Genomic DNA, 52,551 nt, shown 5'->3' on the forward strand with positions numbered 1-52,551 from the left:
GGGGGGGGCCGCGGCGGCCGCCGTCGCGGCCGTCACCCTGTACGGGACGACGGCGACACCGGCGTTCGCGGTGGACAAGCAGGCCGACGGGACCGTCGAGGTGTGGATCAACGAGTTCCGCGACCCCGGCGACCTGGAGGCCGAGCTCGCCGCGGCCGGGGTCAAGGCCGTCGTGGACTACCTGCCCGCCGGCCAGACGTGCAAGGAGCCCAGGGGCGCGCACCCCGCGCCGGGCGGCCGGCTGGAGACGACGATCGGCAGCGAGCGGGGCGGCATCTCCTTCTCGGTCACCGCCGGCCAGATCAAGGACGGGCAGACGCTCGTGCTCGCGGCCGGCGTCGACCGGGACGACCCGGGCAAGCCGCCCACCTCGATGTCGCTGACCGTCGTGGACGGTGAGGTCGCGCCGTGCGAGCCGGTGGCCATGCCGGAGCCCACCGCCCCGGCCCTGCCGGGCGAGCAGGGGGTCCGCTCCGGCACCGGAGGCGAGGACGACGGTCCGAGCCTGAACAGCGTGACCGAGTGACCCCCCGGACCGGCGGCCCCGCGCGGGGCCGCCCCCCCGGGGGCCCCCGGGCCCGCCGTTAGGCTGGACCCTCGCTGGAGGTGATCCGCATGTCCCCTGTCGACCACCCCTGGGAGCCGATCCCGGTGTCCGAGGTCGCCCGGCTCTTCGCCGGCCTGGACGCGCCCTGGTGGATCGGCGGCGGCCACGCCATCGAACTCGCCGTCGGACGCGCCTTCCGCGAGCACGGCGACGTGGACGTCGGCGTGCTGCGGCGCGACCACCTCACCGTACGGCGGCTCCTGTCCGGCTGGGACTGCTGGGCGGCCGACCCCGCCGGCTCCCTGCGCCCCTGGCCCGTGGACGAGACGCTGCCCGCCCGGGTGCACGACATCTGGGTACGCGAGGCGACCGGCGGGCCGTGGCGGCTCCAGCTCATGCTGGACGAGTCCGACGGCGACGACTGGGTCTACCGGCGCGCCCCCGGCATCCGGCGGCCCCTCGACACCGTCGTCGTCCGCGACGCCGGGCCGCCCCGGCTGGCGCCCGAGATCCAGCTCCTCTACAAGGCCAAGCACCGCCGCCCCAAGGACGACGCCGACTTCGCCCACCTGGCGCCCCTGCTCACCGGCGAACAGCGGTCCTGGCTGGCCGCGGCCCTCACCGAGGAGTTGGGGGATCATCCCTGGCTGGAGAAACTGCCACCCCGGTAGAACGATCCTCCTCCCGTATCGGGAGCACCTTTCACGTATCTGGAAACTCGCCTGACCAGAGCGTTGCCGAATGCGTACTCTTCGTGATCGGTGACGGCACATGGGTGCCGAGCTAACGTAGAAAGGTGCCAGAGGTGAGCTTGTACCTGCCCGAGGACATGAAGCACCGCGTCGCCGAGGCGGCGCGGGCGCACGGCCTGTCCGAGGAGGACTACATGCGCGACGCGATCGCGCGCGTGCTCAGCGACGAGATCGTCGTCGAGCGACGGCAGCGGGTGAGTCTGCCGGTCTTCGAGGTCGGCGACGAGCCGGTCACGGCCGAGCGGCTCGACGACATCCTCGCCGAGGGCTACGGAAGGGACGGGCTCGACTGATGCTCGTCCTCGACACCAGCGGCCTGCTGGCCGCCATCGACCCCAGGCAGCCCCAGCACAAGGAGGCCCGGGAGGTGCTCCGGACCGAGACGGGGCCGGTCCTGCTGTCCCCCTACGTGCTCGCGGAGACCGACTACATGATCCTCAAGCTCGCCGGCGTGCGCCGGGAGCTGGAGTTTCTCCGAAGCGTCAGCACCGGCGACTACGAGATGGTCAACATGTCGACGCTCGACGTGCGGCGGGCGGTCGACATCGCCGAGCGCTACGCCGACATGGAGATCGGGCTCACCGACGCGTCCGTGGCGCTGATCGCCGCACGGCACAGCACCACCCGGGTGCTGACGTTGGATCAGCGGCATTTCCGGGCGATGAAGCCGCTGTGGGGTGACTGCTTCACCGTGTTGCCCGCAGACCTGAACTAGGGCCGGCGCAGTTCGCCGCCAGGGACCTGCCGCCCCCGGAGGCCGTCCTCCGGGTGTCAGCGGACGATCGGGGCGCCGTGGAGCGTGGCGCCGGCGGCGTCGAGCTCGGCGAGCGCCGCCTGGGTGGTCTGGCGGGCGACCCCGGCCGTCAGGTCGAGCAGGACGCGCACGGCGAGGCCGTGCTTGACGGCGTCGAGGGCGGTGGCGCGGACGCAGTGGTCGGTGGCGATGCCGACCACGTCGACGTCGTGGACGCCGTGCTCGGCCAGCCAGTCGGCGAGCGGGACGCCGTCGCCGCTGGTGCCCTCGAAGCCGCTGTAGGCGGCGGCGTGGGCGCCCTTGCTGAAGACCTCCTCGACGGCCGCGACGTCGAAGGCGGGGTGGAAGTCGGCGCCGGGGGTGCCGGCGACGCAGTGGGCGGGCCAGGAGGCGACGAAGTCGGGCGCGGCCGAGAAGTGGTCACCCGGGTCGACGTGGTAGTCGCGGGTGGCCACGACGTGGTCGTAGCCGTGCTCGGCGACGTGGCGGGTGATGGCGGCGGCCACCTCGGAGCCGCCCGCGACGGGCAGGCTGCCTCCCTCGCAGAAGTCGTTCTGCACGTCCACGATGATCAGCGCGGTTCCCATACGGCTCACGATACGTCAGGCGAACTCGGTGGGGATGGCCGCGTACCCCCTGCCCAGGTGGAGGGCGTCCTGCGGCAGGCGGGCGACGGCGTCGGCGTGCCTGGCGCGGGCCTCGTCGAGCGGTTCGCGGCCGACGACCCGGCCGTCGCGCACCAGCTCGTGCATCAGCGGGATGCCGCCCTCGGGGACGAGGCCGGAGGTGGTGACGAGCTCGGTCTCGTAGTGGCCGGTGTCGTCGAGCAGCCGGTAGGCCTCCTTGCGCCCGCCGCGTGACGGCTTGCCGACCGAGCGTTTGGCCACGGGCTCCAGCTTGCCGGTGGCCGTCTCGCGGGCCACGAGCTTGTAGACCAGGGCGGCGGTGGGCACGCCGGAGCCGGTGACCAGGGAGGTGCCGACGCCGTAGCCGTCGACGGGCGCGGCGGCCAGCGCGGCGATGGCGTACTCGTCCAGGTCGGAGGTGACCAGGATGCGGGTGTCGAAGGCACCGAGCGCGTCGAGCTGCTCGCGGACCTCCTGGGCGGCGGCGGCCAGGTCGCCGGAGTCGATGCGGACGGCGCCGAGCTTGGGTCCGGCCAGCTCGACGGCGGTGCGGACGGCTTCGGCCACGTCGTAGGTGTCGACGAGCAGCGTGGTCTCGGGCCCGAGTGAGGCGATCTGGGTCTCGAACGCCTGCCGTTCGGAGTCGTGCAGCAGGGTGAAGGCGTGCGCGGCCGTGCCCGCGGTCGGCACCCCGTACACGTGCCCGGCCATGAGGTTGGAGGTGGAGGCGAAGCCGGCCAGGTAGGCGGCGCGGGCGGCGGCGACGGCGGCGCGCTCGTGGGTGCGGCGCGAGCCCATCTCGATGAGCGGCCGTTTGCCGGCGGCGACGCTCATGCGGGAGGCGGCCGAGGCGATGGCGCAGTCGTGGTTCAGAACGGACAGGATCACGGTCTCCAGCAGCACGGCCTCGGCGAACGTGCCCTCGACGACCATGATGGGGGAGGCCGGGAAGTACAGGTCGCCCTCGCGGTAGCCGTAGACGTCGCCGGAGAAGCGGTAGTCGGCCAGGAAGTCGAGGGTGGGCTGGTCGACCACGTGGTTGTCGCGCAGGAAGGCGAGCTCCTCCTCGCCGAAGCGGAAGCGTTCGAGCTCGTCGAGGACGCGTCCGGTGCCGGCCACGACGCCGTAGCGGCGCCCGCCGGGCAGGTGGCGGGCGAACACCTCGAAGACCGCCCGCCGGTGCGCGGCGCCGCTCCGCAAGGCCGCCTGGAGCATCGTCAGCTCATAGTGATCCGTCAGCAACGCGGTGCTCATGCTCATCCTCACGAGTCGAAGACTACGGCTCACATAGGGCAGACTGCTGGATGTGGGTAGCACCTCTCCAACCACCGTCGAGCGCCCGGCAACGGACGTCCGGCCCGATCTGCCATGGGTCACGATCGTCTGGAACGACCCGGTCAACCTGATGTCGTACGTGACGTACGTCTTCCAGACCGTGTTCGGTTACCCCAAGGCCAAGGCCGAGAAGCTGATGATGGACGTCCACCAGAAGGGCAAGGCCGTGGTGTCCAGCGGCACCCGCGAGGAGATGGAACGCGACGTGCAGATCCTGCACTCCTATGGCCTGTGGGCCACCGTCCAGCCGGACTCGGCCACGTGAGCTCCGGGTTCTCCGCCGGCCGGGGCGGCAAGGTGGTCACCACGTTCGAGGCGGGCGAGGTGGCGCTGCTGCGCTCGCTGGTGTCGATGGTGCTGGGCCTGGTGGCGCCGGGCGAGACGAGCGACGACCCGCTGGAGCGGGCGCTGGGCATCGGCGGGGGAGTGGCGCCGTCCGATCCGGTGCTGGCGCGGCTGTTCCCGTCGGCGTACGAGGACGCGCAGGACGCGTCGGAGTTCCGCCGCTACACCGAGGCGACGTTGCGCGACGGCAAGCGGGCCGACGCGCAGACGCTGCTCGACACGGCCGAGCCGGGGCGCGGCGAGCTGACGCCCGAGCAGGCGCAGGCGTGGCTGCGGGCGCTCAACGACGTGCGGCTGACGCTCGGCACCAAGCTGGGCGTGACGGAGGAGATCCACGAGGAGATCGAGAAGATGTCCGAGGACGATCCCCGCTATCCGGCGTTCGTCACCTATGACTGGCTGACCTACCTCCAGGACAGCCTGGTGCGCGCGCTCTGGTAACTTCCGCAGCATGCTGACGATCTCGCAGGAACTGGTTGACAAGATCGTTGCCCACGCCAGGGCCGACCACCCCGACGAGGCGTGCGGCGTGATCGCGGGGCGCAACGGGGTGCCGGAGCGGTTCATCCCAATGGAGAACGCCGAGCGTTCGCCCACCTTCTACCGGTTCGACTCGATGGAGCAGTTCCGCGTGTGGCGGGAGATGGACGACCGCGACGAGGAGCCCGTCGTCATCTACCACTCCCACACCGCGACGGAGGCCTACCCGTCGCGCACCGACGTCTCCTATGCCTCCGAGCCGAACGCCCACTACGTTCTGGTCTCCACGCGGGACGAGGACCAGGTGGAGTTCCGCTCGTACCGGATCCTCGACGGAGAGATTTCCGAGGAAGAGGTAAGGTTCATCCCATGATGGTCAGGCCGGTGCAGAGTTTCCTCTTCGCGCACACCCCTGCCGTTGTCGTCTACGACTGTCGCTGAGCCGGAATTCGCCAGCCAGCATTCGGCGTTGCCGCCGATGGGACGACCCTGATCCGAGGAGACTGACAGCGATGGCCATCGAGGTTCGCATTCCGACCATCCTGCGTAACTACACCGACGGCGCCAAGGCCGTCGACGCCGAGGGCGCCACCCTCGACGACCTGATCACCAACCTGGAATCCCGCCACCCGGGCATCAAGGACCGGCTGGTGGACGAGTCCGGCCTGCGCCGGTTCGTCAACGTCTACCTCAACGACGAGGACGTGCGCTTCCTCGGCGGTCTCGGCACCCCGCTGTCCGACGGCGACACGGTGACCGTGCTGCCGGCCGTCGCCGGCGGGTGACATGCGCTTCGACTCGCTGATCGACTCGGTGGGCCGCACCCCGCTGGTCGGCCTGCCCCGGCTGTCGCCGAGCGCTGACGTGCGGGTGTGGGCCAAGCTGGAGGACCGCAACCCGACCGGTTCGATCAAGGACCGGCCGGCGCTGTGGATGGTGCAGCAGGCGGAGAAGGACGGCCTCCTCACCCCCGGCTGCACGATCCTGGAGCCCACCAGCGGCAACACCGGCATCTCGCTGGCGATGGCCGCCAAGCTCAAGGGCTACAAGCTGATCTGCGTCATGCCGGAGAACACCTCCGAGGAGCGCCGCCAGCTCCTGCGCATGTGGGGTGCGGAGATCATCTCCTCGCCCGCGGCGGGCGGCTCCAACGAGGCGGTGCGGGTGGCCAAGGGCCTGGCGGCGGAGCATCCCGACTGGGTGATGCTCTACCAGTACGGCAACCCGGCCAACTGGCGCTCCCACTACGAGACGACCGGGCCGGAGATCCTGGCGGACCTGCCGTCCGTCACGCACTTCGTGGCCGGGCTCGGCACGACCGGCACCCTCATGGGCGTCGGCCGCTTCCTGCGCGAGCGGGTGCCGGACGTGCGGATCGTGGCCGCCGAGCCGCGCTACGGCGAGCTCGTCTACGGGCTGCGCAACGTGGACGAGGGCTTCATCCCTGAGCTGTACGACGAGTCCGTGTTGACCACGCGCTTCTCGGTGGGGTCGGCCGACGCGCTGCGCCGCACCCGCGAGCTGTTGGCGTCGGAGGGCATTTTCGCCGGCGTGTCCACCGGGGCCGCCCTGCACGCCGCGCTGGGCATGGCGCGCAAGGCCGTCAAGGAGGGCGCGCGGGCCGACATCGTGTTCGTGGTCGCCGACGGCGGCTGGAAGTACCTGTCCACGGGCGCGTACGAAGGCACGCTGGACGAGGCCGAGCAGCGGCTCGAAGGCCAGCTCTGGGCCTGAGACGCAAAGAGGGAGGGGCGGCCCGGCCGGGCCGCCCCTCCCTCTTTGTCGTGTGATGTCAGTTGAACAGGACCCGCAGCGAGAACGACACGTCGGTGTCGGTCTGCTTGCCGCTGAGCCCCACCGCGCGCAGCACCTGCAGGTTGGCCTTCTCCTCGCCCTGAAGGTTGTTCAGGTAGAGCTTCTCGACCTTGTCCAGGTCGACGAACAGGCCGAACGTGGCCTGGTCCGCCTCCGGGATCGCGGTCTGGAAGGTCTCGCTGTCGCCGAGCGCGCCGTCCTCGGCGAGCTTCTTGGCGTAGGCGTCGTCGGTGGCCACCGTGAGGACGCCGTCACCGGCGACCTTGGCGATCTTCACCTGCTGACCCTGCGCGGTGAGCGCCCCCTGGACCTTGTCCAGGATGGCCTGCGCCTTGGCGGCGTCGGTGGCGACCCGGACACCGGCCTTGTACTGCTGCGACTCCAGGCCCTCGCCGTCGAGCGCGATGGTGAGGTTCTGGCCCAGCACGGTCGCCAGGTCGCCGGGCAGGTCGAGCCCGAACTGGGACTTGGCCTGCTGGACGAACTGCTGGAACTGGGCGCCGCTGGACGTCTTGGCCGTCGACTTCTCGATCTCGCCCCACTTGTTCGTGATGAGGCTGTCGAGGCCGGACATCGAGAACGCGCCCACGGTGCTGTCGGGCAGCGCGGCCAGGGAGGTGCCGGTCAGGTCCTCGCCGTTGGTGAGGTTCTGGCCGCCGCGCACCGCGCCCGCCAGCTCGACGTAGGAGCCGTCGAAGCGCAGCGCGCCCGCGAACCTGGCGGTCTTGATCTGCTCCATCAGCAGCTTCTGGTCGGGCGTCAGCGTGTCCTTCGACAGCTCGGCCAGCTTGCCCAGGTGCCCCCAGAAGGACAGCACGCCCTGCTCGCCGATCGCGTTCAGGTCGTCGCTGAAGTCGGCGTTGTCGGCCAGGCTGCCTGCTTCGGCGCCGTACTTGTCGGCGAGCTGCTGGTTGGCCGTCAGGAGCGCGTAGTCCTCGCGGAAGGCGATGCCGTACTCGGACTTGCCCATCATCTTGGCGATGCCCGCCCTGGCCGCCTCCTCGTCCTTGACCTGGACGGCCACGGCGAAGTCGGGGTCCTCGCCGCCGGAGGGCAGGATGCCGACGCCGACGCGGCTGCCGAGCCACGGGTCGACGTCCTTGGCCCAGTCGACGTCCTTCAGGCCCTCGGGGCTGTCCTTCTTCAGCGCGTCGAACAGCGCCTGGCGCGGGTCCTCGCCCTGGAAGGAGTCCTTGGTGACGGTGAACTTCCGGCCGATCTCGAACAGCGCGAGCTTCTGGTTCGCCGCCGGGTCCAGGTCGAGGCGGACGTAGGCGATCGAGGCCGCGGGCAGCACGTCGTGCGGCTGCGTCCCGCCGCCGCCGATCGCGCCCACGGCCCACACGGCGCCGCCGCCGAGCAGGATCACGGCCAGCGCGGCCGCGATGGCGATGAACAGGTTCTTGCGGCCCTTGGCGGGCGGGTCGGCGGGGGTCTGGCCGAGCATCTCGGGGCCCTGGCCGGACCAGCCTCCGCCACCGCCCTGGCCGGGCTGCTGGCCGTACTGGCCGTAACCCTGCTGCTCGTAGCCCTGCTGGCCGTAACCGGGCTGCTGGCCGCCGTAGCCCTGCTGGGCGTACGGGTCCTGCGGCTGGCCGTAGGACGGCTGCTGGCCATAGCCCTGCTGCTGCTGGCCGTAGCCCTGGGACTGGGGCTGCTGGCCGTAGGGCTGCTGCTGCCCGTAGCCGGGCTGCTGACCGTGAGTCCCCTGCTGGCCGTAGCCCTGCTGGGCGTACGGGTCCTGCGGCTGGCCGTACTGCGGCTGCTGGTACGGCTGCTGTGGCGGGTATGGCTGGCCGTGTGCCTGAGGAGGCTCAGGCTGCTGCTCGTTCCAGCGGTACGCCGTGGTCCGGTCAGGATCCTGGCCAGGTGGGGGATTATTCGCAGACATCACTCAACTCACAGTGTGGACTTATGACCACGTAGAAGTTAGCTGATGTTGCTATACAGCCGCTTGCAATGTGCTGAAGTAGGCCGTTATGCCCTGTTCAGTTGGCGGCGCAGCGCGTTGATGTGGACCTCGCCGTCGCCGTACTCCTCGACCTGGGACCAGGGCACGAACGTGCAGCCGGCGTAGACCACGCGGCCCACCGCGCGCGAGAGCCAGGAGGCGCGGCCGTGCCGGTCGCGCGTGAGCCGGAGCAGCACCGGGCCCCGGCGGGCCGAGACCATGAGCCCGTAGACCGTGCTCGCCTGCTGCAACTCTCCCCGGTTGCGCACCACGCGGATGTCCACGACGTGACCGACCCACACCCCGTTGGCGTCCCAGACGGACTGACCGATGAGTTCGGTGACATTAGCCATGATCGAACTTTCGCAGCCTTGTCGCGTTTTCGCAGGTAGGCGCGCTGATGGACGGATGCCGTAGAGTATGGCCTACTAGAATATAGTTCCATTTTGAGGGCAGGGGCTGATGACCAAGTTCGACGAGGCCACGCAGGCGATCCGCATCGACGAGACCACCTACGACGTCTGCCTCGACCCGGGATACTCCATCGGCGGGCCGCTCAACGGCGGCTACCTCATGGCCGTGGTGCTGCGCGCCGTGGTGGACGACTCGCCGTTCGAGCACCCGGTGAGCACCACCTCGCAGTTCCACCGGTCCCCGGCGCCGGGGCCCGCGCAGGTCCGCGTCGAGCGGCTCAAGGCCGGCCGGACCGCCGCGTTCACCCGGGCCACGCTCGTCCAGGACGGCGTGCCGCAGATCGAGAGCCTGGTCACCACGGCCACGCTCACCGGCGCCGACCCGATCTACAGTGACAAACCCGGACACGTCATGCCTCCGCTTGAGGAGTGCGTCAAGCTGCCCAATCCCAAGCCCGAGTCCAACATGACGCTCAACGCCCAGGTGGAGCTGAGCTTCGACCCGCCCACCATCGCCTGGCTGAACGGCGGCCCCACCGGCAGGCCCGAGTCGCGCGCCTACTTCCGCATGGCCGAGCCGCAGGAACCCGACCCGTTCGTGCTCGCGCTGGCCGTCGACGCGCTGCCGCCCGTGGTGTTCAGCGCCGGGCTGCGCGGCTGGGCCCCCACCGTGGACCTCACCTGGCACCTGCGCGCGCTGCCCGCCCCCGGCCTGCTCACGCTGATCGGCGGCGGCCGCCTCATCTCCGACGGCTGGTTCGACGAGGAGGTCGAGGTGTGGGACTCGGCCGGCCGCCTGGTCGCCCAGTCACGCCAGCTCGCCCGCGTCGGCCGAGGATGACACACCCGGTGTGAGCATTCTTACGCGGTGAAGACGCCGCAGGTCGCCTACCCTCGAAGCGTGCCGGACGCGAGTATTGGGATCTTCGACAGCGGGGTCGGCGGCCTGACGGTCGCCCGGGCGATCATCGACCAGCTGCCTCACGAGTCCATCACCTACGTGGCCGACACGGCCCGCCAGCCTTACGGGCCCAAGCCGCTCGCCGAGGTGCGCGCGTACGCCCTGGAGGTGATGGACCACCTCGTCGAGCACGACGTCAAGATGCTCGTCATCGCCTGCAACAGCGCCAGCGCCGCGGTCCTGCGCGACGCCCGCGAACGCTACGACGTGCCCGTCGTCGAGGTGATCCAGCCCGCCACCCGCCGCGCCGTCCGCGCCACCCGCACCGGCAGGGTCGGGGTCATCGCCACCCGCGCCACCATCGACTCGATGGCCTACCACGACGCCTTCACCGCGGCGCCCGACGTGCTGCTCACCGGCGTGGCCGCCCCGCGCCTGGTCGAGTACGTCGAGCGCGGCGAGACCATGAGCCAGGAGCTCATCGACGTGGTCCGCGGCTACCTGGAGCCGATCCAGGCCGCCGGGTGCGACACGCTCATCCTCGGCTGCACCCACTACCCGCTCCTCACCGGCGCGATCTCCTACGTCGCCGGCGACGGCGTCACGCTCGTGTCCAGCGCCGACGAGACGGCCAAGGACGTCTACCGCATCCTGCACGACCGCGGCCTGGCGGCCGGGAGCGAGGCCACCCCCCGGCACCGCTTCCGCGCGACCGGTGACTCGCTGCTCTTCGCCCGGCTCGGGCGCCGCTTCCTGGGCCCGGAGATCGACGCGGTCGAAGTCGCACCAGTGGGGGGTACCACCTACGAGGGAGGCCCACATGAAGGTGACCATAGTCGGCTGCTCGGGAAGCTTTCCCGGCCCTGACAGCCCCGCGTCCTGCTATCTCATCGAGGACGAGGGCTTCAGGCTGCTGCTCGACTTCGGCAGCGGGGCGCTGGGCGCGCTGCAGCGCCACATCGGCCTGTACGACGTCGACGCGATCTGCCTGACGCACCTGCACGCCGACCACTGCCTCGACCTGTGCCCGTACCACGTCGTGCGCACCTACGGCCCGGCCGCGCCCTACCCCCGGGTGCCCGTGCACGCGCCGGCCGACGCGCCACGCCGGCTGGCCGCCGCCTACGGCATGCCCGAGGAGCCCGGCCTGGAGTCCAGCTACGACTTCTCGCCGCTCGCGCCCGGCAGCTTCGAGGTCGGCCCGTTCCGGGTGACCGCCGCCCGCGTCGCCCACCCCGTCGAGGCGTACGGGTTCCGCGTGGAGAGCGGCGGCGGCAGCGTCGCCTACTCCGGCGACACCGGCGAGTGCGACGAGGTCGTCAAGCTGGCCGCCGACGCCGACCTGATGCTCTGCGAGGCGTCCCTGCTCGACGCCCCCGACCTGCCCGAGGGCCTGCACATGTCCGGCCGCCAGGCCGCCGAGCACGCCGCCAGGGCCGGAGCCGGCCGGCTCGTGCTCACCCACCTGGTGCCCTGGAACGACGAGGCCACCGTGCTCGACGACGCCGCCCGCGGCGGCTTCGGCGGGCCCGTCGAGCTGGCCCGCAGCGGAGCCTGCTACGACCTGAGCTGAGGCTCGGAGAAGTCGCGCATCCGCACCAGCGGGGAGAACACCAGCGGCAGGAACGACACCAGCCTGCCCGCCATGAACACCCACAACGCCTCGCGCACGCCGATCTGCTGCGCCACGATGCCGCCCAGCAGCGCGCCGAGCGGCATCGTGCCCCACACGACGAACCTGACCGTCGCGTTGACCCGGCCCAGCAGATGCTCCGGCGCGACGGTCTGGCGGTAGGTCAGCTCGCCCACGTTGTAGAGGATCGCGCCCAGCGACAGCGCGACCGAGGTGATCGCGAAGAACGAGGCCCGCCAGTCGGCCTCCGTCATCGGCAGCAGCAGGCCGAACGGCGAGGTGACGGCCAGGGCCAGCCACGACACCCGGGCCGTCCCGTACCTCCTGAACAGCGGCCCGCCGATCAGCCCGCCGATCAGCCCGCCCACGGCGCCCGACATGAGCAGCGCGCCGACCAGGCCGGGCGGCAGCAGCACCACGTCCGCCAGGAACAGCACCGACAGGCCGAGCACCGCGCTCAGGCACAGGTTCGTCAGCGCGGTGGTCGTCATGAACGTGCGCAGCAGCCGGTCACGCCAGGCGAACGCGAACCCCTCCCGGATGCCGGACAGCATGCCCCGGTCGGCGGTGCTCGCCGGAGGGTGGTCGGGAGTCCTGATCGTGCCCAGGAAGAGCACCGAGGAGAGCGAGGCCGCCGCCGTGGCGAGCAGCGTGAGCGGCGCGCCGAGCAGCTGCACGAGCACGCCGCCGAGGCCGGGACCGGCCAGCGCGCCGCCGGAGCGGACCACTTCGAGCTTGGCGTTGCCGTCGGCCAGCCGGTCCTTCGTCACCAGCTCAGGCAGGTAGCTCAGGTCGGAGACGTCGTTGAACACCCCGGCCACGCTCACCAGCAGCGCCACCACGCACAGCATCGCCATCGACAGCAGGCCCAGCGCGCTCGCCGCCGGGATGCTCGCCAGCAGCAGGCACCTGGCCAGGTCGGCGGCCATCATCACGCGGCGCTTCCGCATCCGGTCGACCCACACCCCCGCGGGCAGGCCGATCAGCAGGAAGGCCGCGCTCTGTAACGCCGACAGGACTCCCAAGGAGAGAGGGGAGGCGTGCAACGTCAGCACGGCGACCAGAGGGAGCGCCACACGCGAGATATTGGCGCCCATTTCGTTGGCGACGTGCGAGCTCAAGAAGCGGAGAAAGTCAGGGCTACGCAACACCCCCGTTGTCATTGCGTCAGGATCCCTGTGTCGGACACCGTCGGTCAAGAGCGTGGTGGCGCGGAGATAGGGTGATCTGCATGTCTCGACAGGATGGCCGCAATTCTGACCAGCTCCGTTCCATCAACATCACAAGACGGTGGCTTTCTCACGCCGAGGGTTCGGTGCTGGTGGAGTTCGGCGGCACGCGGGTCCTCTGCGCCGCCTCCGTCCAGGACAGCGTGCCCCGGTGGCGGCGAGGCAGCGGGCAGGGCTGGGTGACCGCCGAGTACGCGATGCTGCCGCGCGCCACCAACACCCGCAACGACCGCGAGTCGGTCCGCGGCAAGATCGGCGGGCGCACCCACGAGATCTCCCGGCTCATCGGCCGCTCGCTGCGCGCCTGCGTCGACTACAAGGCGCTCGGCGAGAACTCCATCGTGCTCGACTGCGACGTGCTCCAGGCCGACGGCGGCACCCGCACCGCCGCCATCACCGGCGCGTACGTGGCGCTCGCCGACGCCGTCGCGTGGATGCGCGAGCGCAAGATGTGCCCCGGCGACCCGCTGATCGGCTCCGTCTCCGCCGTCTCCGTCGGCGTGGTCGGCTCGGTGCCGATGCTCGACCTCTGCTACGTCGAGGACGTCGCCGCCGAGACCGACATGAACGTCGTCATGACCGGCGAGGGCAGCTTCGTCGAGGTGCAGGGCACCGCCGAGGGCGCGCCGTTCGACCGGGCCGTGCTCGACCAGCTCCTCGACCTGGCCGTGGCCGGCTGCGAGGAGCTGACCCTGATCCAGCAGGAGGCGCTGAGCTCATGAAGATCGTTCTCGCCACGCGCAACCCGGGGAAGATCGCCGAGCTGCGCCGCATCCTGGCCGGCTTCGACATCGTCGGGCTGGAGGAGTTCCCCTCGATCGGCGACGTCGCCGAGACCGGCGTCACGTTCGAGGAGAACGCCCTGCTCAAGGCGCACGCCGTGGCCCAGGCCGCCGGGCTGCCCGCCGTCGCCGACGACTCCGGCCTCTGCGTCGACGTGCTCAACGGCATGCCCGGCGTGCTGTCCGCCCGCTGGGCCGGCCGCCACGGCGACGACGAGGCCAACCTGCGGCTGCTGCTCGCCCAGGTGTCCGACGTGCCCGCCGACAAGCTGACCGCGCACTTCGCCTGCGTGGCCGCGCTCGCGCTGCCGTCGGGGGAGTGGCGGGTCGCCGAGGGCACGCTGCCCGGCCGCCTCGTCACCACGCCCCGGGGCACCAACGGGTTCGGCTACGACCCGATCCTCGTGCCCGACGGCGACACGCGCACCACCGCCGAGCTGTCACCCGAGGAGAAGGACGCCATCAGCCACCGGGGCCGCGCCTTCCGCGCCCTCGCGCCGATCGTCCGCGAACTGCTCTCGGCGTAACCACCGCGTAAGAACCCTCGGCCGCCGGGCGGCGTAGCGTCGTTCATGTGCAGAGGAATTCGGTCATCCCGGCCTGGGCGGGCGCGCTGGCGGGCATCGTGGCAGGGGGCGTGGCGCTCGGCGCCGCCCAGCTCGTGGCGGGGGTCGTCGGCGGCGACGCCTCCCCGGTGGTCGCGGTGGGCGACGCCGTCGTGGACCTGTCGCCGGCGGCGCTCAAGGAGTTCGCCGTCGCCGCGTTCGGCGTGTACGACAGGGTCGTCCTGCTCGGCGGGGTGCTCGTCGTGCTCGCCCTGGTCGCGGCCGGGCTCGGCGTGCTCGCCCGGGGCGCCGTCGGCCGCGGGCTGGCCGGGGTGGTGGCGTTCGGCGCCGTGGGGCTGGCTGCGGTCCTCACCCGGCCCGGGGCGGGCGCGGTCGACGCGCTGCCGACCGTGGTGGGCGTCGTGGCGGGCATGTGGACGCTGTCCTGGCTGATCGGCCGCGCCACGCCCTCTGCAGTGTCCTCTGTCGTGCCCTCTGTCGCGCCTGAGCTGCCCGCCGTGATGCGGGCGGGCGGAGGGGAGCCGTACGCGTTCGACCGGCGGCGGCTGCTGACCGGCGCCGCCGGGGGCGTGGTCGCCGCGGGCGCAGGGACGCTGCTCGGGCACGGGCTCGGCAGCCGCCGGGCCGTGGACGCCGCCCGGGTCGCCCTCGCCCTGCCCGCTCCGGCGACCCCCGCGCCGCCGCTGCCGCCGGGGACCGACTACAAGCTCAACGGCCTCACCCCATTCATCACGAAAAATGCCGACTTCTACAGGGTGGACACTGCGCTGATCGTCCCCCAGGTGGACCCCGCCACCTGGACCCTGCGCGTCCACGGGCTCGTCGACCGGCCCATCGAGATCACGTACGAGGACCTGCTGAGAAGGCCGCTGACCGAGGCCGACATCACCCTGACCTGCGTCTCCAACGAGGTCGGCGGCCCCTACGCGGGCAACGCCCGCTGGCTCGGCGCCCGCATGGCCGACCTGCTGCGCGAAGCCGGCCTCCGCTCCGATGCCGACATGCTGCTGTCCACCTCCGCCGACGGGTTCACCTGCGGCACCCCGCTCGACGTCGTCATGGACGGCCGCGACGCCCTGTTCGCCGTCGCCATGAACGGCGAACCGCTGCCCGTCGACCACGGCTTCCCCGTACGCCAGGTGGTGCCCGGCCTGTACGGATACGTGTCCGCGACCAAATGGGTGGTCGACCTCAAGGTGACCCGGTTCGACACGGACGAGGCGTACTGGACGCCGCGTGGCTGGGCGGCCAAGGGGCCCATCAAGACCCAATCGCGCATCGACCTTCCCAAGCCGGGCGCAACGCTGCCCGCCGGCCGCACCACGATCGCGGGCGTCGCCTGGGCCCAGCACACCGGCGTCGACGCCGTCGAGGTCCGCGTCGACGGCGGCGTCTGGCAGCAGGCCCGGCTCGCCGCCGTCCCCGGCCCCGACACCTGGCGGCAGTGGGCCCTCGACTGGGACGCCACCCCGGGCGACCACACCATCGAGGTACGCGCCACCGACGCCGCCGGGCGCACCCAGACCGCCGAACGCCGCCCCATCACCCCCGACGGCGCCACCGGCCTGCACACCGTCACCGTCCACACCGCCTGACGACCCGTCCCGATACGTCCGCGTTTGCGCAGGTCAGATGGGTAGTCATGGCCGACAATCTTCCTGACTTTGGCCCCTCATCCGCGGCGACCACCCCTACGATCGGTCGTCGAGCATGACAGGAGGCAGGACGTGTTCCGCGACCGCAAGTCCGGCGTCCGGTGGGTCCTTCCCGAGGGGCAGTACAACCCCGTGGTCGCTGACGGTGTCCGATGGCTCGAATACGAGCGCGCCGCCGACCCAGGCCCGCCCGACTCCACCCAGCCAGAGCCCAACTCCCCATCCCCCAATCCCACCCAACCACCCCCAACCCACGCCAACGCCCACCCCGACCGCACCCGAGGCAGCGCCGTCCCGAGCGACGACGCTCAGCGGGACCGTGCCCGGGGCGGCGCCGCCCCGGGCGACGACGCTTCGGGTGAGCGAGGTGCCACCGCCTGGGGTGGCCGCACATGGGGCGGTGAAGCACGGCGTGACCGCGCCCGAGGCGACGATGCCCAGGGTGGCGATCCCTGGGACGCGTGGCGCCCATACGGCGGCGAAGCCCGGGACAGCCGCACCCAAGGCGGCGACGTCCGGGGTGGCCACCTCGGAGACGGCCGCGCTGGAGGTGACCGTTCTGGAGGTGCCCGCGCTCGGGGTGACGTCGCTCCGGGTGACGCGGCCCGTACCGAGGCCCCTCGGCAGGAGGTCGCGTGGGCCGACACCATCTGGTCCGACGCCACCTCCACGGGAGCCGGGGGCGGCACCCGGCCGGACCCGGCCCAGCCGCGCCCGAGCGCGCCCTTCGACCTGCGGAAAGGCTCACCCTCACCGGAGGGCGGGGAACGCGCGCCCGGTGGCAAGCCACCCGCGCCCAACGGCACGGGCCCCGCGCCCGGCGGCACCCCGTACGACGGCCGGTGGCTGACCGGGGAGTCGCGCACCCCAGGGTCGTCGGCCCCGGCCTCCCACCCGAACGGCTCCTTCCCGCAGAGCCGGCCGCCGAGCGCCGGCCAGAGCCCGCCGTCCGAAACCCAGAACGCCCCGCCGTCCGGGGCCCACCACGCCCAGCACACCTGGCCCGGCCCGTCGCTCGGCACCGTCATGCCGGGCTCACCGCACGGGCGCTCGAACGGCACACCGAACGGCGCGGCGGCGAACGGTACGGCTACAGGCGGAGGGATGCCCGGTGCGGCGAACGGCGCTGCGACGGGCGCGATGCCGGGCTGCTCGGCATGGCCAGGCACGCCCGCCCCACCGAACGGCACCACCACCCCGCCACACGGCACCACCCCGCCACACGGGATCACTGCCCCACCGAACGGCACTGTCCCGTCCTCGAACGGCACCGGCGCCTCGTCGAACGGCGCCGCCTCTCCGCAGGCCGGGAGGGCCGCGCCGAACGGCCCCGCGCCGTCGTCGAAGCGACCCCGCTCCCCACAGGAGCTGGGCCAACTGCCTGCCTGGCCGGGCCACCTGCCGTCCGAACCGGCCACGCACCCCAACGAGCCGCCCACGAGGCCGGCCGCTCGACGCGAGGAGCCGCCGGAGTCCCGCCCGACGACCTGGCCCGGAGAAGCGTCCGCTGCCAGGTGGCCGGACAGGTCCTCCTCGCCCACGTGGCCAGGCGAGCCACCCGCCGTCCGCCCGGGCGACCCGCCCGCGCGACCGGGCGAGCGGCCCGAGGGGGCGGCGCACCGAGCTGGGGAAGCGGCGGCTCCTCCTGCCACGTGGCTGGGCGATACGTCCGCGCGATCTGCCGTACGGCCAGGACCGGGGTTTGACGCCCCGGCCCGTCGGCCCGGGGAGGCGGCGGCGGGTACCGGTGCGCGGCCGGGTGAGGCGCAGGCGCGCGCCGCTGTATGGCCGGGCGAGGCGGCGCAGTCCGTTACGCAGGCGGGTGCTCGTCACTCTGGGCCGGGGCGAAGCGCCGGTGAGGGCAGGGGGGCTGCGGTTCTCGCGGGGGAGGGGCGGCGGGGGACGGCGGAGTACGACTGGTTCGACTGGCCGCATCGGCCGCCGAAGCTCGTGGACAGCAGGCCGTACGGGGTGCCGGGTGGGCTGGTGCCGCCGGATCCGCAGGTGGAGCGGGATCTGGCGGCGGCGGTGACGATGGGGACGCGGTTCCCGGATCCGCGCGGCACGTGGGTGCGGCTGATCAACGGCGGCGGCCCGGCGGATGATCCGTTCCGCGTGTCGAATGCCGCCGACTGCGCGCTGGCCGTGCTGTCCACGTGGCATGGGGAACCGGCGGCGTCGGCGCCGAGGATGCCCGAGTACGACCGGGTGGGGCGGCCGTTGCTGACCGGTGAGGCGGGGAGCACGGCGCGGATGGAGCGCTGGGTCGGCCAGCGGTTCCAGCATGCGGGGCAGGGGCGGCACGCGTACCCGATGGTGGCGCGGCGGCTGCTGGAGGCGGGGCACGGCGCGTCGGCGGTGATCGTGGTGCGCTGGCCGGGCGGCGGGACGCACGCGTGGAACGCGGTGAACTCCCACGGTGAGGTGATCTGGATCGACGCGCAGCGGGGGCACATGGCGGTGGAGCCGCCGTACCTGACGGTGACGGGGGTGTTCTGCGTGATTCTCGACAGGCAGGGGCAGCCGCGGTGAACATGGACCAGGCCAGGGCGCTGGCGGAGGAGTACTTCAACGGGGTGCGCCCGGCGGGGGAGGCGCTGTCGGTGGGCATTCACGCGTTCGCCGAGGGGTACGTGGCGTGGGTGCGGGATCTGGAGCCTGACGATCCTGCGCGGCTGCCCGACGCGGTGGGCGGGGGCTGTGTGGTGATCGGCCGGGCCACGGGCGAGGTGGTGGCCCGGCCGCTGCTCGATCCTGAATCGGTGGCGGAGCTGTGGCCGGGGCATCGGCCCCGGTGACGGCCCAGGGCCTCGGCTGACGGCCCAGGACCCAGGGCGGCGCGGGACGGGTGAGGCCGGGCGCCGCCCCCATGGACGCCCGACCTACAAGTGCCCTATCCGGATTTAGCGGCTTTTATCCATCTCTATCCGCATTTATCCAATTCCCCGGCGTCAGGTGGCGAGCGACCCGACGATCGACGCCCGGGCGGCGCGCCGAGCCGGCACGACCGCCGCCAGCACCCCGGCCAGCCCCGACACGACCACGAACAGCGCGATCTGCCACGGCGACGCCGAGAAGACGGCCCCCGACAGCATCGCCCGCACCGCGGCCCAGCCGAACGACATGCCCAGCACCACGCCCACCAGCGCCCCGATCAGCCCGAGCACCAGCGCCTCCACGGAGAGCATCCGCCGCAACTGCGGCCTGGTGAGCCCGAGCGCCCGCAGCAGCGCCGATTCCCTGGTCCGCTCGTGGACCGACAGGGAGAGCGTGTTGGCGATGCCGAGCAGCGAGATGAGGATCGCCAGCCCGAGCAGCCCCGTAATGATCATGAGCACCATGTCGAGCGTCTGGTCGAACTCGCCGCGGATCTCGGTCGAGCTCATGACCTGGACGGTCGGGTGGCCGGCCGCCGCGGCGTCGACCACGGCGCGGGCCCGTTCCGCGGGCACGCCGTCGGCGATGTTGAGCACGACGGTGCTGTCGGGCACCGCCCCGAACACCTCGTCGAACTGCGGTGCGGACATCGTGATCGTGGGCAGCGGCGAGTCGCTTCCCGGGAAGACGGCCACCACCCGCAGGTTGACCGTGCCGGACCGTTTGGCCTTGACGGGGACGGTGTCGCCGACCTTGACGCCCAGGTCGGTGGCGGCGTAGTCGGCGATGGCGGCCGTGCCGGGCCCGAGCGCGCCGATCGAGCCGGACGTCACCTCAGGCTTGAGCGGCCCCTGGAAGGCGCCCACCTGGACCTTGACGTCGCCTGACGCGCTCATCGTGTCGCGGATCTGCACCACGCCCGACAGCTCGGGCGCGGCCCGCAGCTCGTCGGCGATGGAGCGCGGGATGCTGGACTCGCGCGACTGGGAGGTGAGCTGGTAGTCGACGGGGAACTGGTCGTCGAGCTTGACCGTCACGGTGGCCCGGGTCGACGCGGTGATCACAGAGATGAGCGTCATCAGCGTCACGCCGATGGTCAGCGCCACGGTCGTGGTGGCCGCCCGCTTGGGGTTGCGCCCGGAGTTGTCCACGGCCAGCTTGCCGGGCACCCCGAACAGCCGGGCCGGGAGCCAGCCGACCAGCGCGCTCAGCGGCCTGACCAGCAGCGGCCCGATGATGAGCACGCCCAGGAAGGTCAGCACGCCGCCGCCCATGACGACGAGCAGCGAGATCTGCTCGCCGGGCGTCATCACCAGCGCGCCGACCGCGGCCAGCCCGACGCCGCCCAGCAGGAACAGCGCGGCGAACGCCACGCGCAGCATCCCGGCACGGAACGTCTGCTCCTCGGTCTGCGTGCGCAGCGCCGCGATCGGCGCGACCCGGGTGGCGGTACGGGCGGGCAGCACCGCGGCGCCGACCGTGACCACCAGGCCGACGGCCAGGCCGATGCCGATCGTGGCCGGGGTCAGCCGCATCGCCGCCTCGGTGGGCAGCGGCGCGTCCACCGCGCGCAGCACGGCCAGCGTGATCGCGCTCAGGCCGTAGCCGGCGGCCAGCCCGAGCACCGACGCGATCAGCCCGACCACGGCCGACTCGACGAGCACCGAGCCGAACACCTGGCCGCGCGTCGCCCCGATGCACCGCAGCAGCGCCATCTCCCGGGTCCGCTGCGCGACGAGGATGTTGAAGGTGTTGTAGATGACCAGCGTCGCCACCAGCATCGCCACGAACCCGAACATCAGCAGCCCGAGGGTGAGCATCTCGATCTGCAGCCCGGCGGACTTGGCCAGGTCGGAGGCCAGCTCGTCGCCGGTCTTGACGACGAGCCCGGCGCCGGCGGCTGAGGCGACGGCCCGCTTCAGCGCGACGGGGTCGGCCCCCGCGACGTCGATCTCGGCGAACTCCCGCTCGCCGGTCATCCGCTGCGCCGTCGCCGTGGTGAACCCGAGCGCCCCGGTGAAGGCCAGCTCCTGGTCCACGCCCGGGTCGAACAGCCCGACGAGCCTGAACGTGTGCTCGCGCTGCTTGGCGTCGAGCACCGTGATCGTGTCGCCGACCTGGAAGCCCTCGGCCTTGGCGGTGTTCTCGTCGAGCACGGCCGCCTGGTCGTCGCTGCCGGGCCCGGTGCCGCTCACGATGGAGGTGCGGGCCAGCACGCCCGGCACGACGGAGATCGCCGTCGTGGGCAGGCTGCCGACGGCCTTGCCGTCCTTGCCGAGCAGCGGCGCGCTGCCGCGGACCAGCCCGTGCGCCTCCTGGACGCCGGGGACGGCGCGCACCCGTTCCAGCGTCTCCGGCGCGATGCCCTTGTCGGGCTTGCCGGGCAGCACGGCCACCGCGACCTTGCCGGCGTCGGCCGTGACGCGCTCCTCGAACCCGGCCTGGACCGTGTCGTTCAGCACGAAGGTGCCGGTGATGAACGCGACCCCCAGCATGATCGCGAGCGAGGTGAGCAGCAGCCGCACCTTGTGCGCGCGCAGCCCCGCCCTGGCGGTCTTCAGCACCTCACGCCTCCAGCTTCATCAGCGTGTCGAGCACCGACTGCGGCGTCGGCGAGGTGATCTCGGTGACCAGCGAGCCGTCCCGCAGGAACACCACCCGGTCGGCGTACGAGGCGGCCATCGGGTCGTGCGTGACCATGACGATCGTCTGGCCCAGCTCGCGCACCGACGTGCGCAGGAACGACAGCACCTCGGCGCCGCTGCGCGAGTCGAGGTTGCCGGTCGGCTCGTCGGCGAAGATCACCTGCGGCTTGCTGATGAGCGCCCTGGCCACGGCCACGCGCTGCTGCTGGCCGCCGGACAGCTCGTTGGGCCGGTGGCGCAGCCGGTCCTTCAGCCCGACGGTCTCGATGACCCGGTCGAACAGCACCTGGTCGGCCTGCCGGTCGGCGATCTCCAGCGGCAGCCGGATGTTCTCCTCGGCGGTCAGCGTCGGCAGCAGGTTGAACGCCTGGAAGATGAAGCCGATCCGCTCCCGGCGCAGCAGCGTGAGCTGCTTGTCGCCGAGCCCGGTCAGCTCCACGTCACCGATGTGCACGGTGCCCGCGGTCGCGCTGTCGAGACCGGCCAGGCAGTGCATCAGCGTGGACTTGCCGGATCCGGACGGGCCCATGATCGCGGTGAAAGCGCCGGTGGCGAAGGCCACGTCCACCTCGCGCAGGGCGTGCACCCGGGCGTCGCCCTGGCCGTACACCTTGGACAGCCCCTTGGCCACCACTGCCGGCGGCGCCTGGCGCGGGGTCTCGGTGAGAGTCACGTTCACTCCTCGTCGTGCGAAAACAACGCGACTCACGCTAGGGGCGCGAAACCCGCCGGACCTGGGCCTTGAGGACGGACTTCGTGTAGGACCCTGGATGACCCGGGTCAGCCGTTCGGCCGATGCGAGGGCACCACGAGCCCGGCCTCGTAGGCGTAGACGACCACCTGCGCCCGGTCGCGCAGCCCCAGCTTGGCCAGCACCCGGCCCAGGTGCGTCTTGACCGTCGCCTCCGCCACCTCCAGCTCGGCGGCGATCTCCAGGTTGGAGCGGCCGCGCGCCACCATGAGCAGCACCTCGCGCTCGCGCGGCGTCAGCTCCGTCGCCGCCGCGGGCTCCTCCGCCGGCAGGAACGTGGCGAACCGGTCGAGCATCCGCTTCAGCGTCGTCGGCGCCATCACGGCCTCGCCCGCGTGCACCGATCGGATCGCCGTCACCAGCTCCGCCGTCGGCACGTCCTTCAGCAGGAACCCCGACGCGCCCGCCCTGATCGCCGCGAACGCGTACTCGTCGAGATCGAACGTGGTCAGCACCAGCACCTTCGGGCCGGTGATGTGCTTGATCGCCTCGACGCCGTCCATGCGCGGCATCCGCACGTCCATCAGGACGACGTCCACCTCGACCGTGCGCAGCACCTCGATCGCCTGCTGGCCGTCGCCCGCCTCGGCCACCACCTCGATGCCGGGCTGCGCGCCCAGCACCATGCGGAACCCGGCCCGCAGCAACTGCTGGTCGTCGACCAGCATGACCCGTATCATCCGACGCTCCCCCTAAGCCGCTTTCGACTCGGCCGTAGGCAGCCGCGCCAGCACTTCGAACCCGCCACCCGCGCGCGGCCCGGCCGTGACCGCGCCGCCGTACATCGTGACCCGCTCCCGCATGCCCACCAGCCCGTGGCCGCCCGTCTCGGTGGCCGGGGCGGCCGCGCCGCGCCCGTCGTCGGTCACCCGCACGACCAGCTCGGGGCCGCTGTAGCGCAGCTCGACCTGCGCGCGGACGCCCGGCCCGCCGTGCTTGAGCGCGTTGGTCAGGGCCTCCTGGACGATCCGGTAGACGGCCAGCTGCTTGCCCTCGGTCAGCTCGGTGCGCCGGCCCGTGACCCGCAGCCGCGCGGGCACGCCCGCCGCCCGCACCAGCTCGTCGAGCTGCGCCAGGCCGGGCTGCGGCGTGTAGTCGGTGCCGCCGTCGTCCTGCCGCAGCACGCCGACGAGCCGGCGCATCTCGGCCAGCGCCTCCCGGCCGGTCCTGGAGATCGTCCTTACGGCCTGCCGCGCCTGCTCGGGGTCGCTGTCGATGGCGTAGCCGGCGCCGTCGGCCTGCACGACCATGACGCTCACGTTGTGCGCCACCACGTCGTGCAGCTCCCTGGCGATCCTGGCCCGCTCGGCGGCGGCCGCCATCCGGGCCTGCTGGTCGCGCTCGCGCTCGGCGCGTTCGGCGCGCTCCTCCAGGCCCTCCAGGTAGCGGCGGCGCGTGCTCGCGTACAGGCCGGTCAGCCAGAGCGCCATCACGAAGATCGTGCTGGTGGTGAACATGCCCAGCGTCGGCGTGTCCCACTGCACCAGCGCCAGGAACACCCCCAGCTCGGCCACCATCAGCGCCGCCAGCGCCCACCGGAACGCGCACTGGTAGACCACCGACCACAACGCCACCAGCACCGCCATGTTGGCCGGCAGCACCTCGATCTGGGCCGCCCACTGCGCGAAGCTGACCAGCGACACCACGGCGAACACCGCCAGCGGACGCCGCCGCCACAGCAACGGCAGCAGCAGCGCCAGCGTCAGCACCGCGTAGACGGGCGCGTTGAGCGGCGGCAGCGACCCGTCGGGCGCGTAGGTCAGGTAGGGCACGACGGGCAGCAGGCACAGCAGCGCGAGAGGAGCCACCCGCAGGGCGTCCATCAGCTTCACATGGCGCCTCGACCACGCCCGTACCCTGCCGAACACAACCATCACGATACGTAAACCCGGGAGTGGGGCGGCTCAGCCTTGAGAGTGAAGTACGCCTACGACCCTGGTCTTACACGGCTCCGGTCTTACGCGGGTCTTACGGCCCGGCAGGCAAAGTAGTCGTCGGGAGCACCCTCTGGGGTGAGTAAAGGGAGAGATCGTGATGGCGATCATGATCGCGAAGCCGGGTCGCGCGGAGACGAGGAAGCTCCGCGCGACCCGATCCGCTTGCGGGCCGCTGGGCTAGAGTCTCCCCCGGCCGAAAGATCCGAGACCGGGGACCCGCATGTCAGCGCACCACAACCGTCCGCAGGACCTCGTCGTCCTGGTGCCCGAAGAGCGCGGCCGCGCGGCCTTGTCCGCCGTCACCGGCCTGCGGCCCCTCCTGTACGACGTCGGGGCCCCGTTGCCGCCGGGAGCCGCCGAGGCCCGCGCGATGGTGGTGCCCTCGCGCCCGGTCGACCGCGTGCTGGCCCTGATCGGCGAGCTGCCCGAGCTGCGCCTCGTCCAGACGCTCAGCGCCGGCACCGACCAGTGGCAGGGCCGCCTGCCCGCCCACGTCGCCCTGTCCAGCGCCCGGGGCGCCCACGGCGCGGCGGTCGCCGAATGGGCCGTCGCCGCCCTCCTGTCCCTCTACAGGGACCTGCCGGGCTTCGCCGCCGACCAGGCCGCCGCCCGCTGGCGTCCCCGCATGGCCGAGTCGCTGGCGGGCAAGCGCGTGCTCGTGCTCGGCGCCGGTGACCTCGGCACGCAGCTCCGCGTCCGCCTGGAGCCGTTCGGCGCCCGCGTCACGATGGTGGCCCGCCGCGCCCGTGACGGCGTGCGTGCCCTGGACGACCTGCCGGGCCTGCTGCCCGCCCACGACGTGGTGGCGCTCATGCTGCCGCACACCCCGGCCACCCACCACCTGGCCGACAAGCGGTTCCTCGGCCGCATGCGCGACGGCGCCGTCCTCGTCAACGCCGCCCGCGGCCCCGTCGTCGACACCGACGCGCTGCTCGGCGAGACCCGCTCCGGGCGGCTGCGCGCCGTCCTCGACGTCACCGAGCCCGAGCCGCTGCCCGGCGACCACCCGCTGTGGCACACGCCGGGCGTCATCATCACCCCGCACGTCGCGGGCACGGTCCCGCAGGCGGACGAACGCTCGTGGCAGGTCGCGGCCGACCAGCTCGCCCAATTCGCCCGGGGTGAGCAACCCGCGAATCTGGTCGGCTGACGCCATTTCTTCGCGTCCGTATTTCGGGGTGCCGCCGTGCCGAATAACCGGCCGGGTTTCGGCGCATCGCATTTCCGGGCGAACACATATCGGCCAATTGCCGGACGGTGTCATTGATGTGCGGGCGGGGGGACTCGAACCCCCACAGTGTCTCCACCAACAGGACCTAAACCTGCCGCGTATGCCTGATTTCGCCACGCCCGCGCAATCCCGCCAAAGGCGGGCCGTGAATAGTTTAGCGCTCCGGCCACGCACCGGTGCCACGTCACCTACCGGCACGGACAAGGCGCGGTGCGTGTCAATTCACCCCGGGCGGGCTCCCGGATCGGAGCCCGCGGGGAGTGGTCAGGAGAGGCCGAGCTTCTTCTTCAGGCTCGCCACGTGCCCGGTGGCCTTCACGTTGTAGAGGGCCTGCTCGATCTTGCCGTCGGCGTCGATGACGAACGTGGAGCGGATGACGCCCACGACTTCCTTGCCGTAGAGCTTCTTGGTGCCGTACGCGCCGTACGCCTTGTGGATTTCCAGCCCCGGGTCGGACAGGAGCGGGAAGGTGAGCGCGTCGCGTTCGGCGAACTTGGCGAGCTTCTCCGGCTTGTCCTTCGACACGCCGAGGACGACGAAGCCGTCGGCGGTGAGCTGGGCGAGGCTGTCGCGGAAGTCGCACGCTTGCTTGGTGCACCCGGGAGTCATCGCGGCGGGGTAGAAATAGAGGATCACCCGCTTGCCTCTGTAGGCGTCGAGGGAGATCTCGTCGCCGCCGGCGGCGGGCAGCGCGAACTCGGGGGCGGCGTCGCCGGGGGCGAGCCTGGTCTCGGTCATGGGTCCTCCAGGAGTTTCTCCAGGAAAACCTACCTGGCCGCCCGCCGTGCCGTACGGCGTGCGGACCTGACAGACTGATCAGGACATGTGAGGGCACGGGCAGGAGCGCGGCCGAGAGGAGAGTCATGGCTGACACCGATCCCGATGAGCTGGAGCGGCGCATCGCGCGGACGCGGGCGGAGCTGGCGCAGACGGTCGACGCGATCGCCGACCGGGTGAGCCCGAAGCGTGTGGCCGAGCGCACGGTGGCGGATGTGAAGTCCCGGGCGGGGAGCCTCGCGGCTTCGGTCAGCGACGCGCTGGGGATGTCGCCTCGGCCGGTGGAGTTCGGTGACGACCCCGACCGGCTGTGGGACGACGAGGCGCCGAGCCTGGCGCCGGTGCTGATCGGCGTGGGCGCGGCGCTGGTGATCGGCGCGGCGGTGGTCCTGTGGCGGCGTCGCCGCCGGTGACCCGTCCCTAGGGGCTCCGGCGTCGCCGCCGGTGACCCGTCTCTAGGGGCCTCTAGAGGAAGGTGCGGCCCTCGCCTCTGTAGGTGGGGACGGTCTCGGTGAGCGTGTCGCCCTCGACGAGGTGGAGGGCGTCGAAGCGCTCGCACAGCTCGCCCGACTTCGCGTGCCGGAACCAGACGCGGTCGCCGGTGCGCAGGTCCTCGGCGGGCGCGCCGATGAGCGGGGTCTGCACCTCGCCCGCGCCCTCGTCGGGCGCGTAACGCAGGCCGGCGGGCAGGTAGGGCTGCGGCAGGCGGCTGGGGCCGGGGGCGCCGGAGGCGAGATAGCCGCCGCCGAGCACGGTGACGACGTCACGCGCGGGCCGCCGCACGACGGGGAGCGCGAACAGGGCCGCCGGGTGGCCGCTGAAGCGGCTGTAGAAGTCGAACAGCCGGGGATGGAAGAGCCCGGACCCGGCGGCGACCTCGGTGACGGCCTTCTCGCGTACGGTGCGCTCGATGGAGCCGGTGCCGCCGCCGTTGACGAACTCCAGGTCGGCGACCTGGCGCACGGCGTTGACGATGCGGCCGCGGCGCACGACGAGCTCGCGGGCCGACAGGGTCTGCATGGCCTTGACGAGCCGGGCGTACGCGGCGCGGGCCTGGGGGGCGTCGCCGACGCCGGCGATCTGGGCCTCGTACGCGAGCAGCCCGGTCAGGCGGTAGCCGGGACGTTTGGCGATGGCGGCGGCCAGGTCGGCGGCCTGGTCGGGCTCGCGGATGGGGGAGCGGAGCGCCCCCGCCCGAAATTTCCCACCAAAGGCCACAAATCCGGCGTCGATGTCCATACATATCCGGATCTCGTGGCGCGGGTGGACCCCCGCCACCGCATGGTCCATGAACGCCAGATGCTCCGCCGAGTCCACCGTCAGCGTGATCGCCGCCGCAGCCTCCGCCGAGCCCGCCAGCGCGGCCAGCGCCCGCCGGTCGGCCGTCGGATAGGCCACCAGGATGTCGCCGAACCCCTGCTCCGCCAGCCACAGCGCCTCGGGCAGCGTGAAGGCCATCAGCCCGCGGAACCCGTCCAGGGCCAGCACCCGCTCCAGCACCGCCCGCGAGCGCACCGACTTGGTGGCGACGCGGATCGGCTTGCCGGCGGCCCGCCGCACCAGGCTGCGGGCGTTGGCGCGCAGCGCCTCCAGGTCGAGGATCGCGAACGGCGGCTCAAGAGCGGCCGTGGCCCGGTCGTAGCGCTGGCGGTCATCCATACCGGCAGCGTAAACCAGGTAAAACGGACACGGCAGGGGTGCGCGCCCCCGGCAGGCAACCACGGCATATCCGCCCATTGATCGCCGGGCCCGTAATGATCCTGCAAACGGGCGGCGGGGGCGCGGTCGAGCCGGTCGGGGACCCGTGTACCTCTGGTCGTTGTGATGACCACGCTCCAGCAGATCCTGCCCGGTGCGGCCGTCGCCGCGCAGGACACCCCGCTCCGCAGGTCCAACCGGGTGCTCAGACCCGCGCGCACGCCCGCCGCGGTGGCCGTGGCCCTGGTGCTGACGGCCGCGCTCGGGCTGACCTGCGCCGAGGTGGTCGCGTCGCTGATGGGCCGGCCGCTCGGCTGGGTGCCGGTCAACGAGGCCGCCGAGCTGGCGTCCGCCTCCTCCTGGAGCGAGCTGGACGCCGTCGCGGTGGCGCTGGCGGGCACGGGTGCGGTGCTGCTGCTGCTCGCGCTGCTGCCCGGCCGCTCCCGGCTGGTCCCGGTGGAGACCACCGACCCGCTGATCGTCATCGGCATCACCCGCTCGGGCCTGCGCCGTACGCTGCGGGCCGTCGCCCAGGAGGTGGACGGCGTGCGCCGGGCCCAGGTACGGCTGCGCAGGCGGCGCATCGAGGTCACCGTCGTGACCGAGGGGGAGAGCTCGGGCACGATGCTGAGGCAGGTCGGCAACGCGGTGGGCGACCGCCTGGCGGGCGTGGGCACGCTGGCCGCGGGCGAGGTCGTGGTGCGGCTGCGCAGGAGGGGGCTGTGATGCGGCAGTACGCGGGCAACCGGATCGGCCTGGCCGTCGTCGGCGCGGTGCTGCTCGTGGCGGGCGGCTACGCCTGGCTGCGCGGCCACGACAAGCTGGCGGGGCTGCCGCCGAAGGCCAAGGTGCTGCCGGAGCGCACCGCGCGGGCGCTGGCCGAGCAGCCGTGGGCGCTGTGGGTGGTGGCGCTGGTGCTGCTGGTGCTCGCCCTGGTCACGCTGCGCTGGCTGCTGCTGAGCCTGGGCTGGGGGCGCTACGGCTCCCGGTCGGGCACCGGGACGGCGATGCTCTGCGTGGGGCTCAAGGACGTCGACGGCCTGGCCAGGGCGGGGGTGCGGGTCGTCGGCGAGGGGGCCAGGCTGCGCATCGGCCTGACCTGCCCGGCCGCCACGGACGTCGGCGCGGTCGTGGCCAAGCTGGACCGCGAGATCGTCAGCCGCATCCGCCGCGAGGTGCGCGACGACGACCTCGGCGCCGTCGTCCGCATCCACGTCCGGCGCTGAACGACCGCGCCGGTCATCACGCGCTCAGCACTCGATGACGTTGACCGCGAGGCCGCCGCGCGAGGTCTCCTTGTACTTGTCGAGCATGTCCCGCCCGGTGTCGCGCATGGTCTTGATGGCCTTGTCCAGCGACACGTGGTGGCGTCCGTCGCCGCGCAGCGCGATGCGGGCGGCGGTGATGGCCTTGATGGAGGCCACCGCGTTGCGCTCGATGCACGGGATCTGCACCAGCCCGCCGATGGGGTCGCAGGTCAGGCCCAGGTTGTGCTCGATGCCGATCTCGGCCGCGTTCTCCACCTGCTCCGGGGTGCCGCCCAGCACCTCGGTGAGGCCGGCGGAGGCCATCGAGCAGGCCGAGCCCACCTCGCCCTGGCAGCCGACCTCGGCCCCGGAGATGGAGGCGTTCTCCTTGAACAGCACGCCGATCGCGGCGGCCGTGAGGAGGAAGCGGACCACGCCCTCGTCGTCGGCGTTGGGGGTGAAGCGGGAGTAGTAGGTCAGCACGGCGGGGATGATGCCGGCCGCGCCGTTGGTCGGGGCGGTGACGATGCGGCCGCCGGCCGCGTTCTCCTCGTTGACGGCCAGCGCGAACAGGGAGACCCAGTCCATCGCCTGGAGCGGGTCGCGCTCGGCCGACTCGGTCTGCAGCCGCCGGTGCAGGCGGTTGGCCCGGCGCTTGACCTTCAGGCCGCCGGGCAGCACGCCCTCCTGCGAGATGCCCCGCTGGACGCAGTCGGACATGACCTGCCACAGGTGCAGGATGCCGGCGCGGATCTCGGCCTCGGAGCGGCCGAACGCCTTCTCGTTCTCCAGCATGAGCGCGGAGATCGACAGGCCGGTGTTGGAGCAGTGCTTGAGCAGTTCCTCCGCCGTGGTGAACGGGTAGGGCAGCACGGTGTCGTCGGGCTTGATGCGGTCGGCCCCGGTGGCCTTCTCGTCCACGACGAAGCCGCCGCCGACGGAGAAGTAGACCTTCTCCCGCAGCTTGGCGCCCGACTCGTCGAACGCGGTGAAGCGCATGCCGTTCGGGTGCTCGGGCAGCGAGATCTTCCGCTCGAAGACGAGGTCCTGGCCCACGACGAAGGGGATCTCGCGGACCCCGTACAGCGTGACGGTGCCGGAGTCGCGCATGGCGGCCAGCCGCTCGTCGATGCTGTCGACGTCCACCAGCTCGGGCTTCTCGCCCGACAGGCCGAGCAGGACGGCCTTGTCGCTGCCGTGGCCCTTGCCGGTGAGGCCGAGCGAGCCGTACAGGATGGCCTCGACGCGCGCGGTGCGCTCCAGCAGGCCGTCGTCGTTCAGGCCGCGCGCGAACTTGTGCGCGGCCGCCATCGGGCCGCCCGTGTGGGAGCTGGACGGGCCGATGCCGACCTTGAAGAGGTCGAAGACGCTGATCGCCATTGACGCGCCTTTCGGGAGGGCCGGGGCCCGCTACCGGGCCCCGGCGGTGCTGTCAGGAGTCGCCCGAGGTGAGGGCGGTGTATTCCTCGGGCGTCAGCAGGTCCTTCGGGTCGCCGTCCACGCGCACCCGGAACATCCAGCCGTCGCCGTAGGGGTCGCTGTTGGCCAGCGACGGGTCGTCCACCAGGGCCTGGTTGATCTCGACGACCTCGCCGCCGACCGGGCTGTAGATCTCGCTCACGGACTTGGTCGACTCGACCTCGCCGACCGAGTCGCCCGCCTCGATGACCGACCCGGCGTCGGGGAGCTGCACGAAGACGACGTCACCCAGAGCCTCGGCGGCGAACGCCGTGATGCCGATCGTGACGGTGATCCCGTCGTCGATCCCGGCAACCCACTCGTGCTCCTTGGTGTAGCTCAGGTCGTCAGGGATGTTGCTCACTTGTTCCTCCTGTAGAAGGGCAGCTCAACCAGGTCCACAGGTTCTTGGCTGCCCCGGATGTCCACGGCCAGACCTTCACTGACCCCGGTGTCGACGTACGCCAGCGCGATGGGCTTGCCCAGGGTCTGGGAAGGCGCCCCGCTGGTGACCTCGCCGACGACGGCACCGTCCTTGGTGACCGGGTACCCGTGGCGGGGCACCCGGCGGCCCCGCGCGACCAGGCCGACGAGCCGGCGCGCGGGAGCGGTGTCCTTGACCGCCTCCAGCGCCGACCTGCCGACGAAGTCGCCCGGCTTGTCGAATTTCACCACCCTGCCCAGCCCCGCGTCGAACGGGGTCAGCTCCGCGCTCAACTCGTTGCCGTACAGGGGCATGCCCGCCTCCAGGCGGAGCGTGTCGCGGCTGGACAGACCGGCGGGCTTGATCCCGTACGGCGCCCCGGCCGACGTCAGGGCGTGCCAGAGCGGCACGGCGTCCTCGTTGGCCACGAACAGCTCGAAGCCGTCCTCGCCGGTGTAGCCGGTGCGGGCGATGAGCGCCTGGCGCCCGTCGACGACGCCGGGCAGGCCGGCGTAGTACTTGAGCCCGGCCAGGTCGGCGTCGGTGAGCGTGGCGAGGATCTCCTGCGCGCGCGGGCCCTGCACCGCGATCAGCGCGTACTGCTCGGAGCGGTCCTCGACCACCGCGTCGTACGACTTGGCGCGGTTCTTCAGCTCCGCGTCGACCTTCGGGTAGTTGGAGGCGTTGGCCACGACCATGAACTCCTCGTCCCCGAGCCGGTAGACGATGAGGTCGTCGAGCACGCCGCCGCGCTCGTCCACGATCATGGTGTAGCGGGCCCGGCCCGTCGCCAGCGCCGACAGGTGGCCCACGAGCGCGTAGTCCAGCGCCTCGGCGGCCTGCGGGCCGGTCACGAAGATCTCGCCCATGTGGGAGAGGTCGAACAGCCCGGCCGCCTGGCGGACCGCGTTGTGCTCGGCGGACTCGCTGCCGTAGCGCAGCGGCATCAGCCAGCCGGCGAAGTCGGTGAGCGTGGCGCCGAGAGCCTCGTGGACGTCTCGCAGCGGTGTCGGTCGGGACATGGGTCGCACCTCAGGGCAGAGTCGGATGCCAGCATCCTCCCCCTCTGTCATCGATGCCTGAGAGCTTCGCCCGGGTTTTGCCGGACTTTCACCTTCGGCGAGGCCCACCGGCCTGCTTTCCAGAGGTCACCTCGGCCGTGCGGTCCTTTGCCTTGAGAGGTTCGCGGGGAGGGCTTGCTCCTTCAGGGGCCCTGACCGGCTGTCAGGGCGCTCTCCCGCACGGTTTCGTCGGTGATGTCCGCAAGCCTAGTGGGGTGACGGCGGTGTTGTCGCGCCCTGAACCGGGCGGACGCCGTACCCGTCGTAGAGGTATGAGACGGATGACCGCGTTCCTCGCGCTGGCGGTGGGCCTGGCGGCCTGCGGCGCCCAGGGCGGCGCCGCGCCCGCCGGGCCCACCGGGGCCACCGGGCCGCCCCCGCGCTACACGGCGACGGTGACCGTGCTGGAGGACGGGACGCACGGCCCGCAGATGTGCCGCGCGCTGCTGGAGTCGATGCCGCCCCAGTGCGGCGGCCCCGACGTGGTGGGCTGGGACTGGAGCAAGGTCCGCCACGAGTCGGCCGCGAGCACCCGCTGGGGCCTGTACGTGGTCACCGGCACCTGGGACGGTGAGCGGCTCACGCTCACCGAGCCGCCGCGCCCTGCCGAAGGGGGAGCGGACCGGCCGGACCGCATCGGGACGCCGTGCCCCGCGCCCGAGGGCGGCTGGAAGCCGGTCGACCCGGCCAGGACGACGCCGGACGCCATGAACGAGGCCATCGCCAGGGCCGGATCGGCCAAGGAGTTCGCCGGGGCGTGGATCGACCGGCTCGACCCGGACCCGCCGGAGGAGGGCGAGGACCACGCCCGCGACGTCGTGCTGAACCTGGCCTTCACCGGCGACCTGTCAGGCCGGGAGGCGTGGATCCGGGAGGTGTGGGGCGGCGCGCTCTGCGTCACCGGCGCGAAGCGGACGCGGGCCGAGCTCTACGGGATCCAGGAGCGGGTCATGGACGAGAAGGGCGTGCTGGAGGCCGCCACCAGCGAGACGCGCAACCGGGTGGAGGTGACCATGTGGCTGGCCACCCCCGAGCAGCGCGAGCGCCTGGCGGCCGCCTACGGGGACGCCGTCGCGGTGGAGGACGTCCTGAAGCCGGTCGGTTAGGTGGTGGCCGCGTGCGGGCCGGTCATGGCAGAGGCGGCCCGCACGCGGTGTCCAGGAGTGATCAGACGCGCGCCCACAGCGCGGGCACGTTGGACGGCTCCCAGCCCGGCAGGCTGGTGTGCGCCTGCAGGCACCTGTAGCTGGCGCCCTGGTAGGTGACGACGTCCCCGGCCGCGTACGAGGTGTACGCCACCCAGGTGCCGCCGCCCGTGTCGCCGGCCACGGTGAGCGAGAACGAGGCCGACCGGTCGGCGCTCGCCCCGTCGCCGTTGACGCTGATCGGGTAGGTGCCCGGCGCGGTGCCGGCGGTGGTGGCGATCGTGACCGTGGACGACTGGCCCGCGGTGATCGTCGCCGGGCTGAACGTGACGCTGACGCCGGCGGGCACGCCGCTCGCCGAGAGCGTGACGCTCTGCGCCTGCCCGGAGCTGACCTGGGTGCTCACGGTCGTGGTGGCCGTGCCGCCCGGGTCGACCGACGCCGACGCCGGGTTCACCGAGATCGTGTAGTCGTCGGCGGGCGGGTTCTCCGAGCCGACCGCGAGCTTCCACAGCGCGTGCGCGATGGCGTCGGTGTTGCGGTCGAGCGCGGTGGTGTTGACGTTGGCCGGGTAGGTGTCGCACGCCCGGTGGTAGCAGCTGTCGAACGGCGCGTTCGCGGTGCCGCCCCACTTGGCCGCCTGGGCCGCCGTCTTGATCGCGCCCGCTCCGGTGGCCAGGCCGCCGACCCGCACCCCGGCGTTCTTGAACGAGGCGTGGTCGCTGCGCCCGTCACCTTCGCGGTCGGGGTCCGGCTGGACGCCGATCGAGGTGAAGTACTCGGTGAACGCCTGCCGCAGCGTGGCGTCGTCGTCGTAGACGAAGTAGCCGGCGTTCCTGGAGGAGATCATGTCGAAGTTCAGGTACGCCTCGACGCCCTGGGCGCCGCCGTTCTGCACGTAGTAGCGGGAGCCGACGAGGCCCTGCTCCTCCGCGCCCCACCAGCCGAAACGCACGTGCTTGGTGAGCGTCGGGTTCCTGGCGGCCAGCGTGAGCGCGACCTCCAGCAGCGCCCCGGAGCCCGAGGCGTTGTCGTTGATGGCCGCTCCGGCGCTGACGCCGTCGAGGTGCGCGCCGAGCATGAGAACCGGGCCGGCCGGACCGCCTCGCCAATCGGCGATCAGATTGCTGCCGCCGCTGAAGCTCTGCACCCGGGTGGTGTACCCGGCCGCGTCGAGCTTGCCCCTGATGTAATTCAGCGAGGCGGTGAAGCCCGGCCGGCCCGAGGCCCGATTGCCTCCGTTGGCGTTGGCGATCTGCTGGAACTGGGCCAGATGCGCCGTCACGTTGGAGATCGGGATGTCCGGGGCGGTCTCCGCGACGGCGTTGGCCGTCTGCGGCTGTAAGAAGGTCAGCGTCAGCGCGAGCGTCGCGACTGCGCCCATGGTGAGTTTCACGGTGTCCCGCCTGTCTGAGAAAAGGGGGGCGGCCACCCCGGCGTGGCCGCCCGGTCTTGAGGGGTCAGATCCGCTGCCAGAGAGCAGGCACCAGGTTCGGCTCCCAGCCGGGGAGGCTGGTGTGCGCCTGGAGGCATCGGTAGCTGGAACCCTGGTGGGTGACGACGTCCCCGGTCGCGTACGGGGTCCACGGAGCCCAGGCGTCGCCGCCCTGGTCACTGCCCACCGTCAGGGTGAACGTGGCCGTGCGGTCGACGCTGGCGCCGTCGGCGTTCAGCGTGATCGGGTACGTGCCCGGCGTGACGCTCGCCGTGGTGGCGACCGTGACCGTGGACGACTGGCCGGAGTTGATCGTCTGCGGGCTGAAGGTCACGGTGACGCCGGCGGGCGCGCCGCTCGCCGTCAGCGCGACGCTCTGCGCGTCGCCCGAGGTGATCTGGGTGGCCAGCGTGGTCGTGGCGGAGCTGCCCGGCTGCACCGACGCCGAGGACGGGGTCACGGTGACGGAGAAGTCGTCGGCGACCTCGCCGAGCTGCAGGTTGTAGGTCGCGGTCCGGTCCACGTCGGCGCCGTCGGCCGTCACGGTGATCGCGTGGGCGCCCTGCGGGCTGTTGGCGGAGGTGGTCAGCGTGAGCGTGGAGCTCTGGCCGGCCTGGATGGTGGCCGGGCTGAAGGAGGCGGTGACGCCCGAGGGCAGGCCGCTCGCCCGCAGCGTGATCGACTGCGCCGAGCCGCTGGTCACGGTCGTGCTGACGGTCGTGGTGGCCGTGCCGCCCGGCTGCGTGCTGCCGGAGGCGGGGTTCAGCGTCATCGAGAACTCGTTGCCCTGGTTGCAGGGCTGCTCGCCGGCCTGCGGGCGGACGTTGATGCCGTCCCAGGCGGCCTTGACGACGTTGTACTCGGCGCAGCCGGTGTAGAGCGTCCTGGCGGCGTTCAGCGTGGCGACGCGGGCCTTGGCGTGCGTCCACGGCTGCGTCTTGGCGTTGAGGCCGGTCATGAAGATCTCGCCGGCCTTGCGGATGCCGATGCCGGTGATCGCGCCGCCGCCGTCACAGCGGGTGCTGGCGGGCTTGCCCGCCGGGTTGGTGCCCTCGGCGACCAGGTAGAACCAGTGGTTCTGGGGCCCGGCCGCGGCGTGCACCTCGGTGTTCGGGATCTGGGCGCTGTAGCAGTTGGGGTGGTTGAGCGCCTGCGGGTTGTACATGTTGCGGATCGGGCCGTTGCCGGCCAGGTTGACCTTCTCGCCGACCAGGTAGTCGGCCGGGTCGCTGGCGTTGTTCGCGTACGCCTCGGTCAGGGCGCCGAAGATGTCGCCGGTCGACTCGTTCAGGCCGCCGGCCTCGTTGCCGCTGCCGGCGCCGCCGCCGCCGGAGAACTGGAAGACGCCGTGCCCGAACTCGTGGGCGACCACGTCGATGGAGGTGAGCTGGGAGCTGCCGGCCTGGTTGCGGCCGAAGTTGGCGTAGGAGCCGTACCAGTAGGCGTTGACCGCCGACAGGCCCACGCGCGCCGGGTAGCCGCCGCCCGAGCCGTTGACGCCGTTGCGGCCGAGCCACTCGCGCATCATGTCCCACTGCTTCTGGGCGCCGTAGAGGGCGTCCACGCAGGCGGTCTCCATGTTGGTGCCGCTGCCGTTGCCCCAGGTGTCGGTGGTCTTGGTGAACGGCTGGCCGTTCTGCCCGCCGCACTGCACGCCGGGACGGTTCGGGTCGCGCATCGTGTAGGACGGCGTGGTGTCGATGGAGACGGTGCCGACGTGGTGGCCGTTGCCGGTGCCCGCCCTGACCTCGTCCCAGGAGTCGACGACCTTGCCGGTGCGCGCGTCCACGAACACGTGGAGGATGCTCGGGCGGTCGGCGGCGGTGACGACGACCTCCCAGGTGAGCTTCGGCGTCGCGGTGGCGGCGTGCACGACGAGCTTCGGCGTGGCGACGCTGGCCGCCGCGGTGCCGAGGTGCTTCCTGGCGGCGACGGCCGCGGCGGCCGCGGTGACGCGCGCCTTGACGCTCACGTCGATAGTGGCGCGCTGGCCGGTGGTGACCGTGTTGACGACCGCGCCGGACTCGTCGGTGCCCACGACGACGTCGCCGCCGTAGACGGGCAGGCCCTGGTGGGTCCGGGAGTAGGTGAGGAACTGCAGGCCGCGCACGCCGGTGACGGCGGACGAGAGCGTGAACTCGTCCTGCGCCGCCGCCTTGAGCGCCGCCGGCTCGGCGAGCATGAGGCTGGTCGCGGTGGTGAGCGCGTTGCGGCGTTCGTCCGGACCGGGGGGATCGGCCACCTGCATCGCCTGGGCGCTGGTGGCGCCCGCGAGCGTGCTGGTGATCAGGGCTAACGCGAGCGTGGCGGCAGCCCCCAACCTGAGTCTGGGGTTCACTCTCTGGCTCCTACGGGGGTGTGGAGTGGAAGAGCCCCGGCCGGCTGGGGTCACTCAAACCATGCCACCGCCAGTACGAAAACTGGTACCCAACATTTTCCTATAACGTCACGCTATGGCCATGATCAAGTGGCCCGTGGCGCTTCAACCAGGCCCGATAGGCGGGCGCCCGCACCGACTCCGCCCAGTACGTCTTCCGCACGGCCTGGACCAGGTCGGCCGCGGTCGCGGCGAGCGGGCCGCGGGCCGACCAGCCCAGCAGGTGCCGGAAGCGCAGCGGGGTCCCGGCCAGCGGGCGCAGCGTGACCCGGCCCCGGGGCGGCGCGGTCGCCTGGAAGAGGCCGACGCACCGGTCCTCGGAGATCAGGTCGAGCGCCACGTCGAGGTTGACGCCGTAGGACATGCGGGGCTCGAAGCCGCGCTCGGCGCAGGCGGCCCAGAAGTGCTCGCGCGGGCCCGCCTCGATCAGCGGCGGCAGCGCCCAGTCGGCGTCCGCCAGGTCGGCCAGCTCCACCTCCTCCTGCGCGGCCAGCGGGTGGTCGTGCGCCAGGCCCACGAACAGCGGCTCGGTGGCGACCACCGCGTAGACCGCGCCCTGCGGCGGTGACAGCTCGTGCCCCGGGTAGTCGTCCAGCGTGGCCAGCTCGATCCGCTCGGCGGCCAGCAGGCCGGGCAGCGGGTCCAGCGACTGCTCGGTGCGCAGGCTGACGTCGGCGTCGGGGAGCAGCGTGCGCAGGCTCTTGGCCACGTAGATCGCCAGCCGGGTGGGCGCGCAGCCGACCCGGATGCGGGCGTGCCCGGCGGCCTCGGCGCGGCGCAGGGTGTCGCGTTCCAGTTCCTCGAAGGCGGGCAGCAGCGACCGCGACCTGACCAGCAGCCACGCGCCGAGCGGGGTGGGCGTCGCGCCGTCCGGCCCGCGCTCGAACAGCGTGCCGCCGAGGCGCCGTTCGATCCGCTGGAGCTGGGCGGCCAGGGCGGGCTGGGACATCCCCAGGGCGCCGGCGGCGCGGGAAATGCTGCCGGTGTCGGCGATCGCGCACAGCACCCGGAGGTGGCGCACCTCGAGTTCCACGCTTCGAGCTTAAAAGTAAAGAAGCTTTCCAGTAAGGCCCAATCAGGGACAGGCCGCGACCAGAGCCTCGAACAGCTCGCATCCCGTGGCCGCCTCCGGATGCCACTGGACCGCCACGGCGAACGGACGGGAGTCCAGCTCGACGGCCTCGACCGTGCCGTCGTCCGCCGTGGCCGTCACCGCCAGCCCGGCCGCCAGGCGGTCCACGGCCTGGTGGTGATAGTGCGGCACGTCCACCGGGCCGTCGCCGAGCGCCTTCGCCACCCGGCTGCCCGCCACCGGCCGGACCGGCGACCACCCGAACGCGCCCGGCGCGGGGGAGTGGCCGGTGTGCCCGACGACATCAGGCAGATGCTGGTGGAGCGTGCCGCCGAGCGCCACGTTCAGCACCTGGAGCCCCCGACACACGCCCAGGAACGGCAGCCCGGCGTCCAGCGCCGCCGCCAGCAGCGCGAACTCCGCCTCGTCGCGGAACTCCCGTACGTATCCCGTCCGCTCGTCCTGCGGCGCGCCGTAGCGTGCCGGGGCGATGTCGCCGCCGCCCGCCACGATCAGCCCGTCCAGCCGCGCGACCAGCCTGGCGGGCGCGCCGGCGGGCGGCAGCACGACCGGCTGGCCGCCCGCCCGCACGACCTGCTCCACGTACGCGTACGGCAGCAGCGCCGCCGTCGTCTCCCACACCGTGTAGCGCGCGGGCTCGACGTAGCAGGTGACGCCGATGACCGGACGGCTCACAGCGGCGTCACGTACGCGCCGGAGATGCCGCCGTCGACCAGGAACTGCGACGCGGTGATGAACGAGGCGTCGTCGCTGGCCAGGAACGCCACCGCGGCCGCGATCTCCGACGCCTCGGCGAAGCGCCCGATCGGCACGTGCACCAGGCGGCGCTGGGCGCGCTCCGGGTCCTTGGCGAACAGCTCCTGGAGCAGCGGCGTGTTGACCGGCCCCGGGCACAGCGCGTTGACCCGGATGCCCTCGCGGGCGAACTGGACGCCGAGCTCGCGCGACATCGACAGCACCCCGCCCTTGGAGGCGGTGTAGGAGATCTGCGAGGTGGCCGAGCCCATCACCGCGACGAACGAGGCCGTGTTGATGATCGAGCCCTTGCCCTGGCGGCGCATGTACTCCAGGGCGTGCTTGCAGCACAGGTAGACGCTGGTCAGGTTGACCTCCTGGACCCGCCGCCAGGCGTCGAGGCCGGTCTCCAGGATGGAGTCGTCGTCCGGCGGCGAGATGCCCGCGTTGTTGAACGCGACGTCCACGCTGCCGTAGGTCTCGAACGCCGTGCGGAACAGCCGCTCGACGTCCTCCTCGCTGGTCACGTCCGCCTTGACGAACAGGCCGCCGACCTCGGCCGCGGCCTTGACGCCCGCCTCCTCGTCGATGTCGGCGCACACCACGCGGGCGCCCTCCTGGGCGAACCGGCGCGCGGTGGCCAGGCCGATGCCGCTGCCGGCCCCGGTGATGACGGCGACGCGGTCCTGCAAACGCTGCATGCGCTACTCCGTGGATATGAAGACGTTCTTGGTCTCGGTGAAGGCCGTCAGGGCGTCGGGGCCCAGCTCGCGGCCCAGCCCCGACTGCTTGAAGCCGCCGAACGGGGTCCAGTGGCGTACGGACGAGTTGGAGTTCACCGACAGTGTGCCCGCCTCGACGGCCCTGGCCACGCGCAGCGCCCGGCCGACGTCCCGGGTCCAGATGGAGCCGCTCAGGCCGTAACGGGTGTCGTTGGCGATGCGCACCGCCTCGGCCTCGCCGGCGAACGGGACGACCGACACCACCGGGCCGAAGATCTCCTCGGTGAACGCCCGGTCCGTCACCGCCGGCGTCAGCACCGTCGGCGGGAACCAGAAGCCCTTGCCCTGCGGGCAGGAGCCCTGAAGGTACGGCTCGGCCTCGACGAAGCCGCTGACCCTGGCCAGATGCTCGGCGCTGATGAGCGGGCCCATCTCGGTGGCCGGGTCGAGCGGGTCGCCCACGCGCACGGCCAGCACGGCCCGTGACAGGCGCTCCAGGAACTCGTCGTACACCTCGGCCTGGACCAGGACGCGGGAGCGGGCGCAGCAGTCCTGGCCGGAGTTGTCGAAGACGGCGTACGGCGCGGCGGCGGCGGCCTTCTCCAGGTCGGCGTCCGCGAAGATGATGTTCGCGGACTTGCCGCCCAGCTCCAGCGTGAGGCGCTTGACGTGGTGCGCCGCCTTGGCGGCGATCTCCTTGCCCACCTCGGTCGAGCCGGTGAACACGATCTTGGCCACGTCCGGGTGCTCGACCAGCCGGGCGCCCGCGACCTCGCCCGCCCCCGGCAGCACCTGGAGCACGCCCTCGGGCAGCCCCGCCGCCAGCGCCAGCTCGGCCAGCCGCAGCGCCGTCAGCGGCGTCCACTCGGCCGGCTTGACGATCACCGTGTTGCCCGCCGCCAGCGCCGGGGCGACGCCCCAGCTCATGATCAGCATCGGGAAGTTCCACGGCACGATCACGCCCACCACGCCCAGCGGCTCCTGGAACGTCACGTCCACGCCGCCCGCCACCGGGATCTGCTTGCCGTGGTTGCGCTCCGGCGCGGCGGCGTAGAAGTGCAGCACGTCGCGGACGGCCCCTGCCTCCCAGCGGGCGTTGCCGATCGGGTGGCCGGAGTTGGCCACCTCCAGCAGCGCCAGCTCCTCGGCGTGCGCGTCCACCACGTCCGCGAACGCGCGCAGCAGCCGCGCCCGGTCTCCCGGCGCGACCTCGCGCCAGGCCGCCTGCGCCTTCCTGGCACGCTCCACGGCCAGGTCCACCTCGGCGGCCCCGGCGAACTCGACCTCGGCGACGACCTCTTCGGTCGCCGGATTGATGATCCGCATGCTCACATCCGCTCGAAACCTCGGAACAGCTCCCAATCGGTCACCGCCGCGTCGAAGGCGGCCAGCTCCACCCGGGCGTTGTTCGCGTAGTGCGCCACCACGTCCTCGCCGAGCGCCTCCCTGGCCGGCTTGGACCCCTCGAACAGCGCCAGCGCGTCCCGCAGCGTGGCGGGCACCGTCTGCGCGCCGGAGGCGTAGGCGTTGCCCTCGAACGCCTCCTCCAGCTCCAGCCCGCCGTCGATCCCGTGCAGCCCCGCCGCCACCATCGCCGCCACCGCCAGGTACGGGTTCACGTCGCCGCCCGGCACCCGGTTCTCGATCCGCAGCGACGGCCCGTGGCCCACCAGGCGCAGCGCGCAGGTCCGGTTGTCCACACCCCACTTGACGGCCGTGGGCGCGAAGCTGCCGGGCACGAAGCGCTTGTAGGAGTTGACGTTGGGCGCGTACATGAGGGTGAGCTCGCGCAGGCAGGCGAGCTGACCGGCGACGAACGCGCGGCCGAGCGGCGACAGCCCGTGCGGGCCCTCGCCCGCCATGACGAGCTCGCCGTCGAGGCCGCGCAGCGACAGGTGGATGTGGCAGGAGTTGCCCTCGCGCTGGTTCGGCTTGGCCATGAACGTGATCGCCTTGCCCTCCTGGGCGGCGATCTCCTTGGCGCCGTTCTTGTAGATGGCGTGGTTGTCGCAGGTGACGAGCGCCTCGGCGTAGCGGAAGGCGATCTCGTGCTGGCCCAGGTTGCACTCGCCCTTGGCCGACTCGACGTACAGGCCGGCGCCCTCCATGCCGAGCCTGATGCGGCGCAGCAGCGGCTCCACGCGGGCGGTGCCGAGCAGGGAGTAGTCGACGTTGTAGAGGTTGGCGGGCGTCAGATCGCGGTAGGCGCGCCGCCACGCGTCCTCGTAGGTGTCGTCGTAGACGACGAACTCCAGCTCGGTGCCCACCTGGGCGCACAGGCCGCGCTCGGCCAGGCGGGCGAGCTGCGCGCGCAGGATCTGGCGCGGCGAGGCCGTCACGTCGGCGCCGCCCTCCCAGGCCAGGTCCGCCATCAGCATGGCGGTGCCCTCCTGCCAGGGGACGCGCCTGAGCGTCGACAGGTCGGGCCTCATCACGAAGTCGCCGTAGCCGCGCTCCCAGGACGACATCGCGTAGCCGGCGACGGTGTTCATGTCGACGTCCACGGCGAGCAGGTAGTTGCAGCCCTCGGAGCCGTGGTGGAGCACCTCGTCCAGGAAGTAGCGGGCCGACAGTCGCTTGCCCTGGAGCCTGCCCTGCATGTCGGCGACGGCGAGCAGGACCGTGTCGATCCGCCCCGCGGCCACCTCGTCCCGCAGCTCGCCAACGGCGAGGAACCCGGCCCGCTCGTTCACGCCCATCCCGCTTTCCCGTTGATTGGGCTAGTCTCAGACCATTGATGTGTATAGCGGGATCATCTGTCAAGACCTGAGGACATGTTGGACGAGTCGGCGCGTTTGATGACGGTGCTGCGCCCGGTGCGGGCCGGCAACGCCTTCGAGGAGACCGTGGAACGGCTCCTGCAGGCGATCAAACTCGGCGTGGTCGCCCCGGGCGAGAAACTGCCGCCCGAGCGCGAGCTGGCGGTCCGGCTCGGCATCAGCCGCGTCACGCTGCGCGAGGCCATCCGCGCCCTCCAGGAGGCCGGCTACCTCGACGTGCGGCGCGGCCGTTACGGCGGGGCGTTCGTCACCTACGTGCCGCCCCGGCCCGCCGACGGCGACCTGCGCCGCGTCGTCGCCGACATGGGCACCGCCGACCTGACCGACGCGCTCACCTTCCGCATGGCCGTCGAGTGCGGCGCCGCCCAGGTGCTCGCCGGGACCCCGCTCACCGCCGACCGCCGTGCCGTGCTGGAACGCCGGCTGGCCGACCTGAACGCGGCCTCGCTGGAGGACTACCGGCGCCTCGACACCGCCTTCCACCTGTCGATCGCCGAGCTGACCGGCTCCCCGCTGCTGGCCGCCGCCTGCGCCGACGCCCGGCTGCGCGTCTCCGACCTGCTCAACGCCATCCCGATGCTCCAGGTCAACCTCGACCACGCCGCCACGCAGCACCGCGCCATCGTGGCCGCCGTCGTCGCCGGCGACCCGGACGCGGCCCGCCGGGCGGTCGCCGAACACCTGGAGGGCACCGCCGCGCTTCTCCGGGCGTTCCTCTCCTGACGGACACTCCACTCGGGCAGAGCTCGTAGAGTCTCTTTCAAGGTCATGGCGAACTGGTTCGAGCACAGCATCATCGCGACAGGACGGCTTCCGCTGTTCTGCTTCTTCGTCGCGCTCATCGTCACGTTCATCGCCACCCGCATCAACGTCCGGCTCATCCGGGCCAAGATCGGCTGGTTCCGCAACGTCAACGTGGGCGAGATGCACATCCACCACGTGGTCTTCGGCGTCATCCTCATGCTGGTGGGCGGCGTCGCCGGGCTGATCGTCTCCGGCGGCTCCCAGACCGGCTACGCCGTGGCCGCCTCCGTCTTCGGCATGGGCTCGGCGCTCGTGCTCGACGAGTTCGCGCTGATCCTGCACCTGCACGACGTCTACTGGGAGGAGGAAGGCCGCACCTCGGTCGACGCGGTCTTCATCGCCGTCGGGATCACCGGCCTGCTCCTGACCGGCCTGCGGCCCCTCGTCTGGGACTACGCGCTGCCGATCAGCCCCGTCCCGCTGATCGCCGCCCACCTGGCCATGGTCGTCATCACCCTGCTCAAGGGCAAGATCTGGACCGGGATGGTGGGCATGTTCGTGCCCATCCTGCTCGCGGTCGGCGTCGTCCGGCTGGCCCGGCCCGGCTCGCCGTGGGCGCACTGGTTCTTCGCCGGGCGCTCGCCGCGCAAGCTCGCCAGGGCGATCCGGCGCGAGGAGCGCTGGCGGCGTCCCGTCATCCGGGCCAAGATCGCCTTCCAGGAGTTCCTCTCGGGCCGTCACGACCTCCCGTCCACCCGCCGCGCCCGCCGGCTCCCGTGACCCCCGGCGGCGTGGGGGCCCTGGTGCTGGCGCTGCACGACCGGGGGCTCGCCGAAGACCTGGCCGCCGTGGCCGCGCTCGCCGGGCGCTGGAGCTTCCGCGAGTTCGAGGCGCACGCGCGGGCGCACGACGCCTCGTTCGGCCTGGACGAGCTGATCATGCGGCTGGAGTACGCCGAGTTCATCTCCGACGACGAGTACGCGCCGCACGGCGACGGGCCGGCGGTCCGGCGGTTCGCCGCGGCCTGGGTGGAGGACGTCAAGCTGCGGCGGGCCGACGACGGGGACGCCGACCACGACTGGCCCGACACCCCCGCCCTCGACTAGATCACCGCCCCGCCCCTCCTCGGCTCCGCCCCCCGCCCCCGCCTCTCCTCGGCCCCGCCCTCTGCCCTGCCCCCGTCTCCGCCTCTCCTCGGTCCCGGGCGCGTGCGTTCCGTGGGGGGTGTTCTCCTCCTCAGGGAGGAGTCGTCAATCAAAGTTGACATACTTTGGTCGTCAATTTAGGTTGACCGGTGCGGATTCCGTTCCGTCGTTCGTTGGGTTTTTTCGGGATATGTCGCGAGAGGAGATCGCGTGATCAAGGAGTTGCTCGCTTACCTGCGACCGCACAGGGGCATCCTGGTCGTGGGCGGGGTGCTGGGCCTGATCGGCTCGGCGGCGGGCCTCGCGATGCCGCTGCTGGCCAAGTACGTGGTCGACGCGTTCGGCGAGAACGCCTCCATGGCCGGGCCGCTCATCGGGCTGACCGTCGCGGTGCTGGTCGGAGCCGTCGTGTCGGCCGGTGGCAGCTATCTGATGGAGCGCACCGGCGAGGGCATCGTGCTGGGCGCCCGGCGCAGGCTGGTCGACCGGATGCTGCGCCTGCGGGTCGCCGACGTCGATCGGCTCAAGCCCGGCGACCTGCTGTCGCGGGTGACCGGCGACACGACGCTGCTGCGCGCGGTGCTGACCAACGGCGTGGTCGACTCGGTCAGCTCGGTGTTCATGCTGGTCGGCGCCATCGTCATGATGGCCACGATGGACGGCGTGCTGCTGCTGGTCACGCTGCTCGTGATCGTGGTGATCGGCGGGCTGACCGGGCTGGTCATGCCGAAGATCCAGCGGGCCCAGAAGGACGCGCAGGAGGCAGTGGGCGAGATGGGCGCGGTCCTCGACCGGGCGCTGCAGTCCTACCGCACGGTCAAGGCCAGCGGCGCCGAGGAGCGGGAGATCGGCGTCGTCGCCGAGGCCGCCGAACGCGCCCGTGATCGCGGTCTCCAGGTCGCGGGCTGGACCTCGCTCGCCGGGGTCGCCACCTGGATGGCCGTGCAGATCGCCTTCCTGGCCGTGCTCGCCGTCGGCGGCGCCCGCGTCGCCGCGGGCACGCTGGAGGTCTCCTCGCTGATCGCGTTCCTGCTCTACCTGTTCTACCTGGTGGCGCCGATCGGCCAGCTCGTCGAGGGCGCCGTCCAGCTCCAGCAGGGCCTGGCCGCGATGAAGCGCATCCGCGAGATCGAGGACCTGCCCGGCGAGCCCGTCGGCGCCGTCCCGGCGAGCGACGCGCGCCCGCTCGGCGTCCGCTTCGACGGCGTCGTCTTCTCGTACGGCGAGGACCGGCCGGTCGTGCACGACGGCGTCACGTTCGAGGTGCCGCCCGGCGGCCTGACCGCGCTCGTCGGCCCGTCCGGCGCGGGCAAGTCCACCGTGTTCGCCCTGCTCGAACGCTTCTACGAGCACCAGGGCGGGACGATCACGCTGGACGGCCGGGAGATCCGCGACTGGCCGCTGGCCGAGCTGCGGGCCGCGCTCGGCTACGTCGAGCAGGACGCCCCCGTGCTGGCCGGGACGCTGCGCGAGAACCTGATGTTCGCCGCCACCGACGCGACCGAGGAGGAGCTGCACCGCGCCGTCGCCCGTACCCGGCTCGACGACCTGGTGGCCCGGCTGCCCGACGGGCTCGACACCGCCGTCGGCCACCGCGGCGTGCTGCTGTCCGGCGGCGAGCGGCAGCGGGTCGCGATCGCCCGCGCGCTGCTGCGCAAGCCCCGGCTGCTGCTGCTCGACGAGGCCACCTCCCAGCTCGACGCGGTCAACGAGCTGCGGCTTCGCGAGGTCATCGCCGAGGTGGCGACCGAGACGACCGTGCTCGTCATCGCGCACCGGCTGTCCACCGTGACGAACGCCGACCGGATCGTGGTCATGGAGGGCGGCGGCGTCCGCGCGGTCGGCACCCACGACGAGCTGGTCGGACAGGACGGCCTCTACCGGGAGCTCGCGGCCACCCAGTTCCTCGTGACCTGAGCCGTTGTACTCTTCGGGTGACAAAGGTGAATGTGTTCATTCAGGAGGGTCACCATGGGCCGCACCGTCCGCGCGCCGCGAGGCGCCACGCTCACCGCCAAGGGCTGGCCGCAGGAGGCCGCCCTCCGCATGCTCCAGAACAACCTCGACCCCGAGGTCGCCGAGCATCCGGAGGAGCTGGTCGTCTACGGCGGCTCGGGGCGGGCGGCGCGTGACTGGCCCTCGTTCGACGCGCTGGTCAGGACCCTCACCACGCTGGAGGGCGACGAGACGCTGCTCGTGCAGTCCGGCCGCCCGGTCGGCGTCTTCCGCACCCACGAGTGGGCGCCCCGCGTCCTCATCGCCAACTCCAACCTGGTGCCCGACTGGGCCAACTGGGAGGAGTTCCGGCGGCTGGAGGCGGCCGGGCTGACCATGTACGGGCAGATGACGGCCGGCTCCTGGATCTACATCGGCACCCAGGGCATCCTCCAGGGCACCTACGAGACGTTCGCGGCCGTCGCGGCCAAGCGGTTCGGCGGCTCGCTGGCCGGCACGATCACGCTGACGGCCGGGCTCGGCGGCATGGGCGGCGCCCAGCCGCTGGCCGTCACCATGAACGGCGGCGTGGCCATCTGCGTCGACTGCGACCCGCGCTCGGTCGAGCGCCGCATCGAGCACCGCTACCTCGACGTCCGCGCCGGCTCCCTCGACGAGGCGCTGGAGCTGGCGTACGAGGCCCGCGACGCGCGCCGCCCGCTGTCGATCGGCGTGGTCGCCAACGCCGCCGACGCCCTGCCCGACCTGCTGGCCCGGGGCGCCGAGATCGACATCGTGACCGACCAGACCTCCGCCCACGACCCGCTGATGTACCTGCCGTCCGGCGTGGCCTTCGAGGACATGGCCGGCGAGCGCGACAAGGACCCGGCGGGCTTCACCGGCCGGGCCCGCGAGTCGATGGCCCGGCACGTCGAGGCCATGGTCGGCTTCCAGGACGCCGGGGCCGAGGTGTTCGACTACGGCAACTCCATCAGGGGCGAGGCCAAGCTGGCCGGCTACGAGCGGGCCTTCGACTTCCCCGGGTTCGTGCCCGCGTACATCAGGCCGCTGTTCTGCGAGGGCAAGGGGCCGTTCCGGTGGGCGGCGCTGAGCGGCGACCCGGCCGACATCGCCGCCACCGACCGCGCCATCCTGGAGCTGTTCCCCGAGAACGAGCCGCTGGCCCGGTGGATCAGGAAGGCGGGGGAGAAGGTCCACTTCCAGGGGCTGCCGGCGCGCATCTGCTGGCTCGGCTACGGCGAGCGCGACCGGGCCGGCGAGCGGTTCAACGACATGGTCGCCTCCGGCGAGCTCAGCGCGCCCGTCGTGATCGGGCGCGACCACCTCGACAGCGGCTCGGTCGCCTCCCCGTACCGCGAGACCGAGGCGATGGCCGACGGCTCCGACGCGATCGCCGACTGGCCGCTGCTCAACGCCATGCTCAACACCGCGTCGGGCGCCTCCTGGGTGTCCATCCACCACGGCGGCGGCGTCGGCATCGGCCGCTCCATCCACGCCGGGCAGGTCACCGTCGCCGACGGCACCGCGCTCGCGCGGGAGAAGCTCAACCGCGTCCTCACCAACGACCCCGGCACCGGCGTCATGCGTCACGTCGACGCCGGTTACGAGGAGGCGGCCGCGGTGGCCGGCGAGCGGGGCGTCCGCATCCCCATGCGCGAGCGTCCCGAGGCGGGAAAGTGAGTTTTCCCGTTACGGGATGAGATTGCCGTGGCCGCGGTGTTGGAGGAGGCGTGACGGGCGCATACCACGGCGGGCTGGACGGGCTGCTCGACGGCCGGAGGCTGTCACCGGTGCAGCGCAGGATCGCCCACTACCTGTCGGAGCACCTCGAAGAGGCGATCTTCCTGTCCAGCGTCGAGCTGGCCGAACGGTCGGGCGTGAGCCAGCCGTCGGTGACCAGGTTCGCGATGGTGCTGGGGTTCGCCGGCTACCCGGAGCTGCGGCAGGCGCTGCGCCCGCTGGTGCTCGGCGCCCCCGCCGAACGGCCGCAGGAGAGCCTGATCAAGGGGGCCATTGACCGGGAGATCCGCAACCTGTCGCTGGTCCGCGACCGGCTCGGCAGCCTGCCGCTCAAGGAGCTCGGCGCGTCGCTGGCCGCCGCCGAGCCGCTGCCCGTGCTCGGGCTGCGGGTCTCGGCGGGGCTCGCCACCACGTTCGCCTACTACACCCGGCGCATCCACCCCGACGTCCGGCTGCTCACCCACGGCGGGTCCGAGCTGGCCGACGGGCTGCACGCGGCGCGCCGGGCCGGCGCCGAATGGCTGGTGGCCGTCGTGCTGCCGCGCTATCCGGCCGAGGTCATGCAGGCGCTGGAGTACGCCGGGAAGCTCGGCTACCGGGTGGCGGCGATCTGCGACCGGGCCGACTTCCCCGCCGAGGTGGTGCTCGACGCGCCCGTCGGCGACCGGCTCGTGTTCGACTCGCACGCCGCCCCGCTCGCCCTGGCGATGGCCCTGGTGGAGGCCATGGCCGACGCCGCGCCGCTGCGCACCCAGGCGCGGCTGGAGGAGTACGAGCGGATGACGGACGAGACCGGCACGTTCCTAACCGGCGATCCGTCGTAGCGAGCGCACCGACCAGGTGACGGTCAGCGCTGCCAGGCCCAGCATCACGGCGAACGCCAGCGGGATCGACAGGTCCGTCAGGTCACCGGCGAACAGCGACCGGCCGGCCTCGACCGGATGGTAGAAGGGCGTGAACCAGGCGACCCGCTCCAGCCAGTCGGGGCCCAGCGCCATCGGCAGCAGCGCGCCCGACAGCAGCATCAGCGGCAGCGCGAAGAACTGCATGATCTGCCCCATCGCGTTCTCGTCCTTCAAGCCGAACGCCAGCCCGTACGCCACGCCGGAGGAGAACAGCCCCGTGACGCCGAGCAGCAGCAGCATGAGCAGCAGCCCGGCCACGCCGATGCGCAGGCCCATGAGCACCGCGATGAGGATCACCACGAGCGACTGCGCCATCAGCACGGCCACGTCGCGCAGCATCCGGCCGAGCACGATCGCCGGCCGCCACGCCGGCGTGACCGCGATCCGCTCCAGCACGCCGCTGCGCATCTCGTAGATCGTCCCGTACGCGACGCCCATTGAGCTGAACAGCGCCGTGATGACCAGCATGCCCGGCGCGAACGAGGTCAGCGCCCGGCCGAGGTCGCCCCCGGCCCCCATGCCCGCGTACAGCGGGCCGAACAGCAGCAGGTACATCACCGGCTGCATGATGCCGAACAGCGGCCAGATCGGGTTGCGCAGCGTGCCGCGCATCTCGTGGCCCAGGAAGAGCGCGGTGTCCCTGATCACGCGGCCACCCCCGTGTCACGCAGGGACCGGCCCGTCTTGGCCAGGAAGACGTCGTCGAGCGTCGCCCGGTCGAGCGAGACGGACGTGATGCCCAGCCGCTGCTCCTCCAGCGTGCGCAGCAGCACCGGCAGCGTGTGCTCGCCGTCGTCCACGTACACGCGCAGCACGTCGTCGTCCACGCGGGTGTCCTTGGCCAGCGGCGCCAGCGTGCCGGCGGCCCGCTCCGGCTCGGCCAGCCTGAGCGTCACCACGTCGCCGGACACCTCGCGCTTCAGCTCCGCCGGGGTGCCGTCGGCGACGACCACGCCGTGGTCGACGATCACCAGCCGGTCGCAGAGCGCGTCGGCCTCCTCCAGATAGTGGGTGCTGAGCAGCACGCTGGTGCCGCCGTCGCGCAACTCCCTGATGCGGTCCCACAGGTTGGCGCGGTTCTGCGGGTCGAGGCCGGTGGTCGGCTCGTCCAGGAACAGCAGCGGCGGCGTGTGGACCAGGCCGAGGGCGATCGACACGCGCCGCTTCTGGCCTCCGGAGAGGGTACGGCCCGGCCGGTCGGCGATCTCCGCCAGGCCGAACCGCTCCAGCACCGCGGCGGTCGCCTTCTCCGGCTGCGGCACCCCGTACAGCCTGGCCGCGAAGACGATCTGGGTCCGCGCGGTGTTCTGCTCCTCGACGCCGCCGTTCTGGCTCACGTAGCCGAGGTTGCGCCGGACCATCGCCGGCTCCCTGAGCAGGTCGTGGCCGGTGATCGTGGCGGTGCCCGCGTCGGGCCTGATCAGCGTGGCGAGCATCCGGATCGTCGTGGTCTTGCCGGCGCCGTTGGGGCCGAGCACGCCGTAGATCTCGCCGGCCTTCACCTCCAGGTCCACGCCTCGGACGGCCTCGACCGTCTGGGGTCCTTTGCGGCTCTTGGTGGTGAAGGTCTTCTTTAACCCATGTGCCTGAATGATCATGCTTCTCCCTAGGGAAGCTCGTCGTCTTCCACCTTCCGCATCGCCTGCTGGCACCATTCGAGCTGCGCGCGCAGCGTGCCGATGTTGAGCTTGAGGTTCTCGTCGATGTGGCGGGGGGCGCCGTAACGCTGCTTGGCGCCGAGCGCCCGCTCGGTCGTCGCGATGCCCAGCTTGAGCTGCTCGATCCTGTTCTCCATGGCGGCCAGGATCTGGGACTTCTCGAGCCGGTCGAGATACGTGACCGCCACCTGGAACGGGTCGACGATCGGCTGGAGCTCGTGCCAGGTCTGCATCAGCAGCCGGTGGAACTCGAACCGGCCGTCCTCCGTCAGCTGATAGACCGTGGAACCGCCCTTGCCGCCCTCGACCACCTCCAGCAGGCCCTCGTCGGCCATCTTGCCGAGGCCGTGGTAGATCGAGCCGAACTTGACGTTGGCCCAGGTGTCGGTGCCCCACGTCTCCAGGTGCCTGCGCACCTGATAGCCGTTGAGCGGGCCGTCGAGGAGGGTGCCGAGGATGAGGATGCGGGTCGTGGATGCTGTGGACACACTCAAGTTTGTATTCAAATTTGAATGCCTGTCAAGCGTGAGAGGCTTCCCGTCATGAGCGAACGACCGACGGCCCTGGTCACCGGGGCCTCACGCGGGGTGGGCGCGGCCGTGGCCCGGGCCTTCGCCCCGACCCACCACGTCATCCTCGGCGGCCGCGACCGCGACGCGCTCTCGGCGCTGGCCGCCGAGCTGCCCGGCGCGCGGGCCTGGCCGGTCGAGCTGACCTCCGTCACCGAAGCCGACGTCGCCGGGATCGACCGGCTCGACGTGCTCGTCCACAGCGCCGGCCTCACCCGGCTCGGCCGCATCGGCGACCTGCCCGCCTCCGTGTGGCGCGAGACCATGGAGCTCAACCTGTTCGCGGTCGCCGAGCTCACCCGGCTCCTCCTGCCCGCCCTGCGCCGTGCCCGAGGCCACGTGATCTGCGTCAACTCCGGCGCCGGCCAGCGCGCCAACCCCGGCTGGGCCGCCTACTCGGCCAGCAAGTTCGCGCTGCGCTCGTTCGCCGACGCGCTCCGCCTCGAAGAGCCCGAGCTGCGCGTCACCACCGTCTACCCCGGGCGGATCGACACCGACATGCAGCGCGGCGTACGCGAGCAGGAACGCGGGGCGTACGAGCCCGAGAAGTACCTCACCGCGCAGAGCGTCGCCCGCGCCATCCACGCCGCCTGCACCGCCGGGCCCGACGCGCACCTCACCGAACTCACGCTCCGGCCGAGCGCGGGACCCCTCACCTGACCGCCTGAATGGATCCATTCACTACAGTGGGTCCATGCTTGAAGATCTCGCGCGCGTGGGCCGCGACCCCGCCACCGGAGGCTACGTACGGGACGCCTGGTCGCACGCCGACCAGGAACTGCGCGAATGGTTCGCCGGCGAGGCCACGCGCCGCGGGCTCGACCTGCGCGAAGACCGCAACGGCAACCTGTGGGCCTGGTGGGGCGACCCCGCCCGCGAGCCCGGCGTCGTCACCGGCAGCCACCTCGACTCCGTCCGCCAGGGCGGCGCCTACGACGGGCCGCTCGGCGTCGTGTCCGCCTTCGCCGCCATCGACCTGCTGCGCCGCCGCGGCTTCCAGCCCCGCCGGCCCCTCGGCGTCGTCTGCTTCACCGACGAGGAAGGCGCCCGATTCGGCGTCCCCTGCGTCGGATCCCGGCTCCTCACCGGCGCGCTCACCCCCGAACGGGCGCTCGGGCTCACCGACGACCACGGCGACACCCTCGCCGACGTCCTCACCCGCCTCGGACGCGACCCCCGCGCCCTCGGCCCCGACCCCGAGACCCTGCGCGCCATCGGCGTCTTCGTCGAACTCCACGTCGAACAGGGCAAAGGGCTCGTCGAACACGGCCGGCCCGTCGGCGTCGCCAGCGGCATCTGGCCCCACGGACGGTGGCGCTTCGACCTGCGCGGCCAGGCCAACCACGCCGGCACCACCCGGCTCGCCGACCGGCACGACCCCATGCTCGCGCTGGCCCGCCTCGTCCTCGCCGCCCGCGAGCACGCCGCCCGCCGCGGCGTCGTCGCCACCGTGGGCAAGGTGCTCGTCTCCCCCAACAACGCCAACGCCGTCCCGGGGCTCGTGTCCGCCTGGCTCGACGCCCGCGGGCCCGCCGAGGCCGACGTCCGCGCCCTCGTGGCCGACCTCCACCACCTCACCGCCCCGCCCGTTCACCCCGCCGCCCCCCAACCCCCCGAACCCCGCACCCCAGCCGGTTCCCCCCGCCCCCAGCCCCCC

Annotated in this window: 54 protein-coding genes, 1 tRNA gene and 2 riboswitches; of the genes, 30 read left to right on the forward strand and 25 right to left on the reverse strand. The window is 72.3% G+C overall.

Annotated elements, in window-relative coordinates:
• From KME80_RS32600 to KME80_RS32615, 4 genes are all read left to right on the forward strand, one after another.
• Positions 1–526 (forward strand): hypothetical protein (locus tag KME80_RS32600; RefSeq protein ID WP_219510367.1); only part of this gene is annotated, 526 nt, incomplete at its 5' end.
• A gap of 89 nt (positions 527–615) precedes the next feature.
• Positions 616–1,218 carry a nucleotidyltransferase domain-containing protein gene (locus KME80_RS32605; RefSeq protein ID WP_219510369.1) on the forward strand — a complete coding sequence of 201 codons (603 nt, stop codon included), beginning with the start codon at positions 616–618 and terminating at the stop codon, positions 1,216–1,218.
• A 134-nt stretch (positions 1,219–1,352) separates the two neighbouring features.
• Entirely contained in the window at positions 1,353–1,592 is a 240-nt protein-coding gene (locus KME80_RS32610; RefSeq protein ID WP_219510371.1) for a CBS domain-containing protein, read from the forward strand.
• On the forward strand, positions 1,592–2,014 hold the full coding sequence (locus tag KME80_RS32615; RefSeq protein ID WP_219510372.1) for a type II toxin-antitoxin system VapC family toxin: 423 nt from the start codon (positions 1,592–1,594) through the stop codon (positions 2,012–2,014). Before KME80_RS32610 ends, KME80_RS32615 begins: the two co-directional genes overlap by 1 nt.
• Positions 2,015–2,070: 56 nt before the next feature.
• On the opposite strand, the gene KME80_RS32620 is transcribed toward KME80_RS32615, so the two are convergent.
• A complete protein-coding gene (locus tag KME80_RS32620) occupies positions 2,071–2,640 on the reverse strand; it encodes an isochorismatase family protein (RefSeq protein WP_219510373.1) in 570 nt (189 codons plus the stop codon).
• A gap of 15 nt (positions 2,641–2,655) precedes the next feature.
• Positions 2,656–3,939 carry a nicotinate phosphoribosyltransferase gene (locus tag KME80_RS32625; protein WP_219510374.1) on the reverse strand — a complete coding sequence of 428 codons (1,284 nt, stop codon included), beginning with the start codon at positions 3,937–3,939 and terminating at the stop codon, positions 2,656–2,658.
• 46 nt (positions 3,940–3,985) lie between these two features.
• On the opposite strand from KME80_RS32625, the gene clpS reads away from it, so the two are divergent.
• The 5 genes from clpS to KME80_RS32650 all read left to right on the forward strand — a co-directional run bounded on the left by clpS (position 3,986) and on the right by KME80_RS32650 (position 6,573).
• Positions 3,986–4,279 carry an ATP-dependent Clp protease adapter ClpS gene (gene clpS / locus KME80_RS32630; protein ID WP_219510375.1) on the forward strand — a complete coding sequence of 98 codons (294 nt, stop codon included), beginning with the start codon at positions 3,986–3,988 and terminating at the stop codon, positions 4,277–4,279.
• Entirely contained in the window at positions 4,276–4,800 is a 525-nt protein-coding gene (locus tag KME80_RS32635) for a DUF2017 domain-containing protein (RefSeq protein ID WP_219510376.1), read from the forward strand. Before clpS ends, KME80_RS32635 begins: the two co-directional genes overlap by 4 nt.
• 10 nt (positions 4,801–4,810) lie before the next feature.
• Complete coding sequence (locus KME80_RS32640) at positions 4,811–5,212, forward strand: M67 family metallopeptidase (RefSeq protein WP_219510377.1); 402 nt, start codon at positions 4,811–4,813, stop codon at positions 5,210–5,212.
• Between the two features lie 139 nt (positions 5,213–5,351).
• Positions 5,352–5,624, forward strand: a complete 273-nt coding sequence (locus KME80_RS32645) for a MoaD/ThiS family protein (RefSeq protein ID WP_219510378.1) — start codon at positions 5,352–5,354, stop codon at positions 5,622–5,624.
• Position 5,625: 1 nt separating this feature from the next.
• Entirely contained in the window at positions 5,626–6,573 is a 948-nt protein-coding gene (locus KME80_RS32650) for a PLP-dependent cysteine synthase family protein (protein ID WP_219510380.1), read from the forward strand.
• A 58-nt stretch (positions 6,574–6,631) separates the two neighbouring features.
• Here the strand turns inward: KME80_RS32650 and KME80_RS32655 are convergent, their stop codons facing one another.
• Positions 6,632–8,545 carry a DUF3352 domain-containing protein gene (locus tag KME80_RS32655; RefSeq protein WP_219510382.1) on the reverse strand — a complete coding sequence of 638 codons (1,914 nt, stop codon included), beginning with the start codon at positions 8,543–8,545 and terminating at the stop codon, positions 6,632–6,634.
• An 86-nt stretch (positions 8,546–8,631) separates the two neighbouring features.
• Positions 8,632–8,958 carry a hypothetical protein gene (locus KME80_RS32660; RefSeq protein ID WP_219510383.1) on the reverse strand — a complete coding sequence of 109 codons (327 nt, stop codon included), beginning with the start codon at positions 8,956–8,958 and terminating at the stop codon, positions 8,632–8,634.
• 109 nt (positions 8,959–9,067) lie between these two features.
• Between KME80_RS32660 and KME80_RS32665 the strand changes: the two genes are divergently transcribed.
• From KME80_RS32665 to KME80_RS32675, 3 genes are read left to right on the forward strand one after another with little or no spacing between them, the layout of a single operon-like run.
• Positions 9,068–9,859 carry a thioesterase family protein gene (locus KME80_RS32665; protein WP_219510384.1) on the forward strand — a complete coding sequence of 264 codons (792 nt, stop codon included), beginning with the start codon at positions 9,068–9,070 and terminating at the stop codon, positions 9,857–9,859.
• 27 nt (positions 9,860–9,886) lie between these two features.
• Positions 9,887–10,786 carry a glutamate racemase gene (gene murI, locus KME80_RS32670; RefSeq protein WP_372455404.1) on the forward strand — a complete coding sequence of 300 codons (900 nt, stop codon included), beginning with the start codon at positions 9,887–9,889 and terminating at the stop codon, positions 10,784–10,786.
• A complete protein-coding gene (locus tag KME80_RS32675) occupies positions 10,740–11,492 on the forward strand; it encodes an MBL fold metallo-hydrolase (protein ID WP_219510385.1) in 753 nt (250 codons plus the stop codon). Before murI ends, KME80_RS32675 begins: the two co-directional genes overlap by 47 nt.
• Here KME80_RS32675 and KME80_RS32680 read toward each other — a convergent pair.
• Positions 11,477–12,715, reverse strand: a complete 1,239-nt coding sequence (locus tag KME80_RS32680; RefSeq protein ID WP_281427275.1) for an MFS transporter — start codon at positions 12,713–12,715, stop codon at positions 11,477–11,479. The genes KME80_RS32675 and KME80_RS32680 overlap by 16 nt on opposite strands.
• Before the next feature lie 68 nt (positions 12,716–12,783).
• On the opposite strand from KME80_RS32680, the gene rph reads away from it, so the two are divergent.
• The 5 genes from rph to KME80_RS32705 all read left to right on the forward strand — a co-directional run bounded on the left by rph (position 12,784) and on the right by KME80_RS32705 (position 18,582).
• Entirely contained in the window at positions 12,784–13,503 is a 720-nt protein-coding gene (rph, locus tag KME80_RS32685; protein WP_219510387.1) for a ribonuclease PH, read from the forward strand.
• Positions 13,500–14,090 carry an RdgB/HAM1 family non-canonical purine NTP pyrophosphatase gene (gene rdgB, locus KME80_RS32690; RefSeq protein ID WP_219510388.1) on the forward strand — a complete coding sequence of 197 codons (591 nt, stop codon included), beginning with the start codon at positions 13,500–13,502 and terminating at the stop codon, positions 14,088–14,090. The genes rph and rdgB overlap by 4 nt, the downstream gene beginning before the upstream one ends.
• Before the next feature lie 47 nt (positions 14,091–14,137).
• Positions 14,138–15,724: a molybdopterin-dependent oxidoreductase gene (locus tag KME80_RS32695; protein ID WP_308126016.1), complete on the forward strand. Its 1,587-nt coding sequence runs from the start codon at positions 14,138–14,140 to the stop codon at positions 15,722–15,724.
• A gap of 2,010 nt (positions 15,725–17,734) precedes the next feature.
• The gene (locus tag KME80_RS32700) at positions 17,735–18,316 is read left to right on the forward strand and encodes a toxin glutamine deamidase domain-containing protein (RefSeq protein ID WP_219510390.1); all 582 of its coding nucleotides are present in this window, start codon (positions 17,735–17,737) and stop codon (positions 18,314–18,316) included.
• 2 nt (positions 18,317–18,318) lie between these two features.
• Positions 18,319–18,582 (forward strand): SUKH-4 family immunity protein, encoded by a 264-nt coding sequence (locus KME80_RS32705; protein ID WP_246646151.1) that lies wholly within the window; start codon positions 18,319–18,321, stop codon positions 18,580–18,582.
• Between the two features lie 153 nt (positions 18,583–18,735).
• On the opposite strand, the gene KME80_RS32710 is transcribed toward KME80_RS32705, so the two are convergent.
• The 4 genes from KME80_RS32710 to KME80_RS32725 form a co-directional block, all read right to left on the reverse strand.
• A complete protein-coding gene (locus KME80_RS32710) occupies positions 18,736–21,225 on the reverse strand; it encodes an ABC transporter permease (RefSeq protein WP_219510393.1) in 2,490 nt (829 codons plus the stop codon).
• Position 21,226: 1 nt separating this feature from the next.
• Positions 21,227–21,979 (reverse strand): ABC transporter ATP-binding protein, encoded by a 753-nt coding sequence (locus KME80_RS32715; protein ID WP_308126017.1) that lies wholly within the window; start codon positions 21,977–21,979, stop codon positions 21,227–21,229.
• A gap of 107 nt (positions 21,980–22,086) precedes the next feature.
• Positions 22,087–22,737, reverse strand: a complete 651-nt coding sequence (locus tag KME80_RS32720) for a response regulator transcription factor (RefSeq protein WP_219510395.1) — start codon at positions 22,735–22,737, stop codon at positions 22,087–22,089.
• A 12-nt stretch (positions 22,738–22,749) separates the two neighbouring features.
• Positions 22,750–23,931 carry a sensor histidine kinase gene (locus KME80_RS32725; protein WP_443681636.1) on the reverse strand — a complete coding sequence of 394 codons (1,182 nt, stop codon included), beginning with the start codon at positions 23,929–23,931 and terminating at the stop codon, positions 22,750–22,752.
• Positions 23,932–24,214: 283 nt separating this feature from the next.
• On the opposite strand from KME80_RS32725, the gene KME80_RS32730 reads away from it, so the two are divergent.
• Positions 24,215–25,144, forward strand: a complete 930-nt coding sequence (locus KME80_RS32730) for a 2-hydroxyacid dehydrogenase (protein ID WP_219510396.1) — start codon at positions 24,215–24,217, stop codon at positions 25,142–25,144.
• Between the two features lie 119 nt (positions 25,145–25,263).
• Here KME80_RS32730 and KME80_RS32735 read toward each other — a convergent pair.
• Positions 25,264–25,348, reverse strand: a tRNA-Leu gene (locus tag KME80_RS32735).
• A 141-nt stretch (positions 25,349–25,489) separates the two neighbouring features.
• On the reverse strand, positions 25,490–25,963 hold the full coding sequence (gene bcp, locus KME80_RS32740; protein WP_219510397.1) for a thioredoxin-dependent thiol peroxidase: 474 nt from the start codon (positions 25,961–25,963) through the stop codon (positions 25,490–25,492).
• 125 nt (positions 25,964–26,088) lie between these two features.
• Between bcp and KME80_RS32745 the strand changes: the two genes are divergently transcribed.
• Entirely contained in the window at positions 26,089–26,415 is a 327-nt protein-coding gene (locus KME80_RS32745; RefSeq protein ID WP_219510398.1) for a DUF3618 domain-containing protein, read from the forward strand.
• A gap of 52 nt (positions 26,416–26,467) precedes the next feature.
• On the opposite strand, the gene KME80_RS32750 is transcribed toward KME80_RS32745, so the two are convergent.
• Complete coding sequence (locus tag KME80_RS32750; RefSeq protein ID WP_219510399.1) at positions 26,468–27,661, reverse strand: amino acid deaminase/aldolase; 1,194 nt, start codon at positions 27,659–27,661, stop codon at positions 26,468–26,470.
• Between the two features lie 165 nt (positions 27,662–27,826).
• Here KME80_RS32750 and KME80_RS32755 point away from each other — a divergent pair, with 165 nt between their 5' ends.
• Both KME80_RS32755 and KME80_RS32760 read left to right on the forward strand, forming a co-directional pair.
• Positions 27,827–28,426 (forward strand): DUF6286 domain-containing protein, encoded by a 600-nt coding sequence (locus tag KME80_RS32755; protein ID WP_219510400.1) that lies wholly within the window; start codon positions 27,827–27,829, stop codon positions 28,424–28,426.
• On the forward strand, positions 28,423–28,926 hold the full coding sequence (locus tag KME80_RS32760) for a hypothetical protein (RefSeq protein ID WP_219510401.1): 504 nt from the start codon (positions 28,423–28,425) through the stop codon (positions 28,924–28,926). The genes KME80_RS32755 and KME80_RS32760 overlap by 4 nt, the downstream gene beginning before the upstream one ends.
• A gap of 24 nt (positions 28,927–28,950) precedes the next feature.
• Here KME80_RS32760 and KME80_RS32765 read toward each other — a convergent pair whose 3' ends face one another.
• The 3 genes from KME80_RS32765 to gcvT are packed head-to-tail and all read right to left on the reverse strand — an operon-like array spanning position 28,951 to position 31,851.
• Positions 28,951–30,327, reverse strand: coding sequence for an L-serine ammonia-lyase (locus tag KME80_RS32765; protein ID WP_219510402.1), 1,377 nt, complete (start codon positions 30,325–30,327; stop codon positions 28,951–28,953).
• Between the two features lie 52 nt (positions 30,328–30,379).
• The gene (gene gcvH, locus KME80_RS32770; protein WP_219510403.1) at positions 30,380–30,769 is read right to left on the reverse strand and encodes a glycine cleavage system protein GcvH; all 390 of its coding nucleotides are present in this window, start codon (positions 30,767–30,769) and stop codon (positions 30,380–30,382) included.
• A complete protein-coding gene (gcvT, locus tag KME80_RS32775; protein WP_219510405.1) occupies positions 30,766–31,851 on the reverse strand; it encodes a glycine cleavage system aminomethyltransferase GcvT in 1,086 nt (361 codons plus the stop codon). The genes gcvH and gcvT overlap by 4 nt, the downstream gene beginning before the upstream one ends.
• 34 nt (positions 31,852–31,885) lie before the next feature.
• Positions 31,886–31,981: riboswitch (glycine riboswitch) on the reverse strand.
• Positions 31,982–32,079, reverse strand: a riboswitch (glycine riboswitch).
• Between the two features lie 92 nt (positions 32,080–32,171).
• Between gcvT and KME80_RS32780 the strand changes: the two genes are divergently transcribed.
• The gene (locus KME80_RS32780) at positions 32,172–32,996 is read left to right on the forward strand and encodes a hypothetical protein (protein WP_219510406.1); all 825 of its coding nucleotides are present in this window, start codon (positions 32,172–32,174) and stop codon (positions 32,994–32,996) included.
• 61 nt (positions 32,997–33,057) lie between these two features.
• Here the strand turns inward: KME80_RS32780 and KME80_RS32785 are convergent, their stop codons facing one another.
• From KME80_RS32785 to KME80_RS32820, 7 genes are all read right to left on the reverse strand, one after another.
• Complete coding sequence (locus KME80_RS32785) at positions 33,058–34,419, reverse strand: M28 family peptidase (RefSeq protein ID WP_219510407.1); 1,362 nt, start codon at positions 34,417–34,419, stop codon at positions 33,058–33,060.
• Positions 34,420–34,495: 76 nt separating this feature from the next.
• Positions 34,496–36,808 carry a M4 family metallopeptidase gene (locus KME80_RS32795; protein ID WP_308126018.1) on the reverse strand — a complete coding sequence of 771 codons (2,313 nt, stop codon included), beginning with the start codon at positions 36,806–36,808 and terminating at the stop codon, positions 34,496–34,498.
• Positions 36,809–36,908: 100 nt separating this feature from the next.
• Positions 36,909–37,880: a LysR family transcriptional regulator gene (locus tag KME80_RS32800; protein ID WP_308126019.1), complete on the reverse strand. Its 972-nt coding sequence runs from the start codon at positions 37,878–37,880 to the stop codon at positions 36,909–36,911.
• Positions 37,881–37,922: 42 nt separating this feature from the next.
• Positions 37,923–38,615 (reverse strand): gamma-glutamyl-gamma-aminobutyrate hydrolase family protein, encoded by a 693-nt coding sequence (locus tag KME80_RS32805; RefSeq protein ID WP_219510408.1) that lies wholly within the window; start codon positions 38,613–38,615, stop codon positions 37,923–37,925.
• Complete coding sequence (locus tag KME80_RS32810) at positions 38,612–39,376, reverse strand: 3-oxoacyl-ACP reductase (RefSeq protein ID WP_219510409.1); 765 nt, start codon at positions 39,374–39,376, stop codon at positions 38,612–38,614. The genes KME80_RS32805 and KME80_RS32810 overlap by 4 nt, the downstream gene beginning before the upstream one ends.
• 3 nt (positions 39,377–39,379) lie before the next feature.
• Entirely contained in the window at positions 39,380–40,723 is a 1,344-nt protein-coding gene (locus tag KME80_RS32815; protein ID WP_219510410.1) for an aldehyde dehydrogenase family protein, read from the reverse strand.
• Between the two features lie 2 nt (positions 40,724–40,725).
• Complete coding sequence (locus KME80_RS32820) at positions 40,726–42,096, reverse strand: glutamine synthetase family protein (RefSeq protein WP_219510411.1); 1,371 nt, start codon at positions 42,094–42,096, stop codon at positions 40,726–40,728.
• Between the two features lie 75 nt (positions 42,097–42,171).
• Here KME80_RS32820 and KME80_RS32825 point away from each other — a divergent pair, with 75 nt between their 5' ends.
• From KME80_RS32825 to KME80_RS32850, 6 genes are all read left to right on the forward strand, one after another.
• Positions 42,172–42,900 carry a FadR/GntR family transcriptional regulator gene (locus KME80_RS32825; RefSeq protein WP_246646142.1) on the forward strand — a complete coding sequence of 243 codons (729 nt, stop codon included), beginning with the start codon at positions 42,172–42,174 and terminating at the stop codon, positions 42,898–42,900.
• Between the two features lie 45 nt (positions 42,901–42,945).
• On the forward strand, positions 42,946–43,701 hold the full coding sequence (locus KME80_RS32830; RefSeq protein WP_219510412.1) for a hypothetical protein: 756 nt from the start codon (positions 42,946–42,948) through the stop codon (positions 43,699–43,701).
• 11 nt (positions 43,702–43,712) lie between these two features.
• The gene (locus tag KME80_RS32835; protein WP_219510413.1) at positions 43,713–44,027 is read left to right on the forward strand and encodes a hypothetical protein; all 315 of its coding nucleotides are present in this window, start codon (positions 43,713–43,715) and stop codon (positions 44,025–44,027) included.
• 249 nt (positions 44,028–44,276) lie between these two features.
• Positions 44,277–45,983 carry an ABC transporter ATP-binding protein gene (locus tag KME80_RS32840; RefSeq protein WP_308126020.1) on the forward strand — a complete coding sequence of 569 codons (1,707 nt, stop codon included), beginning with the start codon at positions 44,277–44,279 and terminating at the stop codon, positions 45,981–45,983.
• A 54-nt stretch (positions 45,984–46,037) separates the two neighbouring features.
• Entirely contained in the window at positions 46,038–47,702 is a 1,665-nt protein-coding gene (gene hutU / locus KME80_RS32845; RefSeq protein WP_219510414.1) for a urocanate hydratase, read from the forward strand.
• A 50-nt stretch (positions 47,703–47,752) separates the two neighbouring features.
• The gene (locus KME80_RS32850) at positions 47,753–48,586 is read left to right on the forward strand and encodes a MurR/RpiR family transcriptional regulator (RefSeq protein WP_219510415.1); all 834 of its coding nucleotides are present in this window, start codon (positions 47,753–47,755) and stop codon (positions 48,584–48,586) included.
• Here the strand turns inward: KME80_RS32850 and KME80_RS32855 are convergent.
• The 3 genes from KME80_RS32855 to KME80_RS32865 are packed head-to-tail and all read right to left on the reverse strand — an operon-like array spanning position 48,566 to position 50,813.
• Positions 48,566–49,315: an ABC transporter permease gene (locus tag KME80_RS32855; RefSeq protein WP_219510416.1), complete on the reverse strand. Its 750-nt coding sequence runs from the start codon at positions 49,313–49,315 to the stop codon at positions 48,566–48,568. The two genes, KME80_RS32850 and KME80_RS32855, sit on opposite strands and share 21 nt — an antisense overlap.
• On the reverse strand, positions 49,312–50,265 hold the full coding sequence (locus tag KME80_RS32860; RefSeq protein WP_219510417.1) for an ATP-binding cassette domain-containing protein: 954 nt from the start codon (positions 50,263–50,265) through the stop codon (positions 49,312–49,314). Before KME80_RS32860 ends, KME80_RS32855 begins: the two co-directional genes overlap by 4 nt.
• Positions 50,266–50,273: 8 nt before the next feature.
• Positions 50,274–50,813: a PadR family transcriptional regulator gene (locus KME80_RS32865; RefSeq protein WP_219510418.1), complete on the reverse strand. Its 540-nt coding sequence runs from the start codon at positions 50,811–50,813 to the stop codon at positions 50,274–50,276.
• A 54-nt stretch (positions 50,814–50,867) separates the two neighbouring features.
• Here KME80_RS32865 and KME80_RS32870 point away from each other — a divergent pair, with 54 nt between their 5' ends.
• On the forward strand, positions 50,868–51,554 hold the full coding sequence (locus KME80_RS32870) for an SDR family oxidoreductase (protein ID WP_219510419.1): 687 nt from the start codon (positions 50,868–50,870) through the stop codon (positions 51,552–51,554).
• 34 nt (positions 51,555–51,588) lie between these two features.
• Positions 51,589–52,551: allantoate amidohydrolase (locus KME80_RS32875; protein ID WP_219510420.1), on the forward strand; the 963-nt coding region annotated here is incomplete at its 3' end.

Origin of the sequence: Nonomuraea ceibae (assembly GCF_019396325.1) — a bacterium.
GTDB classification, from domain to species: Bacteria; Actinomycetota; Actinomycetes; order Streptosporangiales; family Streptosporangiaceae; genus Nonomuraea; species Nonomuraea ceibae.

What these genes read in the sequence shown, in the direction of transcription:
- KME80_RS32605 (WP_219510369.1), top strand. Translation starts at nt 616, where the DNA reads ATGTCCCCTGTCGACCACCCCTGGGAGCCGATCCCGGTGTCCGAGGTC.
- KME80_RS32615 (WP_219510372.1), top strand. Translation starts at nt 1,592, where the DNA reads ATGCTCGTCCTCGACACCAGCGGCCTGCTGGCCGCCATCGACCCCAGG.
- KME80_RS32620 (WP_219510373.1), bottom strand. Translation starts at nt 2,640, where the DNA reads ATGGGAACCGCGCTGATCATCGTGGACGTGCAGAACGACTTCTGCGAG.
- KME80_RS32625 (WP_219510374.1), bottom strand. Translation starts at nt 3,939, where the DNA reads ATGAGCATGAGCACCGCGTTGCTGACGGATCACTATGAGCTGACGATG.
- KME80_RS32640 (WP_219510377.1), top strand. Translation starts at nt 4,811, where the DNA reads ATGCTGACGATCTCGCAGGAACTGGTTGACAAGATCGTTGCCCACGCC.
- KME80_RS32645 (WP_219510378.1), top strand. Translation starts at nt 5,352, where the DNA reads ATGGCCATCGAGGTTCGCATTCCGACCATCCTGCGTAACTACACCGAC.
- KME80_RS32650 (WP_219510380.1), top strand. Translation starts at nt 5,626, where the DNA reads ATGCGCTTCGACTCGCTGATCGACTCGGTGGGCCGCACCCCGCTGGTC.
- KME80_RS32655 (WP_219510382.1), bottom strand. Translation starts at nt 8,545, where the DNA reads ATGTCTGCGAATAATCCCCCACCTGGCCAGGATCCTGACCGGACCACG.
- KME80_RS32660 (WP_219510383.1), bottom strand. Translation starts at nt 8,958, where the DNA reads ATGGCTAATGTCACCGAACTCATCGGTCAGTCCGTCTGGGACGCCAAC.
- KME80_RS32665 (WP_219510384.1), top strand. Translation starts at nt 9,068, where the DNA reads ATGACCAAGTTCGACGAGGCCACGCAGGCGATCCGCATCGACGAGACC.
- KME80_RS32675 (WP_219510385.1), top strand. Translation starts at nt 10,740, where the DNA reads ATGAAGGTGACCATAGTCGGCTGCTCGGGAAGCTTTCCCGGCCCTGAC.
- KME80_RS32680 (WP_281427275.1), bottom strand. Translation starts at nt 12,715, where the DNA reads ATGACAACGGGGGTGTTGCGTAGCCCTGACTTTCTCCGCTTCTTGAGC.
- rph (WP_219510387.1), top strand. Translation starts at nt 12,784, where the DNA reads ATGTCTCGACAGGATGGCCGCAATTCTGACCAGCTCCGTTCCATCAAC.
- rdgB (WP_219510388.1), top strand. Translation starts at nt 13,500, where the DNA reads ATGAAGATCGTTCTCGCCACGCGCAACCCGGGGAAGATCGCCGAGCTG.
- KME80_RS32705 (WP_246646151.1), top strand. Translation starts at nt 18,319, where the DNA reads ATGGACCAGGCCAGGGCGCTGGCGGAGGAGTACTTCAACGGGGTGCGC.
- KME80_RS32720 (WP_219510395.1), bottom strand. Translation starts at nt 22,737, where the DNA reads ATGATACGGGTCATGCTGGTCGACGACCAGCAGTTGCTGCGGGCCGGG.
- KME80_RS32725 (WP_443681636.1), bottom strand. Translation starts at nt 23,931, where the DNA reads ATGGTTGTGTTCGGCAGGGTACGGGCGTGGTCGAGGCGCCATGTGAAG.
- KME80_RS32730 (WP_219510396.1), top strand. Translation starts at nt 24,215, where the DNA reads ATGTCAGCGCACCACAACCGTCCGCAGGACCTCGTCGTCCTGGTGCCC.
- bcp (WP_219510397.1), bottom strand. Translation starts at nt 25,963, where the DNA reads ATGACCGAGACCAGGCTCGCCCCCGGCGACGCCGCCCCCGAGTTCGCG.
- KME80_RS32745 (WP_219510398.1), top strand. Translation starts at nt 26,089, where the DNA reads ATGGCTGACACCGATCCCGATGAGCTGGAGCGGCGCATCGCGCGGACG.
- KME80_RS32750 (WP_219510399.1), bottom strand. Translation starts at nt 27,661, where the DNA reads ATGGATGACCGCCAGCGCTACGACCGGGCCACGGCCGCTCTTGAGCCG.
- KME80_RS32755 (WP_219510400.1), top strand. Translation starts at nt 27,827, where the DNA reads ATGACCACGCTCCAGCAGATCCTGCCCGGTGCGGCCGTCGCCGCGCAG.
- KME80_RS32765 (WP_219510402.1), bottom strand. Translation starts at nt 30,327, where the DNA reads ATGGCGATCAGCGTCTTCGACCTCTTCAAGGTCGGCATCGGCCCGTCC.
- gcvT (WP_219510405.1), bottom strand. Translation starts at nt 31,851, where the DNA reads ATGTCCCGACCGACACCGCTGCGAGACGTCCACGAGGCTCTCGGCGCC.
- KME80_RS32780 (WP_219510406.1), top strand. Translation starts at nt 32,172, where the DNA reads ATGACCGCGTTCCTCGCGCTGGCGGTGGGCCTGGCGGCCTGCGGCGCC.
- KME80_RS32785 (WP_219510407.1), bottom strand. Translation starts at nt 34,419, where the DNA reads ATGGGCGCAGTCGCGACGCTCGCGCTGACGCTGACCTTCTTACAGCCG.
- KME80_RS32810 (WP_219510409.1), bottom strand. Translation starts at nt 39,376, where the DNA reads ATGCAGCGTTTGCAGGACCGCGTCGCCGTCATCACCGGGGCCGGCAGC.
- KME80_RS32815 (WP_219510410.1), bottom strand. Translation starts at nt 40,723, where the DNA reads ATGCGGATCATCAATCCGGCGACCGAAGAGGTCGTCGCCGAGGTCGAG.
- KME80_RS32820 (WP_219510411.1), bottom strand. Translation starts at nt 42,096, where the DNA reads ATGGGCGTGAACGAGCGGGCCGGGTTCCTCGCCGTTGGCGAGCTGCGG.
- KME80_RS32825 (WP_246646142.1), top strand. Translation starts at nt 42,172, where the DNA reads ATGTTGGACGAGTCGGCGCGTTTGATGACGGTGCTGCGCCCGGTGCGG.
- KME80_RS32830 (WP_219510412.1), top strand. Translation starts at nt 42,946, where the DNA reads ATGGCGAACTGGTTCGAGCACAGCATCATCGCGACAGGACGGCTTCCG.
- hutU (WP_219510414.1), top strand. Translation starts at nt 46,038, where the DNA reads ATGGGCCGCACCGTCCGCGCGCCGCGAGGCGCCACGCTCACCGCCAAG.
- KME80_RS32860 (WP_219510417.1), bottom strand. Translation starts at nt 50,265, where the DNA reads ATGATCATTCAGGCACATGGGTTAAAGAAGACCTTCACCACCAAGAGC.
- KME80_RS32870 (WP_219510419.1), top strand. Translation starts at nt 50,868, where the DNA reads ATGAGCGAACGACCGACGGCCCTGGTCACCGGGGCCTCACGCGGGGTG.